The 57,671-nt window shown below is 37.6% G+C and carries 58 protein-coding genes and 1 riboswitch (2 of these 59 running past the window's edge); of the genes, 45 read left to right on the top strand and 13 right to left on the bottom strand.

The annotated features are described in order from the left end of the window. The 7 genes in view from C7S20_RS05565 to C7S20_RS05535 are tightly spaced (at most 35 nt apart) and all read left to right on the top strand, a layout consistent with a single transcriptional unit that may run on beyond the window. On the top strand, nucleotides 1–468 hold the 3' portion of the coding sequence (locus C7S20_RS05565) for an alpha-ketoglutarate-dependent dioxygenase AlkB family protein (RefSeq protein ID WP_107011554.1). The gene continues 150 nt to the left of window position 1, outside the view; the window shows 468 of its 618 coding nt (coding positions 151–618); the start codon falls outside the window, past its left edge; its stop codon occupies nucleotides 466–468. After that, on the top strand, nucleotides 465–1,484 hold the full coding sequence (locus C7S20_RS05560; RefSeq protein WP_107011553.1) for a DUF1848 domain-containing protein: 1,020 nt from the start codon (nucleotides 465–467) through the stop codon (nucleotides 1,482–1,484). The genes C7S20_RS05565 and C7S20_RS05560 overlap by 4 nt, the downstream gene beginning before the upstream one ends. Before the next feature lie 35 nt (nucleotides 1,485–1,519). Beyond that, nucleotides 1,520–6,022 carry a DEAD/DEAH box helicase gene (locus C7S20_RS05555; protein ID WP_159039877.1) on the top strand — a complete coding sequence of 1,501 codons (4,503 nt, stop codon included), beginning with the start codon at nucleotides 1,520–1,522 and terminating at the stop codon, nucleotides 6,020–6,022. Next, nucleotides 6,015–6,800 carry a hypothetical protein gene (locus C7S20_RS05550; protein ID WP_107011551.1) on the top strand — a complete coding sequence of 262 codons (786 nt, stop codon included), beginning with the start codon at nucleotides 6,015–6,017 and terminating at the stop codon, nucleotides 6,798–6,800. Before C7S20_RS05555 ends, C7S20_RS05550 begins: the two co-directional genes overlap by 8 nt. A 9-nt stretch (nucleotides 6,801–6,809) precedes the next feature. Then, entirely contained in the window at nucleotides 6,810–9,311 is a 2,502-nt protein-coding gene (pglZ, locus tag C7S20_RS05545) for a BREX-1 system phosphatase PglZ type A (protein ID WP_107011550.1), read from the top strand. 11 nt (nucleotides 9,312–9,322) lie between these two features. Further along, entirely contained in the window at nucleotides 9,323–11,347 is a 2,025-nt protein-coding gene (brxL, locus tag C7S20_RS05540) for a BREX system Lon protease-like protein BrxL (RefSeq protein ID WP_107011549.1), read from the top strand. Between the two features lie 15 nt (nucleotides 11,348–11,362). Continuing rightward, nucleotides 11,363–11,995 carry a GIY-YIG nuclease family protein gene (locus C7S20_RS05535; RefSeq protein WP_107011548.1) on the top strand — a complete coding sequence of 211 codons (633 nt, stop codon included), beginning with the start codon at nucleotides 11,363–11,365 and terminating at the stop codon, nucleotides 11,993–11,995. 70 nt (nucleotides 11,996–12,065) lie between these two features. On the opposite strand, the gene C7S20_RS05530 is transcribed toward C7S20_RS05535, so the two are convergent. The 4 genes from C7S20_RS05530 to C7S20_RS05515 form a co-directional block, all read right to left on the bottom strand. After that, entirely contained in the window at nucleotides 12,066–12,560 is a 495-nt protein-coding gene (locus C7S20_RS05530) for a hypothetical protein (protein ID WP_107011547.1), read from the bottom strand. A gap of 58 nt (nucleotides 12,561–12,618) precedes the next feature. Further along, nucleotides 12,619–12,969, bottom strand: a complete 351-nt coding sequence (locus C7S20_RS05525; protein ID WP_107011546.1) for a hypothetical protein — start codon at nucleotides 12,967–12,969, stop codon at nucleotides 12,619–12,621. A 132-nt stretch (nucleotides 12,970–13,101) separates the two neighbouring features. Then, nucleotides 13,102–13,557, bottom strand: a complete 456-nt coding sequence (locus tag C7S20_RS05520; RefSeq protein WP_107011545.1) for a hypothetical protein — start codon at nucleotides 13,555–13,557, stop codon at nucleotides 13,102–13,104. A gap of 32 nt (nucleotides 13,558–13,589) precedes the next feature. Then, nucleotides 13,590–13,982: a hypothetical protein gene (locus tag C7S20_RS05515; RefSeq protein ID WP_107011544.1), complete on the bottom strand. Its 393-nt coding sequence runs from the start codon at nucleotides 13,980–13,982 to the stop codon at nucleotides 13,590–13,592. A 109-nt stretch (nucleotides 13,983–14,091) separates the two neighbouring features. Next, nucleotides 14,092–14,189: riboswitch (SAM-I-IV-variant riboswitch) on the top strand. A 56-nt stretch (nucleotides 14,190–14,245) separates the two neighbouring features. Between C7S20_RS05515 and C7S20_RS05510 the strand changes: the two genes are divergently transcribed. From C7S20_RS05510 to C7S20_RS05410, 21 genes are all read left to right on the top strand, one after another. Further along, nucleotides 14,246–14,506 (top strand): hypothetical protein, encoded by a 261-nt coding sequence (locus tag C7S20_RS05510; RefSeq protein WP_107011543.1) that lies wholly within the window; start codon nucleotides 14,246–14,248, stop codon nucleotides 14,504–14,506. 78 nt (nucleotides 14,507–14,584) lie between these two features. Then, a complete protein-coding gene (locus C7S20_RS05505; RefSeq protein ID WP_159039876.1) occupies nucleotides 14,585–16,015 on the top strand; it encodes a hypothetical protein in 1,431 nt (476 codons plus the stop codon). 59 nt (nucleotides 16,016–16,074) lie between these two features. After that, the gene (locus C7S20_RS05500) at nucleotides 16,075–16,476 is read left to right on the top strand and encodes a DUF3293 domain-containing protein (protein ID WP_107011541.1); all 402 of its coding nucleotides are present in this window, start codon (nucleotides 16,075–16,077) and stop codon (nucleotides 16,474–16,476) included. A 114-nt stretch (nucleotides 16,477–16,590) separates the two neighbouring features. Further along, nucleotides 16,591–17,301, top strand: coding sequence for a hypothetical protein (locus C7S20_RS05495; protein WP_107011540.1), 711 nt, complete (start codon nucleotides 16,591–16,593; stop codon nucleotides 17,299–17,301). Between the two features lie 205 nt (nucleotides 17,302–17,506). Further along, nucleotides 17,507–17,938, top strand: coding sequence for a hypothetical protein (locus tag C7S20_RS05490; RefSeq protein ID WP_107011539.1), 432 nt, complete (start codon nucleotides 17,507–17,509; stop codon nucleotides 17,936–17,938). Nucleotides 17,939–17,981: 43 nt separating this feature from the next. Then, entirely contained in the window at nucleotides 17,982–18,344 is a 363-nt protein-coding gene (locus C7S20_RS05485; protein ID WP_159039875.1) for a hypothetical protein, read from the top strand. Continuing rightward, the gene (locus C7S20_RS05480) at nucleotides 18,341–19,111 is read left to right on the top strand and encodes an ADP-ribosylglycohydrolase family protein (protein WP_107011537.1); all 771 of its coding nucleotides are present in this window, start codon (nucleotides 18,341–18,343) and stop codon (nucleotides 19,109–19,111) included. The genes C7S20_RS05485 and C7S20_RS05480 overlap by 4 nt, the downstream gene beginning before the upstream one ends. 24 nt (nucleotides 19,112–19,135) lie before the next feature. After that, complete coding sequence (locus tag C7S20_RS05475; protein WP_107011536.1) at nucleotides 19,136–20,194, top strand: leucine-rich repeat domain-containing protein; 1,059 nt, start codon at nucleotides 19,136–19,138, stop codon at nucleotides 20,192–20,194. Between the two features lie 212 nt (nucleotides 20,195–20,406). Further along, nucleotides 20,407–21,639, top strand: coding sequence for a hypothetical protein (locus tag C7S20_RS05470; RefSeq protein ID WP_227009109.1), 1,233 nt, complete (start codon nucleotides 20,407–20,409; stop codon nucleotides 21,637–21,639). Nucleotides 21,640–21,676: 37 nt separating this feature from the next. Continuing rightward, entirely contained in the window at nucleotides 21,677–22,528 is an 852-nt protein-coding gene (locus C7S20_RS05465) for a hypothetical protein (RefSeq protein WP_107011535.1), read from the top strand. Nucleotides 22,529–22,608: 80 nt separating this feature from the next. Next, nucleotides 22,609–23,073 carry a hypothetical protein gene (locus C7S20_RS05460; RefSeq protein WP_107011534.1) on the top strand — a complete coding sequence of 155 codons (465 nt, stop codon included), beginning with the start codon at nucleotides 22,609–22,611 and terminating at the stop codon, nucleotides 23,071–23,073. Between the two features lie 64 nt (nucleotides 23,074–23,137). Continuing rightward, nucleotides 23,138–23,776: a VWA domain-containing protein gene (locus C7S20_RS05455; RefSeq protein ID WP_107011533.1), complete on the top strand. Its 639-nt coding sequence runs from the start codon at nucleotides 23,138–23,140 to the stop codon at nucleotides 23,774–23,776. A gap of 283 nt (nucleotides 23,777–24,059) precedes the next feature. Beyond that, entirely contained in the window at nucleotides 24,060–24,638 is a 579-nt protein-coding gene (locus C7S20_RS05450; RefSeq protein WP_107011532.1) for a hypothetical protein, read from the top strand. A 247-nt stretch (nucleotides 24,639–24,885) separates the two neighbouring features. Beyond that, nucleotides 24,886–25,266, top strand: a complete 381-nt coding sequence (locus tag C7S20_RS19665; protein ID WP_193510795.1) for a hypothetical protein — start codon at nucleotides 24,886–24,888, stop codon at nucleotides 25,264–25,266. Between the two features lie 128 nt (nucleotides 25,267–25,394). Next, nucleotides 25,395–26,012, top strand: a complete 618-nt coding sequence (locus C7S20_RS05440; RefSeq protein WP_107011531.1) for a sigma-70 family RNA polymerase sigma factor — start codon at nucleotides 25,395–25,397, stop codon at nucleotides 26,010–26,012. Between the two features lies 1 nt (nucleotide 26,013). After that, the gene (locus C7S20_RS05435) at nucleotides 26,014–27,204 is read left to right on the top strand and encodes a tetratricopeptide repeat protein (protein ID WP_107011530.1); all 1,191 of its coding nucleotides are present in this window, start codon (nucleotides 26,014–26,016) and stop codon (nucleotides 27,202–27,204) included. Between the two features lie 14 nt (nucleotides 27,205–27,218). Continuing rightward, on the top strand, nucleotides 27,219–28,214 hold the full coding sequence (locus C7S20_RS05430; protein WP_159039874.1) for an Asp23/Gls24 family envelope stress response protein: 996 nt from the start codon (nucleotides 27,219–27,221) through the stop codon (nucleotides 28,212–28,214). A 113-nt stretch (nucleotides 28,215–28,327) separates the two neighbouring features. Further along, on the top strand, nucleotides 28,328–30,256 hold the full coding sequence (locus tag C7S20_RS19850) for a CHAT domain-containing protein (protein WP_159039873.1): 1,929 nt from the start codon (nucleotides 28,328–28,330) through the stop codon (nucleotides 30,254–30,256). 240 nt (nucleotides 30,257–30,496) lie between these two features. Continuing rightward, nucleotides 30,497–31,300 carry a glycoside hydrolase family 25 protein gene (locus C7S20_RS05420; protein ID WP_159039872.1) on the top strand — a complete coding sequence of 268 codons (804 nt, stop codon included), beginning with the start codon at nucleotides 30,497–30,499 and terminating at the stop codon, nucleotides 31,298–31,300. A 77-nt stretch (nucleotides 31,301–31,377) separates the two neighbouring features. After that, nucleotides 31,378–31,815 carry a hypothetical protein gene (locus C7S20_RS05415; protein WP_107011526.1) on the top strand — a complete coding sequence of 146 codons (438 nt, stop codon included), beginning with the start codon at nucleotides 31,378–31,380 and terminating at the stop codon, nucleotides 31,813–31,815. Between the two features lie 84 nt (nucleotides 31,816–31,899). Then, nucleotides 31,900–32,721 (top strand): endonuclease/exonuclease/phosphatase family protein, encoded by an 822-nt coding sequence (locus C7S20_RS05410; protein ID WP_107011525.1) that lies wholly within the window; start codon nucleotides 31,900–31,902, stop codon nucleotides 32,719–32,721. Nucleotides 32,722–32,783: 62 nt separating this feature from the next. Here C7S20_RS05410 and C7S20_RS05405 read toward each other — a convergent pair whose 3' ends face one another. Then, nucleotides 32,784–34,088: a site-specific integrase gene (locus C7S20_RS05405; protein WP_107011524.1), complete on the bottom strand. Its 1,305-nt coding sequence runs from the start codon at nucleotides 34,086–34,088 to the stop codon at nucleotides 32,784–32,786. 710 nt (nucleotides 34,089–34,798) lie between these two features. Here C7S20_RS05405 and C7S20_RS05400 point away from each other — a divergent pair. After that, entirely contained in the window at nucleotides 34,799–35,077 is a 279-nt protein-coding gene (locus C7S20_RS05400; RefSeq protein WP_107011523.1) for a hypothetical protein, read from the top strand. Here C7S20_RS05400 and C7S20_RS05395 read toward each other — a convergent pair. Further along, nucleotides 35,066–35,656: a riboflavin synthase gene (locus tag C7S20_RS05395; RefSeq protein ID WP_107011522.1), complete on the bottom strand. Its 591-nt coding sequence runs from the start codon at nucleotides 35,654–35,656 to the stop codon at nucleotides 35,066–35,068. The genes C7S20_RS05400 and C7S20_RS05395 overlap by 12 nt on opposite strands. A gap of 56 nt (nucleotides 35,657–35,712) precedes the next feature. Here C7S20_RS05395 and pdxA point away from each other — a divergent pair, with 56 nt between their 5' ends. From pdxA to C7S20_RS05350, 9 genes are all read left to right on the top strand, one after another. Further along, nucleotides 35,713–36,759 carry a 4-hydroxythreonine-4-phosphate dehydrogenase PdxA gene (pdxA, locus tag C7S20_RS05390; RefSeq protein ID WP_107011521.1) on the top strand — a complete coding sequence of 349 codons (1,047 nt, stop codon included), beginning with the start codon at nucleotides 35,713–35,715 and terminating at the stop codon, nucleotides 36,757–36,759. 92 nt (nucleotides 36,760–36,851) lie between these two features. Then, entirely contained in the window at nucleotides 36,852–37,385 is a 534-nt protein-coding gene (locus C7S20_RS05385; RefSeq protein WP_107014105.1) for a YceD family protein, read from the top strand. Nucleotides 37,386–37,397: 12 nt separating this feature from the next. Further along, nucleotides 37,398–37,595, top strand: a complete 198-nt coding sequence (rpmF, locus tag C7S20_RS05380) for a 50S ribosomal protein L32 (protein WP_107011520.1) — start codon at nucleotides 37,398–37,400, stop codon at nucleotides 37,593–37,595. A gap of 177 nt (nucleotides 37,596–37,772) precedes the next feature. Continuing rightward, nucleotides 37,773–38,771, top strand: coding sequence for a beta-ketoacyl-ACP synthase III (locus C7S20_RS05375; RefSeq protein ID WP_107011519.1), 999 nt, complete (start codon nucleotides 37,773–37,775; stop codon nucleotides 38,769–38,771). A gap of 16 nt (nucleotides 38,772–38,787) precedes the next feature. Then, the gene (gene accB / locus C7S20_RS05370) at nucleotides 38,788–39,303 is read left to right on the top strand and encodes an acetyl-CoA carboxylase biotin carboxyl carrier protein (protein WP_107011518.1); all 516 of its coding nucleotides are present in this window, start codon (nucleotides 38,788–38,790) and stop codon (nucleotides 39,301–39,303) included. 64 nt (nucleotides 39,304–39,367) lie between these two features. After that, nucleotides 39,368–40,723 carry an acetyl-CoA carboxylase biotin carboxylase subunit gene (accC, locus tag C7S20_RS05365; RefSeq protein ID WP_107011517.1) on the top strand — a complete coding sequence of 452 codons (1,356 nt, stop codon included), beginning with the start codon at nucleotides 39,368–39,370 and terminating at the stop codon, nucleotides 40,721–40,723. Between the two features lie 81 nt (nucleotides 40,724–40,804). After that, nucleotides 40,805–41,926, top strand: a complete 1,122-nt coding sequence (locus C7S20_RS05360) for an NAD(P)/FAD-dependent oxidoreductase (RefSeq protein WP_107011516.1) — start codon at nucleotides 40,805–40,807, stop codon at nucleotides 41,924–41,926. After that, a complete protein-coding gene (gene mtgA, locus C7S20_RS05355; protein ID WP_107011515.1) occupies nucleotides 41,923–42,594 on the top strand; it encodes a monofunctional biosynthetic peptidoglycan transglycosylase in 672 nt (223 codons plus the stop codon). The genes C7S20_RS05360 and mtgA overlap by 4 nt, the downstream gene beginning before the upstream one ends. Continuing rightward, nucleotides 42,594–43,049: a transcription elongation factor gene (locus C7S20_RS05350; RefSeq protein ID WP_107011514.1), complete on the top strand. Its 456-nt coding sequence runs from the start codon at nucleotides 42,594–42,596 to the stop codon at nucleotides 43,047–43,049. Before mtgA ends, C7S20_RS05350 begins: the two co-directional genes overlap by 1 nt. Here C7S20_RS05350 and C7S20_RS05345 read toward each other — a convergent pair. Then, nucleotides 43,036–44,010 (bottom strand): ABC transporter ATP-binding protein, encoded by a 975-nt coding sequence (locus C7S20_RS05345; protein WP_107011513.1) that lies wholly within the window; start codon nucleotides 44,008–44,010, stop codon nucleotides 43,036–43,038. The two genes, C7S20_RS05350 and C7S20_RS05345, sit on opposite strands and share 14 nt — an antisense overlap. A 97-nt stretch (nucleotides 44,011–44,107) precedes the next feature. On the opposite strand from C7S20_RS05345, the gene C7S20_RS05340 reads away from it, so the two are divergent. After that, nucleotides 44,108–44,704 carry an HAD family hydrolase gene (locus C7S20_RS05340; protein WP_107011512.1) on the top strand — a complete coding sequence of 199 codons (597 nt, stop codon included), beginning with the start codon at nucleotides 44,108–44,110 and terminating at the stop codon, nucleotides 44,702–44,704. A gap of 53 nt (nucleotides 44,705–44,757) precedes the next feature. Here the strand turns inward: C7S20_RS05340 and C7S20_RS05335 are convergent, their stop codons facing one another. The 5 genes from C7S20_RS05335 to C7S20_RS05315 form a co-directional block, all read right to left on the bottom strand. Then, entirely contained in the window at nucleotides 44,758–46,890 is a 2,133-nt protein-coding gene (locus tag C7S20_RS05335; protein ID WP_107011511.1) for a prolyl oligopeptidase family serine peptidase, read from the bottom strand. Nucleotides 46,891–47,009: 119 nt separating this feature from the next. Beyond that, the gene (locus C7S20_RS05330) at nucleotides 47,010–47,999 is read right to left on the bottom strand and encodes an aspartate-semialdehyde dehydrogenase (protein ID WP_107011510.1); all 990 of its coding nucleotides are present in this window, start codon (nucleotides 47,997–47,999) and stop codon (nucleotides 47,010–47,012) included. Between the two features lie 188 nt (nucleotides 48,000–48,187). Further along, nucleotides 48,188–48,616, bottom strand: coding sequence for a large conductance mechanosensitive channel protein MscL (gene mscL / locus C7S20_RS05325; RefSeq protein ID WP_107011509.1), 429 nt, complete (start codon nucleotides 48,614–48,616; stop codon nucleotides 48,188–48,190). A 55-nt stretch (nucleotides 48,617–48,671) separates the two neighbouring features. Then, a complete protein-coding gene (gene alr, locus C7S20_RS05320) occupies nucleotides 48,672–49,790 on the bottom strand; it encodes an alanine racemase (protein ID WP_107011508.1) in 1,119 nt (372 codons plus the stop codon). Continuing rightward, a complete protein-coding gene (locus tag C7S20_RS05315; RefSeq protein WP_107011507.1) occupies nucleotides 49,783–50,430 on the bottom strand; it encodes a thymidine kinase in 648 nt (215 codons plus the stop codon). The genes alr and C7S20_RS05315 overlap by 8 nt, the downstream gene beginning before the upstream one ends. A 185-nt stretch (nucleotides 50,431–50,615) precedes the next feature. Here C7S20_RS05315 and C7S20_RS05310 point away from each other — a divergent pair, with 185 nt between their 5' ends. The 6 genes from C7S20_RS05310 to recJ all read left to right on the top strand — a co-directional run bounded on the left by C7S20_RS05310 (nucleotide 50,616) and on the right by recJ (nucleotide 56,276). Further along, the gene (locus C7S20_RS05310) at nucleotides 50,616–51,344 is read left to right on the top strand and encodes a hypothetical protein (RefSeq protein ID WP_227009108.1); all 729 of its coding nucleotides are present in this window, start codon (nucleotides 50,616–50,618) and stop codon (nucleotides 51,342–51,344) included. A gap of 11 nt (nucleotides 51,345–51,355) precedes the next feature. Continuing rightward, nucleotides 51,356–52,027: a 16S rRNA (cytidine(1402)-2'-O)-methyltransferase gene (gene rsmI, locus C7S20_RS05305; protein ID WP_107011506.1), complete on the top strand. Its 672-nt coding sequence runs from the start codon at nucleotides 51,356–51,358 to the stop codon at nucleotides 52,025–52,027. Beyond that, complete coding sequence (locus C7S20_RS05300) at nucleotides 52,027–52,593, top strand: uracil-DNA glycosylase family protein (RefSeq protein ID WP_107011505.1); 567 nt, start codon at nucleotides 52,027–52,029, stop codon at nucleotides 52,591–52,593. Before rsmI ends, C7S20_RS05300 begins: the two co-directional genes overlap by 1 nt. A 121-nt stretch (nucleotides 52,594–52,714) precedes the next feature. Continuing rightward, nucleotides 52,715–53,407: a hypothetical protein gene (locus C7S20_RS05295; RefSeq protein ID WP_107011504.1), complete on the top strand. Its 693-nt coding sequence runs from the start codon at nucleotides 52,715–52,717 to the stop codon at nucleotides 53,405–53,407. 43 nt (nucleotides 53,408–53,450) lie between these two features. Continuing rightward, complete coding sequence (locus tag C7S20_RS05290) at nucleotides 53,451–54,539, top strand: helix-turn-helix domain-containing protein (RefSeq protein ID WP_159039871.1); 1,089 nt, start codon at nucleotides 53,451–53,453, stop codon at nucleotides 54,537–54,539. A gap of 42 nt (nucleotides 54,540–54,581) precedes the next feature. Continuing rightward, complete coding sequence (gene recJ, locus C7S20_RS05285) at nucleotides 54,582–56,276, top strand: single-stranded-DNA-specific exonuclease RecJ (protein ID WP_107011502.1); 1,695 nt, start codon at nucleotides 54,582–54,584, stop codon at nucleotides 56,274–56,276. Between the two features lie 81 nt (nucleotides 56,277–56,357). Here the strand turns inward: recJ and C7S20_RS05280 are convergent, their stop codons facing one another. Then, nucleotides 56,358–57,671, bottom strand: partial view of a M1 family aminopeptidase gene (locus tag C7S20_RS05280; RefSeq protein ID WP_107011501.1) — the final stretch only. The gene runs 1,314 nt beyond the window's last position; the window shows 1,314 of its 2,628 coding nt (coding positions 1,315–2,628); the start codon falls outside the window, past its right edge — the gene reads right to left on this strand; the stop codon is at nucleotides 56,358–56,360.

Genomic DNA, 57,671 nt, shown 5'->3' with positions numbered 1-57,671 from the left:
AAGCAGGAATCCATGAACATGTATGGAAAGGAAATTAAATTTCCAAGACTTACTGCATGGTATGGCGAGAATGACAAACCCTATAGTTTTTCTGGAATTACTTTAAATCCTAATCCGTGGAATAAAGAACTTCTTGAAATTAAGGAAAAGATAGAAACAGAAGCCGAGGTAACTTTTAATTCTGTTTTACTTAACCGGTACCGTGATGGTAATGATTCCATCTCCTGGCACACCGATGCAGAAAAAGAATTAGGAAAGAATCCGGTCATTGCTTCTGTAAACTTCGGAGCTGAAAGGAAGTTTCAGCTAAAGCATATTGAAACCGGCGAAAAAGTTGAACTGCTGCTAAAACATGGGAGCTTACTGGTTATGAAGGGAGAATTACAGCATTACTGGAAGCACCAGGTACCAAAAACAAAAGCAAAAGTTGCGGAGCGTATTAATCTAACTTTTAGAGTGATCAAATGAAATGGTCAAAGACTGATATTACCACAGATTCAGGCGAAATTGTAAGCGCCCAGGCGCCCGTAATAATCTCGGCCAGCCGGTCTACTGATATCCCAACCTTTTATGCAGACTGGTTTATTGAGAGATGGAAAAAAGGATATGTAAAATGGAGAAACCCTTTTAATGGTAATTTTTCTTATGTGTCTTTCAAGAATGCCAGGATAGTGGTTTTCTGGACAAAAAATCCACGTCCTTTAATGAAGCACCTGGATTACTTAGATGAAAACGTTAAGAATTATTATTTCCAGTTCTCACTTAACGATTATGACAAGGAGGGGTATGAAGGTAAGGTTCCAAAACTGGATAGTAGAATTGAGAGCTTTAAAGAATTATCAGAACGGATTGGAAAAGAGAAAGTGATATGGAGATTTGACCCATTAATGCTAACTGAAGAACTGGGTGTTGAGGAACTTCTTGAAAGGATTAAAAATATTGGAGATCAGCTTATGGACCATACGAAGAAGATGGTTTTTAGTTTTGCTGATATCGGAATTTACCGAAAGGTTGAAAATAATCTGAAGAGAGAAGTTATCAGGTTTAAAGAGTTTGATTTCAATACGATGCGGCAGGTAGCCAAAGGATTGCAGGAGTTAAATAAGAAGTGGAATTTTGAAATAGCTACTTGTGCAGAAAAGATACCTTTAGAAGTTTATGGAATAAAGCATAATAAATGCTTGGATGACGATTTGATGATTGAACTTTTTGGAGAAGATAAGGAATTAATGGAGTTCCTGGGAGTTGAATTTGAAGAGCCTACCTTATTTAACAATAGTAATGGTTTTAAGAAAACCAGGAAACTTAAGGATGGAGGGCAAAGAGAGGCTTGCGGATGTATTATGAGCAAGGATATAGGACAATATAACACATGCCCTCACGCCTGTGTGTACTGTTATGCCAACACCTCAAATGAAATAGCTTTATGTAATTATAAAGAGCATAGAAAAGACCCTACGACAGATATTATTACAGGAATTTAATCTAAAAAGCGTTATTCACTAACCAACATACTAAAGTGGAGGAATATTTACGGAAGATTAGAGAAACAAAAGATTTGTCATTTGACAAAATCAGGGAAATAGCCTGGGAAAGCATTTCCCATTTATCGCAATCGGAAAGAGATCGTCTTTGGTCAGAGCTCAAAAGAGGGGTAGCCCTCTTGGAGACACATGAACATCTTTGTCAATATCTGTACTCTTTTGGTAAAATGCACAAGGCTAAACTGAGGGATGCATTTCAAGAATTACCCCTAGATTTATTCAAAGATGGCTACGAAGTTATTGATTGGGGCTGCGGTCAGGCTTTGGGAACGGTTAACTTATTCGATTATTTACATGAAAATGGTATAAAAAACAAGGTGAATAAGGTAACTCTTATTGAGCCTGCAAAAATTACTCTGGAAAGAGCTGTTGCTCATGCAGAAGCTTATTTGGATGATTCCGATAAAGTGCACGCCATCAATAGCTATTTTGAAGTTATATATGCTGATAGTATTAGAAGTAATTCAGGTTTACCAGTCATTCATATATTTTCCAATATTCTGGATGTTGCGGAAATTGACCTAAAGCATTTGGCAAATATTGTAGATGAGAATGTTAACTCAGAAAATTATATTGCTTGTGTAGGACCATTAAATCCTATGAACCAGAGGATCGATGCCTTCTACAATTACTTTGATGTTCCACTTCTTTATGAAAAAGATAATCCAAATTTCAAAGGTGGCAATTGGACCTATAAATGCAGATTATATAAATTATCGCCAGATCGAGAAGGTCACTTAATACCTATAGAATACTATCCATCCGTCCATTTTCATGCAGCTATCGAACTTGATTCTTATCGAGAGCGAAGGAAATTACTGGATAAAGAAAAGCAGAAATATACTGGCTTTTTAAGTAAGTTTGACGTTTCCGCTCCCTTTGATATAGGAGCAAGCGTATATGAGGATGTTCATCCACTGTTCGCAGTTCTAAACAATATTGTTACCCGTGGTTTACCAACCAAAGCAAGTGATTTTATAGAAGATATTTTCTCTAAAAGCTTTGGTACTAGCGTTAGGGAAATAAATCTGGGAGAAATATCATATAAGTCTAATAATCAGTTAGACCTAGAAAGGCTAATCCAACAAGTGGAAGGCTTAGTCTCAAAAGAGATAAATTTAACCGAGGTTAACTTGGAAAACCTTCAGGAATTACTTTCTCCTATTGCTATAGCTAGATTTCAAAAAATGCTAATTGAGGCTATCATCACTGGAAATCTTGATCTTAAAAAAGAAAGATGGTCGATCCTTGTTGAAGAAAAAGATGTTCCTTTTTCAGCTATTGCGATAAAGGATTTTAGAAATCTATTCCATAACCTTTCACAATTGACAAGGGATTATTCAGATATTATTTTACCTGAAATAGATCTTGAAGTTATTAGTAATAATACCTTTTACGAATCTCCATTGCATTTAGATGCAAAGGTAAGTAACGGTGCAGAAGATCATCACCTAAATAAGGTCTATGATTTTGTGCTTGACTTTTCTATTCTGGAATTATCACAGATTAATCAAAATGCATTAAGTAAATACAAGTGTTTTAATAACTGTTATTTTAAATTAAGATCTGTTCGTGAATCCAGTAGAGATAGAACGGTTTATACTTCAAGTATTATTAAATATAAGGACCTGGTTGAGAAAACAGATCAGGGATACATTGATATTGAGGAAAACAAAGCTTACCTAAATTACTTTTTAAACTACCTTTTTAGAAAGGAATCGTTTAGACCTGGCCAATTACCAATATTAGATCGAGCTTTAAAGAAATTGCCTGTTATAGGCTTATTACCCACCGGGGGAGGAAAATCTCTCACCTATCAAATCGCAGCGATGCTACAGCCAGGCATTACCATGGTGATTGACCCTTTAATTTCCTTGATGAAAGATCAGTATGATGGTTTGATTAATAATGGGATAGATTGTTGTACTTATATAAACAGTACTGTTTCCTCTTCGGAAAAAAAGAAAAGGGAGAGGAGAATGGAATCTTCCCAATTGCTTTTTGTTTTTGTATCTCCAGAGAGGTTATCAATACTGAAGTTTAGGGAACGGCTTAAACATATGCACGACTACAACGTATATTTCTCGTACGGGGTAATTGACGAAGTGCATTGTGTCTCGGAATGGGGACATGACTTTAGGTTTTCATATTTGCACTTGGGACGTAACCTGTATAATTACGTAAGAGCCAAAGATGACGAAATTTCCTTATTTGGTTTAACAGCTACTGCTTCATTTGATGTCCTGGCAGATGTAGAAAGGGAATTGTCTGGTAACGGTTCATTTTTACTGGATTCAGAAACTATTGTACGGTATGAGAATACCAATCGTTTAGAATTACAGTATAAGGTGGAGAAGGTAAGGGTGAAATTTGAAGAGGATATTTATTTTGATAGAAATAGAAGTTTGGACGCTTCATTACCAAGGGCAGTGAATGTCAGCAATAAATGGTCAGTTTATGATTCGAAAAGCGATTTTTTAAGAAATTATCTTCAAGAGATACCTGATCACCTTAATTTATTGCAGACCGAAAAAAACACCTCCTATATTAAAGAGAGATTCTTTGAAAGACAGAATAGCAAGGATAATCGTGAAAACGATTTATCTATAAAGTTAACGCCTAATATGTTTCAAAGAAATGGGGAATATAAAGATGCTGGAATCATTTTTTGTCCCCATGTGAAAAGTACTGGTGTTTCAGTGCAGAAGAACACCAGGAACTTAAAAAGCAGTATTGAAGATGTAGGTTCATTTTCAGGTAGTGATGAATCGGGTAATTCCATGAAGAATCTGGAGCTTTTCCGAGAAAATAAGCTTCCACTTATGGTCGCAACCAAGGCCTTTGGAATGGGAATCGACAAACCTAATGTCAGGTACACCGTGAATATGAACTATTCAAGCTCCCTGGAAAGTTTTGTACAGGAAGCTGGAAGAGCGGGGAGAGATAGAAAGATGGCTTTATCTGTAATATTATTAGCTGATTATAAATTAAAAACACTTAAAAGAGATTATAAAGACAATACCTATCCTGTTCAATTAATAAAAAATAAATGGTTCGAAAACGACCACCTTGACAGGATCTTGGAATTTTATAACTTGAATATACCTGAGGAATTTATAGAAGAAGCCACGCCTTCCAAAGATCTTGTAAAATTATATTGCAGTAAGGACAATAAAATGTTTGCTTTTAATCAATGTAATTCAAGTTGTTCAGCGTACCAACACTGCCAGCTTAGGAAATCTCCTCAAGAAAGTAAAGGCTGGCATACTGAAGAAAGCCTTGCTCAACTATTGGCGGAAAATGGATTATCCTTAAACAGAAAGCATCTGCAATATTTAAGTGCCGATTATGAAACAGTGATGTACTTCTTTAATACCAATTTTAAGGGAGATATCATTGAGAAAACATTTATGCATAATCTTTTAAGCCGCAGTGAGGTAGAGGTTGAGCGATCAAATGAGCATGGAGCCTATCGCGAAGAGAGAGAAGGATTCTTAAGTCGTTTAATTGAAGTTGAAGAATATGAGGAAGTAATTGTTTACGTCCCATATACTGAAGAAGATAGTGCTGATATTTCCAAGGCTATATATCGAATGTGTTGCATAGGTCTTGTTGAAGACTTTACACAAGATTATAGAGAATCTGAATTTAGAATTAAGGCAATCCGAAAACCTGATTATGGATACTTTGAAGGCTTAAATGATTTTCTGTTACGATATTATACTCGAGAAAGAGCGAGACAAGAGTTAGATAAAGCCTTGGATTATGAAATAAAGGAATCTGATAATCCTTTAGTAGATGAAATCAGAAGATGTTTAGCCTATTTGACTGAGTTCGTTTACGACAAGATATCTGAGAAAAGAAAAAGAGCCATTGATGATATGCGGAATTTCTGCATAGAAGGGGTTAATGAAAATAACAACTGGATTGAACGAAATGAAGATCTTAAGGATTTTATATTTTACTATTTCAACTCCAAATATGCTAAAACCGACTATGTTGCCGAAAATGGTGAGCCATACTCGTTAACTGAGGATACCGATTACGGTAAAGTTTCTAATGCTGATATCCTAAGGAAATATTTAAGAGTGGTGGATGATGAGATCGTAGGAGTTGGAACTCCTATTGATAATGTGAAACATTTGCAAGGTGCTGTAAGACTTATAAAACGATCTTTAACCGATAATAACCCAACTCTATCCTTATTAAATGCATTCACCTTATTTTATTTAGGATTTAGGAATAACCCTAACCTTGAAAATGAAGCAAAGCAAAATTATTACGAGGGTATTCTGGAAATGGGAGAAAGAATGGATTTCAGTAAGAGTTTCTGGAATACTTTTGCGCATTATAACAAAGTTCTGGAAGAATATTTAGAACTTAATTATTTGGAGGAGCTTAAAACGGAAGTAAATCTGATTATTCATTCTGAAAAATTAAAAACTATAACTAACCAATATTTGAATTCCAATGAGTAATACAACCATTAGCCAGGCTTTAGTTGACATTGAAAAAAACCTGGAAAAATTATCCACGGCAAGAAAACAGGTAGTTGATGTTACTCAAAGTGGAGAAAAGCTAACATCACTTATCGTTGATTTAACCGGGAAAGTAGATAAATTATTTCAAAGTATTTTGAAAGAGTCCGACTCTTATAATAATGCGTTTATTAAAAGCCACCGGAGTTTTGAAGAAAAATTAAATACTCTTTTAGAGAAAAGCGATAGATCAATATCTACTTTCCAGGAGGGTATTCAAAATATTGAGCCGGAGATATCTCAAAAGATTAGTGAAATAGCTGATTCTACCTTAGACAAATCGGAAAGTTTAGCAACTCAACAAGAAGAGTATTTCGAAAAAGTCAAAAAAAATATCAATGGTTATAAAGAGACTCTTCAGGAATTTTCAGAAAGTGTATCAGAAAAAGGCTTAGATTCTAAATTCAATGATATTCAGACGAAATTGACAGAGTCTGAGAAAGCCTTAACTGCAGTAATCAAGAAACAATTTCTCGAGATCGATGATTTGAATAAGGATGTGATTGGCAGAGCAGAAAGAAATCATGAAAAGCTTATTGAACTGGTTAAAGAGCAAAAGGAGGTCAATTCTTTATTAAATGCTAATCTGAAATTAAGTCAGGAAAATAATGAAAAGTTAAACCAGAAAATTGAGAAATTAAATTCCGATCAAATGAATAGGAATTACGTCACCTGGGCTCTAATTGTTATTACCATTTTGAGTGTAATTTTTATCTAAGAAGTAATTATGGAGAAAATAAAAGAAGCCTTACAAACAAGATTCCACGATCATCGGGTTATTTTCTGGTATGATGGGAAAAAAGAGTTTTCTGAAATTTTTGAACGTCTGGATATAGTGCAGGTGGAAAAACTTGAAGTAAGTGGAAATGAATTCGAAGTCAAGTATAAAGTCTTGAAGGAGGCGAATTCTAGTAAGTTTCTTTTATATCTACCGTTTGAAAAACCGAATAATGAAGATAACTGGTTATTAGATTTAGAATTGGCTAATCATATTTTCCATACAGATCAGGAAGCGATGTTTCTTCAGGAATTAGGCCTTGATTATTTCTTGAAAGAATTGATAGCAGAGCATATAGAATTTTTCAAATCTAGGGAACGAAAGCAGAAACTTAAGGTTTTGATCACTAAGGATGATGAACAGCATGAGATTCGATGTAAAATGTTATCCGTCCTTTTTAATACAGATACAACCAACCTTGATCAATTTGTTCAGGCATACGCCTCCCAAGTAATTAATAAGTCAAAAGATTTTGATAAGCTTTTAAATCGCTTCAATATGAATAACTTCTTCTGGAGCGAGATTGGAAAGATTTATAATTATCACTCTGATAATCCTTCGATCTATGATTTTCTTTTAGATCTTTTCCAACATAATTTCGTCCTGGGGGAGAAACAAAATTTGAATATAGAATCCAGGTTGATTTTAAGTACCTGGAAGAACACAATTCCATATCGGGATTATTTTGGAGAAATCTCAGAAAGAATAGCTGTCGATATCCAGGTTGAGGAAAAGTTGAACTCGGCACAATTAGATGAAATAATCTCAGATGATATTTTCAAATTAACCGACCAAAGAATAATACATGAACTGGTTTCTCAGTTGATTGCGGAAAATCTTAATTATGAAAAGGTCGCAGCCTATATAAAAAGGCGGGAGAATAAATTCTGGTATCCAAAATATTCTGAGTTCTATAATACAATTGAGTCGGGAGCACAATTAATAGACCTGGTTAAAAAATATAAGACTCACCAGTTTAGTAGTTTTGAAAATGGAATAAAGGAATACACAACTAAATTTTATCAGGTTGATTATGCCTACAGAAAATTTATCCGGAATTACCGCCTTTCCAAAAATAATAATGTCCTGCATGAATTAGCTGAGAAGGTAGAAAGGATCTACAACAATTCCTGGTTATTGCCTTTTAATGACAACTGGCAAAAAATAATTGATGGTATAGAAGTCTGGCCCACTAATAGACTTTATAGTCAACAAGGATTTTTTAAAACCCATGTAAAGCCTCTCCTGGATAAGAATCAAAAGCTATTTGTAATTATTTCAGATGCTTTGCGCTTTGAATGCGGGGTCGAACTACATGAAATGATAGTTTCAGAAAATCGTTTTGAGTCTAATTTAGAGTTCATGTTAAGCAGTTTACCTTCCTATACCCAATTAGGAATGGCCTCTTTACTTCCTCATTCTAGTCTGAAGGTTAAGGAAGGTGGGGATAGTTTATTAGTAGATGAAATGCCGGCATCAGGTTTAAAGGGTCGTTCTAAAATTCTGCAATCAAATTCTGGGGTTCGTGCCACCGCAATTTTGGCAGAAGATTTAATGAAAATGAAGACTAAATCTGGTGGTGAAGGAAGAGAGTTTGTGAAGAATCATGATCTAATATATATCTATCATAATCGAATAGATAAAACTGGTGATGATAAAACCAGTGAAGGGAAGGTTTTTGAAGCTGTAGCTGACGAGTTAATTTATATCAAGGATATTTTACGTAAAATATCCGGTTTAAATGGTACCAATGTATTTATAACAGCCGATCATGGATTTATCTATCAAAATCAGAATCTGGATGAAAGTGATTTCAGTTTATCTGAGTATGAGGGCGATTTGTGGAAGGAAAACAGAAGGTTTGTGATAGGCCAAAATCTTACAGGAGATAAGAATACAAAGAAATTCACGACCTCAGAACTAAATTTGAATAATGACGGTTTGGAGGTTTTAATCCCAAAATCTATCAACAGACTTAGAATCAAAGGGGCGGGAAGTCGATTTATACATGGAGGAGCGTCTCCCCAGGAAGTTATAGTTCCATTATTGAAAACAGCGGTAAGGAAGCGGACTGATACCGTGAGTCAGGTGAATATTGATATTATTAAATCTACCGATCGCATCACAACCAATATTTTACCTGTTTCATTTATTCAGCAGGAATTAGTAGGTGAGAAAATATTATCAAGGCAGATCAGAGCTGGATTGTATGCAGAAGATGGAGAAATTTTAAGTGATCAGTTTACTTTCAATTTTGATATCGAAGAAGGAAGCGAAAGACAAAGGGAAGTTAAGTATCAGTTTCATTTAAGTAAAAAAGCAAGTGGAAAATATAAAAATCAAAGGATAAGACTGATTTTAGAGGAACCGCTGGAAGGTACGAACAAATGGAAAAAATATAAAGATTTTTACTATACCCTGAATATTACCTTTTCAAGCGATTTCGATTAAAACAATAAGAAATGGAAGAACTGGATCAAAAGCTTAATCAAAGTTTTGGAGGAAAAGTGGTTCGTAAGGACCTCACTAAACTGGTGAAGGGAAATGCGATTGTTCCAACATATGTTCTTGAGTATTTATTAGGACAATATTGTGCGACAGATGATGAAGAAACTATCAATCAGGGAGTAGAAACAGTAAAGAATATTATTTCGAAACATTTCGTGCACCGGGACGAGGCTCAAATAATCAAATCTACGATCAGGGAAAAAGGATCTCATAGAATTATTGATAAAGTATCAGTAAAGCTTAATGATAGAAGAGATAGATATGAAGCCAGTTTTGCGAACCTTGGGTTAAAACAAATCCCAATATCTGACGGGATTATTAAGGAGCATCAGAAACTTCTTTCCAGTGGGGTGTGGTGCATATTAACCCTGGCTTATTTCCCGTCTGATGAGAGAGATCATATTCCATGGCTGATAGAAACTTTAAAGCCGATACAAATTTCAAATGTAGATGTAAGGGAATTCAAAGAAGAACGTGCTAAATTTTCAAAAGAAGAATGGATCGACTTATTAATGCAGTCTATTGGATTAAACCCAAGCGAATTTACTTTAAGAACCAAGTTGCTTCAGTTGATCCGACTAATTCCTTTTGTAGAAAACAATTATAATCTGATAGAATTGGGTCCTAAAGGAACAGGTAAATCTCATATCTATTCGGAGTTATCCCCGCATGGGATATTAATTTCCGGAGGAGAGGTGTCTAAGGCAAAACTTTTCGTAAATAATAGCACGGGAGATATTGGCCTTGTAGGCTATTGGGATGTTGTGGCCTATGATGAATTTGCAGGTAAAACCAAGCGATCAGATAGAGGCCTTGTGGATATCATGAAAAACTATATGGCCAATAAATCTTTTTCTCGGGGAACCGAAGTATATGGTGCTTCTGCTTCAATGGTTTTTGTAGGAAATACAGATCATTCGGTAGCTTATATGCTTAAGCACAGTGATCTTTTTGATGCTTTACCTAAAGACTATTATGATTCAGCTTTTTTGGATCGAATTCATGCCTATATACCTGGATGGGAGATCCAGAAACTAAGAAATGAAATGTTTACTTCCAATTATGGTTTTATAGTAGATTACCTGGCTGAAATTCTAAGAGATTTAAGACGTGAAGACAGAACTCATGAATATACTCAGTATTTTGAATTATCTGATTCCATAACAACAAGGGATAAAACATCTATTGCTAAAACTTTTTCAGGTATGGCTAAAATCATTTATCCCAGTGTAGAAATGAAGGAGGAGGAAGCAAAAGAACTGCTTGACCTGGCAATTGAAAGTAGAAAAAGGGTAAAGCAACAGCTTCAGAAAATGGATGAAACTTTCGAAGGAGTTGATTTTAGCTATACGATTAAAAGCTCAGGTAAAAAAGTTGAAATTGAAACTCTAGAAATATTAGATTTTGGAGAGACCCTTATTAAAGAAAAGAAAACCAATTCAGAGGAAAGTAAAGAAATTCCCGCTGATAAGGAAGGGGAATCCGGAAAATTAGAGCTGGAACCCAAGCAGAAAATTATCAGAGATAATCAATCTGGGATTTCCTATGAAAATCTCTTCGGAGCCTACCTTATAGGTGCTTCTGAAATTAAATTAATGGATCCTTATATCAGGATGCTTCATCAACTAAGAAATTTCATGGAGTTTATTAAGCTTCTTGTTGATAACAAAAATCCTGAGACAGAAATTAAAGTTCATCTCGTAACCACTTGTGATGAAGAGTATTTAGAAAACAATCAGGATGCCTTTAAGAATATGGCTCTTTCCGTAGAAAGTATGGGGATAATTCTCACTTATGAATTTGACGACTTCATACATGACCGTTACATAGAAATGGATAATGGTTGGAAAATAATTTTAGGCCGTGGCTTGGATATTTGGCAACGAACAGGAGGATGGTTTGATATAAACGAGTATGTGCAGGAGAAAAGGTTGTGCAAGAGTTGTGAGGTGACGTTTATAAAAAATCAAAAACAATAAATTAATATAGTTTAAATGACTGGAGCCGCAACATTCGATCTTGATATTATTAATAGCTCGGTAAATGATCTTAAATTAAAAAATTATGTTTTAGTTAAAGAATTAATAGAGGGAGTAGAGAGGAAAACCTTTTCCTCCTTGAATGGCGCAGCAGGAGTTTACGTTTTTTGGTGGGTTGGCGATACGACTAATCTTTCGGAGGCAATTGATAAACAGCCCTATAAATTAAAAGGTCCTGTCAACCGGGATGATTTAATTACTGTGAAGATCTGTCAGGACTGGCTGCGGGCAGCAACTTGTGATAATAAAATATGCCTGTATGTTGGTAAATCCACTAATCTAAAAAATCGTATATCTAATCATTTGCGGTACACGGTTAAAGATATCTGGGTAGATGCTGAAAATAACTGTAAAACCGCAGCACCTTTCTCGTTTGAGAAAAAACCGAATACGGTAAGCCAGTTAAGAATTGGACTTGAAAGAATTTTTCAAGATCATTCTGTTGGGTATATTAAAAATCATGTTGCCATCAGTTGGCTTTCCCTGCCCGATACAGATGATTCAAACAATGCTATTAATCGATTTTACATTGAGGATAAAATGGTAAGTGATTTATTTCCGATTTTTAATGTAGATGTGGAGAGGTAAACGGATGATTAAATGAAAGAAAATTTACAAGGTCTCAACCTAAATTTAGATTCCAATAGTGATCAGGAAATTAAAGTAAAAGAAAATGCTCTAGCCTCAATTCCTGATCAATGGGAATTGATTTTTGGCCATCATCCCACTGAAAAATTTCAAAGCGTTTAACCTCAATATTGCTTAATTTATAGCTATCTCCATTTTCTTCAATATCGATGTGGGTATATACATCGTTTATAGGAGTAGCTTCTTCTACTGATTCTCTGATAAAAGAGAGGATTTGTTCAATATAGGATTTATCTTCCATTTCCATACCACTCCACTCCCCGTAGGTACTGTAGTCCTCTACACTTTCAAAATCTACTTCCACTTTATTGACCATCCAGATACAGTCCAAAAAATGAATAAATAACTGGAGATTAAGATGCTTCTCCAAATCCGGATAATCAAAGTTAAATTCTGACTCCCATCCATTCCCCAACCAAAATTTGACTTTTAATTCACCTAAGACCTCCTTCTGACAAAGGTAATCTATGAGATCGTGAGTGTTTTCAAATTTTATAATTGCCATATTTTTTAAAATTAATGTTTTCGAATTTTTTGAGTTATCTTGATTTTAGTTCCTGCTATTAATTGTATTCTGGCTTTAATTTGTTCGTGTCCAATTCAAACCCTTCATCTTCTTTAAAATTATATAATTTATAAACATAAATCTCTTCATCTTCAAAAGTTTCGAATTCGAAATCATCTGCACTATATATGACCAACGTAAAAGCTGATGCAGGTGGCGAGATGCTAGAGGTCCATAGTCCAAAAACATATTGCAAATGCTCCTGCAATTCGGGATAATATTTTAAGTATATGTGAGGGACCAATGTACCAAAATCGGGTTCAAAATCGATTTCCAGTTTACCCAATACATCTTTCCTGCATAAAAAGTTAATAAGATCTTCCGCATTTTCAAACTTTATTGTAGCCATATATGTCGAAAATTTTACTTTAGTTTCCAAAAAAAGAAGTGTAGCAGAATATGATATTACTTAGCTTTTAAAAATCTTCCGAAGTTCCTTTATATCTTCAAGTAATTGCGGGTATTCTTCTTCCAACACATACTATCCTGTACTAAAGCCATACTTTTCCCTCAAAATTTCTACTTCTGAACCCTCTGTAAATATTCTCCTCTTATACTCCCCATTTTCGAAGTAAGTAGATTCTTCTATTTCTCTATCTCTTAAATCAAGCCCTGAGAAAACAGGTGTATCTAGTCCCCGGAACCATCCCGAAGCTATTATCTCTTCATGTTTTTCCTTATAGATTTTATGAAATTCGGCTCCGAAATAATCTTCAAATGATTCGGGATCCTGATAAAATATATATTCACAAAAAAAGAGATTTACCAGATTCTCTGCATATTCATCACTGTCCACCAACTCCTGCCAGTCTTTAAAACTTTCGAATTGCGGATGAGAATTGTTCATATCTTCAGGATAGGCGGATCCTATGTAGACATACCTTTGGAATTCCTCTGAGGGATCTTCCCTGTACAATATCTTCTCTGTTTCTTCCATTTACGTTCTAATTAAATGGCAAATTTCCTTTTTCAAAAATTAATTCCCGGATCCAGGTTTTCTGAATTCTCTTCTAACATATAGGTTTTATCGTCAAAAACAATAACCACCCGATTCTGATCCAGAGATTTCATCAAAATTTCTACAAGCTTTAAAATCCCTTCTCGTAGTACAGATTCTTTTTTGGGAAATTTTGGATACTGAATAAAGCTTATTTCAATAGAAGGCTCGTCCTGTCCTGAAAACACAATATCGCAATGAGAAATTTTTGTGCTCAACTGAATGTCTAATTCCTTATGAACCTGTGCCTGGGCAGCCACCAATTTCAACTTGAATTCCCTTAAAGGGATCAATTCCTCGCGGTATCCTCTTTTCAACCCAAAAGTGGCTACTGCTCTAAAGGTTTTAGATTTTATAATATTCATGGAAAATAAAGGCTAAGTGATTCTAATATTTAGCTGAATAAGTTATTAATAATTAAGAAGCAATAAAACCGCCTGATTTTTGCCAGAAAAAATAACTTTTTATATATTTGAGAATCATTACGAATCTCTTAATAGAGATAGCAACCAGCGATAACAAGCAACGGTGCTTTAACAATGAGCCTTATCAAAGGAAATAAAATGTTACTTCCAGTATTTTTGTAAGCTCCTGCGTAATGATGTTTTATTAACATCAATACTATCTTATGCTTAAACCTGATCATTTCTGCAAATTTCTTAACAGCCTTGTTAAAGAATACCATTTTGTAATTATATCCACACATCCAGCTTCTAAAGAAAGAAAAGAAGCAGGAAAAATTTATGAATTAATCCCGAAATATGTTCAAGACTATTCTAATGAAGCTTTAAACTTAAATAAACTGGCACCTCAAACACTACATTTTCTCAAGCTAAGAGGATTAAAGGTTCCAACCAAAAGAGTTTGGAAGAACTCATTGGAAAAATAAAAGGAGGTGAATAGGACGACCTAAAGTTTGGGATGATAGGCGGCTTTAAAAAAGGAAAGTTAAAACAAATTATTTCTCATGAGATATCTAAAATTTAAAATGTTGGCAGGGGGATATCCTAATTTTCGATTTCCATCTGGTCTAATAGAAGAAGTTGATTTGCAGGACTTTTGTAATAAAGAAGAAGAAAGATTGGCTTTGTCTGTGGAAACACAATTTGAAACATACCCATCTAATATTCCAATGGAAAGTCTGGAAGGGCATGAAATAGCAGTCTTAAGTAAATCTCAACTTTCAGGATGCCAATTTGTATTAAGGTTTATCAGAATAACTAATGGTAAAAGAGTTAAGACTTTCGAAATCAAAAGTGATGAGCATTTTTTGAAACAAGGGAACCCGAAAGTTTACAATATAACTGAAAATGAAGACATTAAACCTCAGGATAAAATCCCTAAATTCTATCTGTATGAAATTTGGAACTACCTGGAACAATTAGATATCCTATACAGAGGAGAATCCTTGGCAAAAGTGTACCATGAAGTAACCTCGCATGCTTATAGTTCCTTCTTAATAGAATGTTATAAAGAAAGGAGCCTTGACTGGATAAGCTTTTTAGGCATATCTCAATCAGAAAAAATTCTGGAGCTTTACCGTCTTTTAGATATAAGCAGAAGAAGCTTAGGTCTTGAGTTAGATAGACTGCCGATTTCCCTGGAAAGAGAGCTTAAAATGTTCCGGGATATCCGTAATCCTTTAAAAAAAAGAATAAAAAGAAATTATGAAAACCCTGAAGATGAAGATATACGCTTACTTTCAGATATAGGCTTATGTATCTATTATAATAATCACATCAATATTAACTCGCTTGAATCGGAAATAATACAGCGAGAAGTTCTGGAAGAATTTAAAAATCGAGGATATTATATTAGGAATGAGCACCTTTTAATGAATCATGCCAATCCAATTGAAATAAATTGGATTCCTGGAATTCCAAGTGTGAATACAATCAGGAAAGTTGTTTACAGAACAGCAAAAGATATTGCCCCTTTTGAAACTGGACTTGTCAATTCTCAATTGCAGTACGAGGGTTATTACGGAATATTTGAAAGCCTTACTGATATTGAACTTGTGAGCAAACTTAATAAGCAGGTTGGAATAAAATATTGGGGAATGGGTAGGGCATCAATCATCCGGGCTCTTAGGAAACAACTTGAAAAGCGTGGCATTGATACCTCATCAATCTCTGGAGAAAAAACTTTTTCCCTAAAATATTGTGTAGTACTTGACAATAAAAAACTGGTTCGTCTGGGAGAGATTCCGGAGAACCGATTGATGTTAATTCTAAAGGCATACCTGCGAAAGTGCTATCCCGATTGTAAGTTAGGAGAGCTGAGGATTATCAACTATGATCTGGATAAATTACAGTTTACTGTATCAGTGCATAACACGCTCTATGAGATTCCGATAAATGATCTTTTGAAAAAGAAGAGAGAAATGAAAGCTCTATAAAGACAAGATCAGCATTAGATTATAAGCAATTGAACGTTGTAAATAATAACAAAAAGACTATGAAACAAGAATTAATAAATGCCTATTACCATACATCTTATAATATCTTCGAACCTCCTATAAGTATAAAGATAGGTCAACAAAATCCTCAATTAGATATTTTATTAAAAAACCATCATCAATCTTGTTGGGCCTATGTTACAGCTTACAATCCTTTTTCAGAATTACTGCCCGATGAAGAAAATGAAGAACGCCATTGCCTTTTAAAAGATAAATTGAATGAATATCCTTTTTTGGAAGGTGAAGGTGTGGGATTAGACCCCTCCTGGAATCCCGAAAAAAGTCTCCTGATCCTGGGGATTTCTGAAACAGATGCGGTAAAGTTGGGGGAATATTTTCAGCAAAATGCAATTGTGGTGGGCAGAAGAAAGGGTCAGGCCCGATTGGTACTATTGAAATAGAAGAGGATGATTCGTAATTATATTTAATTCTAGTTTCCTCTGTAAAAATTACAGAAAAGACGGTTACCATTCAAGGTAAGATCTATTAATAATAAATAAAAGAAAATTAAGACTATGGCTATTATCAAATTTGAGAATTCAAAAGACCTTATCAATTACTTGTGCAAAGAGGATGTCCTGGGGATATTAAAAGTTTCATTTACTTCCGAATGGAGCTCTGAACTTACGCCATCATTTAATTTTTATTATTCAGATTTAGATGAACATTTATCTAATATCTTTTCTCAATGGCTACAAGAAACAAGAAGTGCTCCCTCGGAAATACATTTAGTATTTACTAATGCAGAGGATTTTTCAATTGAGGCGGTAGAAAATTTTGAGTATAATGAGACAGAAAAAAAATATGCGAAGGAAATAATAATATATGATGCTCTGGGTTCGATTCTGGATGAAGAATTGGAGTTGCAATTTGAAAATGCTCATATAGAAATAGAGGGACCAGATTTTAACCTAAAAAACCTAAAAATCAAAAGATTTGAAATTAAAGAAAATGAACATAAAAACAAGGAAGTTTCCTTGGAACAAGTTGATGAAAGAATTCGAAATCTTGTACTAACTGAAATTTTAGAAACCATTAATAAATATTTGGTTAAAGGAAATCATACCATTGAATGCATTGAGCATTTTCAAATGACATTAGATACAAATTATGATGAATTCGATATTACCATACTAGGAAGCCCGAATATTAGTGGCCTCTATGATTTCGAAGATGGGGAAAGTTTTGTTCTTGATACAGAACTTTTACAACCAGAAGACATATAAAATAACAGTATAAATCAGATCATAAAAGGTATTTCCCGCCAAATATAAAATCAATATCAAGAATTCGCTTTTTGAAAAGAATATTAACCGAGAGAAATTTCCACGGTTGTTTAGGTATTTGGATATGTAGTAAAAATAAAGCTTCCCGTAAGGCTTTGATGGATAATAGAACTGCAAACATTTACGTAATCATAAAAAGATCAAGATGAAAGAATTTAATGAAAACAATACAAAGAAAAAAAGTGATTTCCCACCCGGATATGGCAAGTTTCCTTATGTGGTTGGGAAGATGGGCTATGCCAGGTATTTACAAATCCCCATTCACAGGACCTCAAAGGCAGACGATTCCTCCTTGAAGGGAATATTTATTTCCGAAAAAGAGCAGCCAGATCTTAAGATGAAAAGTGAACATAACCTGGATGCCCTAATGCAGGTTCGTAAACTGCACTATGAAAAAAGTGAGATTTATATGCCAATGTGCCTTGTTGAAGGTCCGGAAGATGCTATCTACGTTGATGAGCAGGGGAATGCTTCAGGGAATTCTTCTATTCCTAAGGGAGGAGTTTTATTAACTGCTACCCATGAGATCATTTCCATGTATGGGCTGCACTATTACATGCCTAATGTCCGATCCTGATCCATTTTCTAACTCCTCTTATTTGGAAATTCAAAAACCAATTGTGAAAGGCTTTCAAGAATTAAAGAAAGTAACTGAAGAGTTAGGTTCCAGAACCAGGCAATTGGGATGGAAACAGCGAAATGTTTTAATTGATCACGTTTACTCCGACTATCAAAAACATCATCAATTAGAGTTTGCCCGAAAAGAGTGGGAGGAGGTGTCCTGGGAATATAAAGTTCACCTCATACTGTATGAACTAATGCGGGAATACAGAGACATCTATGGTTATTTTCCTGAGTATGTGGAAATGTTCAGTCAAATAGATGGAATTATTGATCTGGCAGGTAAGCAGGATGAATTTGAAATCGCACAAATTCTTTTGAAATGGAAAAAAAAGCTTTCACAAAAAAATGATTGTATATGATAGGTTCAATTATAGGTGACATAGTAGGCTCAGTTTTCGAACACAAAAATATCAAGACCACAGACTTTAGGTTGTTCAATTTTGGTGCCCGGTTTACAGATGATACGGTACTTACAATAGCAATAGCCGATGCTATTCTTAATGATCTCCCATATGGTATCTCATTACGAAAGTGGGGTCAAAAATATCCGGGAAGAGGCTATGGGAACCAGTTTGGTACCTGGTTGCATTCAGAAGATATAAGTCCATATAAAAGTTGGGGCAATGGTTCTGCCATGAGAGTAAGTCCCATAGGTTTTGCCTTTAACGATATGGAGAAGGTTTTAGAGGAAGCCAAAAGATCTGCGGAGGTCTCACATAACCACCCGGAGGGAATCAAAGGAGCTCAGGCTATAGCTGCAGCTGTTTTTCTTGCACGAAGCGGCAGTTCTAAATCTCAAATCCGGAATTTTATAACTAATAGATTTGACTATGACCTGAACAGAACTGTTGAGGAGATCCGTCCAGGTTACAAGTTTGATATCAGTTGTCAAGGCTCGGTTCCCGAATCCATTATCTGTTTTTTGGATAGCAGTGATTATGAGAATTGTATTCGTTTATCAATTTCCATTGGGGGAGATAGTGATACAATTGCTTGTATGGCTGGAGGGATCGCCCAAGCCTACTATAAATCTATAGGACCTGAAATAGTTGCTTCTGCTAGAGAAAGATTACCTGATGAGATGATCACTGTTATTGATAAATATCAAAGTTTATATATTAACTGATTTAAAATCTGAAAGCTTGCAGGAATGGGTAAAAGAAAAAATGGTTATGGGATTTACATATTAATATTGGCCTTGGTTATAGTATTCCTTATGGCTATTGATGGTTCCTTGGGATTTTTACTATCCATAATTTCTATTCCCATTGGATTGATTGCTATGATCAGTCATTTCTCTCCTGATAAAAATAAAAACATCATGGATGGAGAGACGGAAAAACTCAATAACGAAAGATCTGAAAAAATAAAAGGAACTTTTAAATCCCAGCCGTTCAAATATCATAAGAGGGAATTGGTGGGGCGAATCGAAGGGGCAACTTTGCCTGATGAAATAAAAAAAATCTCGGATTTAACATTCTTGCAGCTCAGTACCATCAAACCAATCGAAATTTCTGATTTTTTAAATCAGAATCCTAATATTAGGTACCTCAGTCTGCAGGGCCCCTTCTGGTTTAAAAATAATGTTAAACTAACTCTGTTTCACCTCACAATAAAATCTAACGATAATATTTATACCATCATCAGGCAGTTTTCCCATCTTCACCAGTTACAATTATTAGAACTTCATTGCAAAAATATACTATTGGAAGAAATACTGCAGTTTTGTAGGTCAATAAAAACCTTGGTCTTACGAGTAGATATGGCTCAAATTCCTCAGGAAATATTTAATCTGCCGCAATTGGAGTACCTGAACATCTCACATAATAAAATTAGAAAAATATCAGAAAAAGATGTTCTGTCCTATAGTTCCCTAAGAACAAAACCTCTCGATATAAACCTATCATACAATAAACTTAAAAAGGTTCCGATCTCTCTTTTAAGACTAAATTCACGCATTAAACTAAATTTAAAGGAGAATCCTATTACAACCAGCCATTTAAAAAGGCTATACAAAAATTATAAAGATCAAATATATTTAAGTTATGATCAGGAGAGAATTGCGACCCGTACTTTTCATCCCCAGACCTGGTTTGCTTTGAAAGTTCTTTTATCCCTCATACTGGTCTTATTCCCTGTTATTGTCTTTGGAAGTTTTGTAGGTTCAGTTCTTATTGGTATCGTTGTTTGGTCTGCATGGAGTGTCTAAAACTTAACACACCTGAATTTCGATAAGAGAAAATTAAGCAGCTATAGTAGTCTTATTATTATTTTTATTATAACCGAGTTGTTGTTCACCTATTTCCGTAGAAGGGTCTTCTGACTCCTATTTCTTCAAAAATTTTTCTTGGCAAGGGTTACCTTTTCTTTCTAGTGCTATAAATGGTTAAACAAACAATAACCAATTTAATTATTAGCATTATGGAAACACCAGCAAAAGATCTTTCGATCGTACCCCCTGCATTTCAGGAAGAAACCTCTTCTACAAAAAGAATAGAAAAAATTAGAAGCTTCGCGAATTATGCCCTTCAAAAAGCAGGGTTAAATAACGGAGACGCTACTTCAATGAAGACCTTCCTGAAATGGATCAAGGACGGATATATCGTTGATGAAGCATATAATGAAAAGGAGCATGAGACCCATAAGTGGAAGATCCAGGTTCTTATTTCGGAAAAGAAAGAGGAAAGGGAAAAACTGGAATGTGAAAAAAAGACGATTCAGGATGTCCGTCTCAAAGATGGACAACAGAAAGTAGAGGATTATGAGGAGGAAATTCAACAAACCAAATTAGATCTTGAACAAAACAAGATCAACACCGGTTACAGTAGCATTAAATTCTTTACTTATGTTTCTCTGGTAATCCTGCTTTCGGTTTACCTCATCCTCTTCTACGCATCCGCCATTTATGCTTCCTTTTTTCGGAATGCCGGCACCCTTATTCAGACTGCCGGAGATGACATAGTACTCTATTTAGATAATATCTTTGATGTACAGGGCATTTTTCAAGCTTCCCCAGCCTTGCTATTTGTATACCTCGGAGCATTCCTGTTTTTTGCCATTGGCCTGGTTCCCCACACTATGGGAGGAAAATACAAAAGTCTGAAGATCGGGGCTGCAGTACTGGGAGCGCTCATCGTGGATTCTCTGCTCGCCTATAAGATCGACTCCGGAATTCATGAATTGAAAGTTATGGCGGGTATTGCCGATGAAGAATGGAATTTCTTAACCAGCGTAAACTTCTATTTGGTCCTGGCTTTTGGCTTCGTGGCTTATCTGGTATGGGGTTATATGTTCGATCTGATGCTAAAGGAGAAAAATAAAAAGAATGCAGAGATCTGTGCCGCTTTGGTTATTAAGGACCTCAAGACCAAGATCAGAAAGCAGAAGGATCTTATTGCTGATCTAAAAGCCACAGTGCTTGACCTGGAATCCCGAGTTAAAATGCTTGAGGAGAAAATGGAGGAGCTTAAAAAAGAACTGGATAAAGCCATGCTCAATCCCGATCTGTTGTCTCAAAATCTTACCAGTTTCTATATGGGATGGAGACAATTCCTGAACGGTTCCCCCGACTTTGATTCTAAAAAGGATGAGTGTGAAAAGGTGTATAACGACTTCATGGAAACCCACTTTAAGAAGATACCATCCCTCAATTAATCCTACGCCACTTTATTAATTATTAAACTCATAACTCATGAAAAATATAATATTTCTAACATTTTTATCTGTGCTAATTTTTAGCCTTAGTATTTCCAAAACATATGCGGAAGATGACTCCAACAGTAAACCTGTAAACTATACGGTTGTCCTGGATTTGAGTGATAGGGTTTTAAATGACAATCAGTTGCAGAAGGATTTTACCCTCATCCGTAAAATATTCAAGGAATTTGAAACAAAAGCCCGACGAGGGTTAATATTGACATCCAAAGACCGGTTTGCTGTCAAGATCATACCCCAGAAGGGAAGTCCGCTGAACATAGCTTCTTTTGAAGATAAGCTTCAGCTCAATCTTGATGAGGTCCCGGTGCAGAATAAGAACAAAAGAATGGAAGAGTTTGTTACTTCCTTTGAAAAGGTGCTGGACCGTCTTGAGAAACAGTCTCTAATTGGAAAAGATCCGAATGACTTTTTTGGAGTGGACATCTGGGCCTATTTAAACGACAATGCTGATAGCTTCAGCAAATCCGGATACAGGAACTTAGTCATGATAGCCACAGATGGATATTTCGATTTTGAAAGTCGGTCCCACGTTATGAGAACAGGGAACAGGTATACCAGCACTCAGTTTATGGCAGAATTAACTAATTACGACTGGAAAGAAAAAGCTGAAGCCAAAGACTATGGCTTGATCCCCATCAAATTAAAGGCAGACATTGAGTGGGTGATCTCCGGAATCTCCAGCAAGGATGACCAGGATATCCTTCAAAATAAAAAGATCATTTACATCTGGGAAAAATGGTTGCGGGAATCGGGTGCGAATAAATACCACTTCATCCTTAATAATTCCAGTAGTCAGATGGCATCCAAACTATTAGCTGTTCTGTAATTGTTGTTGTTTGTTTTGAGGCTGCCTCTCTTTGTAGGGGAGGGGGGTGGTCTCTTTTTTAAAAACTTTAAAATTTTATCATGAAAACGATCTATCTAACCATTTCATTAATAAGTCAAACTGTGACTTCTGTTTTTGCACAGGATCAGGGCATCACCATACTGGATAAGTTCATTATCCTTGATGCCACTGAGAATGGGGTGGATATAACGCCCCAACTTTTAGAAAATGAAGCCTTTATTTCCTTCTTTGAACTAGCTGATGAGGATCATATCTACTTCGCGAATGTTTGGACAGTGGCCGAAAGTAAGAGCCATGGTGTGGTCTATAACGCTGAATTCAAAGATTTTGAAGAGACGGAGGAAACATATGCACAGCAAAAGATCACTTTCACCTGGAAATATCAGAACTCTTATGACGGAATTTCCGGGACTGCAAAGGTTAAGATCACTAAAATATACAAGCCTCAGGGAATTTATTTCGAGGCGGTAATTGTTCCAGAGGATCTTGATCTACTGGTATACTCTCGATCTGGCTGTTTATGATCAATAGCAGTCTGTGTTGAATTACACCCAATCTTTTCAAATAATTAACCTTAAACATAAAAAAATGAAAACAAGACACCAGGTTCACAATTTAATTATCCTTGATGAGAGCGGCTCCATGTTCAGCATCAAAGATCAGAACATCCGCGGATTCAATGAAATTGTTCAGACAATAAAAGGCGTTGAAAACAAATATCCTGAGCAGGAACATTTTATATCTTTTTTGACCTTTAATGGCTTAGGTATAACAGAACATCTGTTCAACCAGGCAGTAAAGAATTTAAAGCAGATCGATAACGAATGTTATAGACCAGGAGCTAGTACCCCTCTCTATGATGCCATTGGTTTTGGAGTATCTAAACTAGAGAAAATCATAGGCAATAAAACAGATTCGAATGTTCTGGTTACGGTCTTTACTGATGGAGAAGAAAATGCCTCCAGGGAATATAGACGGGAGGTTATTAAGAAAAAAATTAAGGAGCTTAAGTGTCGAAATTGGACTTTCACTTATACCGGAACAGATCATGACGTTTACGCGGCTGCCGGTGCCCTCTCGATCAACAATGTGGTGCAGTTCACAAAGAACGAAGCTGACATGGAAAAGATGTTCCTGAATGAAAGAGAGGCGAGAATGAATTACAGTGCATACATCAGATCTGGAAAAGATATCGGGGAAGGATTCTACAAAAAAGGTCTAAATTAGTAATATGGCTGGTCTAAAGATGTGCCAGTTTCTTTAGACCAGTATTTTCTAATAAAGATGCTATTATCATTTCACTAAAATTAATATATATACAATGGAAATTACTTCTAAGGATATTCAAGACTTGTTAAAGTTTGATGTGACAGCCGAATAGAGACATGACCAATTACTTAAATTTAAAAACCGGGAATATCTAAAAGGGCAACATTGGAGAACATGGGAAAAATGGGCAGATTATCTTTCAGACTATGAACTCATTTCTGTTTACAAAGCATTAGTAACATTGGAAAGAGAGTTAAGATGGATTGGTGGGTCTGCTGCAGGAGCAATCTGGTTATATAGAATCATTAGGCAAAGAAGGCTAGATGATGACTATTCACTTGCCGATTATGGACTTCGCCAAAGCAATAATCCTTACGTGTCATTTGGGAGTTCTTATCATGGAGAGCGAAATATTCAGGGCTATTTTCTCCATCAGAAAGAAAGAGCCAGGAGGAGAGTCCTAAAGTTAGAAGAAGATAAAGCATTCGGGGAGAGGGTTCAAGATCGAAAAAAAAAAAGACGATCTGCTGCAATTGCAGAATTGAGGAAACTTTCTTTTGAAGAGGGAGGGTCAGTAAGAGCCAAATATCTTGAAGAATATAAATCTGCAACAAATCAGCAACGTCTGGCGCTGATAGCAGTGGATGAAAAATATCCGCCAGAATATTATCCTCCCGAATGGATCCACCTTATTGGGGATCAAATTCAAGACTTACCAGTTGATCTTGTAAAAAAGCTTTACGACAAATTATCGACTAAGACAAAAGGAGAATGGAGGAGATTCTCTCAAAAACTTCAAAAGATTGAGGAGGTTCAATAGAAAGAAAAATTGAACAAAAGAATTTTCAGAAAAAATTTTCTCAACATGTTCGATGTTCATGCTGAGATTTCGACCTAACGTTGTAAGATTTTACCATTTTAAATGAATTGATAATCAAGTAATTGCATTTTATTTATCGAAATAATCCAGAAAAAAACAAAAATGTTATAGATCGGAGGGTTACCTTTTAAATGCTAATCTATTAATAGGTGTAAACAAATAACAATAATATTTAAAACACCAAATCATGAAAAATTTACTATTTATTGCAGCCTTTTTATTAACCGGATACTTCGGATTCTCTCAACAAGTATATGTCAATGGTTATACAAAAAGTAATGGGACATATGTTCAAGGGCATTATAGAACGGCACCAAATAATACGGTCAATGACAATTGGAGTACTAGAGGGAATGTCAATCCATATACTGGAAAGTCAGGATACAAGCCAAGAGAAAACTCTTACACACCACCTAAGACGGATACCTATAATACCTATTCAACTCCCAAGAAAAAGACCTTTACTCCGACATCAAATTATTACAGAACTCCAACATATAACACAAACTCATTTAATTCTACCGTCAGGTCAACATATAATCCGATTAAGACTTCCTTTAGCTGGTAGAACTTATTTTTAGCCTAAGCTCAAAGAATAAAACTTTGAGCTTTTTTGCTCTTTAATTATTGATGATTAAGGTTAAACAAGAAAACAATTTTGTTTAATTTGTGGCGCATAAGTAATTGTCCCACTATATGACAGCTAAACAAAACCTTCTACAAATTTCAGACCTAGAACTACTTCAATTAATTAAAAAGGATCCCGATTACATCAGTGTCGTATATAAGAAGACCAGAGATTACTCTCTGCGTCTCCTATACAAAATGAGTGCGGGTAGTGATGTTCGTCAGGAGGAGCTTCAAGAGATATATCAGGAAGCAGTAATTGTCCTTTACGAAAAGATAATTCATGAAGATTTTGAGCTGATCAATAATTCTTCTATTCAGACTTATCTCAATTCAGTCTGTAGATATAAGCTACTGGATCTTTTTAAAAAGTCCGGCAAGAGATCTACAATTGAGGAAGGCAGCTTAATAGAGGACCTCAAGGTTGATCCCTCCGTTGATGATGAGCTTCGGGAAATCGAGATCCAGGACGAGGTGCAACACAAGGTATTAAAAAAGTGTTTGCTCAAGATGGAAAAGGCAGGGGGGCATTGTTATGAGATCCTGGTTCTGTTTTGGTATCATTCTAAAAGTATTAGGGAACTGACTGAACATTTTGGGTATACAAATGAAGCCAATACTAAAGTTCAAAAATCCAAATGCCAGAAAAGACTGAAGAAAATGGCTTTTAAAGAGTTAAATGACTGAAATGAGAACAGCTACCGCTTTATTAAAGAACATTATTCTTCCAAGGTTTGAGAAAGATGCCAATTTCAAGGAGGTGAAGCCCAGTGATAGCTTCTGGGCCAAATTTACTTTAGATTTTCTGAATTACGAAAAAGATCCAAAACCTGTTTTTGCAGCAGTATACAGTCTTGAACTTGAGGATCCGGAAAAAATTATAGAAAAACTACCGACTGTTTACGAAAGCTGGTTAGAAGTACTGGCGGAGCTCCAAGTAAAGGGAAAAAGTTCAAAGGAATTTGATGAGCTTCACCTGAATGGTAACTCTACTTTTAATAAACATGTATCTTTCTTTAGAGAACTTAAGAATGCTGCTACTTATTTGGAGCGAAGAAGGATGATAAAGGAGATGCCGCTCGCTTATGCATCTCTTACTGACGAAATTTCTGATGATCACATACAGGCAGCTGTAAAGGAAAAAGGGCGGGAAGAGCTGCGAGCTAAATTCAAGATTTGGGATGAGGAAATGAATGAAAAGAAGGTTGAAATGATGTTCTCAGAATCTTCATTCAGTATGCCTTCCCCTAAAGAAAGGACAGAGAAAGGAACAATAGAACTTCCAAAAAGCTCTAGATCAAAGAACGGCAATTTCTCTTATAAATGGCTCTATGCTATTGCTGCTGTTCTGTTGATCGGGTTTTTTATATGGCAGCCAACACAGAAATCAAATGAGGAACTTTTCAATTCATATGCAGGGAGCCAACAAGTAATCTCTAAAATTGATTTTTCTGATCTCAGTGATGCTGAAAATGCAATTGTAACAAGAGGTGGGGAATACAGGCTCCCCGGCCTCACTCAACTTGAATCTGAAAATGCTCTGGAAGCAATAAATTATATTCGGCAGCAGGAATTTTATAAAGCTGAAAACATTCTTGAACAGCTTAACCCTGCAGAAAAGAATGCTGAAGTTCTGTTCTTTTTGGCTTTTGCACAGCTAAATACAGGGAAAATAGAACGGGCAATAGAGAACCTGGAACCCCTTTCACAAAAATCAAACTACATTTTTCAGGAAGAATCCCAATTCCAGCTCGCTTTGGGATACCTCGCACAGGATGATAAAGCAAGTGCAAAAAAGCTGCTTCGTAAACTGGAGGAGGAGCACGGTAAATATTCAGGGGAAGCTTCAGCGATTCTGAAGGATATGAAATGGTTTTAATTGATGAGCCGGGCATGAGAGAAAAAATCAGCAACTTCTTATTCTTTGCCGGTCTTGCCCTGGTTCTGTATTTGATCGTTAATGTAGTTCATCTTATTTGGTATATAGCCGATCCTGAAGGCTTCTGGGGGTTTGCTTATTTCACAGAACTGCTTAGGGTAGGTTTTCTTGTAGTTGTCATTTTCCTGTTTGCTCTTTTTCTCATCTTCGTCTTCTTTGGAATGCTCATTTCTTCCTTTAAAAATGGATTTAAAAGAGCAGATTTCTTCAAGCTGCTAGGGATGTTGGCTTGCGTCCTCATAATGCCATTTGTCAATTATCTTTATTCAAACGGAATCTCCCTTTACATAACAAAGAAGCTGGCTGACAAATATGAATATCTTGAGAGAACGGAGAATCTTGTGAATAGGGGAGAAATTCTCGAAGCCTGTAAATATGCTGAAAAAGCTTTCAACAAGGAGGTGAATAGAACCCCTATTTCCTCCTTTTTCTTTCTTTCAAAGTTATACTCAAATACAAGATTTGACAAAGCCCAGCGCCTTACCACCAGATATGGTGCTTTTATTAGTTATGCCCATTGTTTAAAGAATTCCGGCAGTTCAGGTCAGGCGGAAGAACTTTACAAGCAAGCAATTACTTTGTCCAATTCTGATCTTCTACAGGAACAGAAAGCTTCCTTCCTTTCTTTCCCGCTACTGGCCCTGGCTGAATTGAATCTGCAGAAAGGTGAATATTATAAAGCTGAGCAATATTTTGAAGAGCTTGAGGAATTACATGAGGGATTGGCAGTTGATGATATATATTATCAGATCAACGGACGAATGCTTTTTTCAGATCGTGCCTTAAGAGTGGGAGACTTTTCCAAGTCTGCCCGCATTAATATGGAAACCTTAAGAATGTACGAAAACAGTGGCTTAAACACAGATTCCCGTTATTATCTGGGATTATTACTCGTGGCTGCGCTTACTGAAATGCATATGAACAGATTTGAATCTGTACATGACCTTTAATAAGGGGCCAGGCAATTGCAGAAGATAAAAAAGACACTCCTCTTTATTCCGACTTCCTGATCGTAAAAGGGAATTTCTTAACGTGGGCGGCCGAAAATGATTATGATGCTTCTGTGTTAATACAAAGATCCTGGTGGGACAACATAAGGACTGTTTTTGAAGAGAAAAAGACATTAAAACTACAATTGCTTCAGGAGGCAGAAAAGTCATATTCAACAGCTTTGGGCGTAGTGATTGACAAAGCAGGAAAGGACAGCTATCAATATGTCTCGGTTCTCCGGCAGTTGGGAAATTACTATAACCAGATAGGAGACAATAAGAAAGCAGGAGAATTAATAGGGGAAGCACAAACGATTTTGAACCCTGTAAGGAGCGAGAACAAGGATCTTTATAATGATATTTTGTTGAGTTCCCTTGCATCCCGGAACGCAGTTGATGAGGAACTTCTAAATGAGATAGAAGACCAAATATTTGATCAAATTGCTTCTAATTTTATTTTTCTCACAGAAGAAGAAAAGGAAAGTTTCGTGTCTAAAACTGAAAAACGAATAATTTTCTTGAATAGTTATTATGTGAGGGAAAATGGTCCAGAGTTTGCAAAACGACTGTACAATAACATATTAGCGACAAAGCAGCTGGCTTTAAATAGCAATCAGCATTTACGGCGGTTCATCTCCGAAGCTCCAAAGAATATTCAAACAGAATATCATCAACTCTTGAAGAATAAAGAAGAGATCCTGTACACAACAAATGAAGAAAAATTAAGATCGTTAGGCTCAGAAATAACAAAACAGGAAAGGGATTTGAAATCGAAATTAGTGACAATGAATTCCTATTCCCCTTTTGAACCCAAGGGGGTAACGTGGGATCAGGTAAGAGATAGTTTAGAAACCACTGAAGTTGCCATAGAGATTATTAACCTTCCCTTAAAGCTATCTCATGATGATGGTGAAGAAGTGAACTACTTTGCACTTGTATTAAAGAAAGAGTCAGAATATCCCGAGTTGATTCATCTCTTCCGGGAAAAAGATCTTGAAGATTTTATGAATAAAGAAGGCAATGTCCAGGAGAGAATGGATGTGATGTACGGGTCTCAAAAAACAGAATTTTTAGACATAATATGGCAACCTCTTTCTCATGAATTAGTGGGCTCCTCGAATGTATACCTTTCAATCAGCGGTTTGCTTCATATGGTATCCTTTCCTGCTTTAATGCTTGATCAACCCTATGAAATTCACCTTCTCGGAAGCACTCGAGATTTAATCATTCCTACTCCTGCAGAGGGACCCGAAAAAGAGAACCGTATTGCCTTATTTGGAGATGCTGATTTTGAATCGATTGAACAGAGTGATGTCCGGAGTTTTTCTACAGTTGATAACAAGATCAAAAAAGGATTGGAATCAGGTCTCTTCAATGATCTGCAATACACCCGACAAGAAGTTGACACCATTGAAAGGATCTTTAATTCTGCAAATGGAATGGTTTCCAAGTGGGTCGGGAAAAAAGCCTCTGAAAAAACGTTTAGAGATTTAAACAAGGACAACTATGACATTATACATTTAGCTACTCACGGCTTCTACTTTAAGAAAAATAGCCCAGTGTTTTCAGCTACTTTTGATGTGATGAACCAAAATTTTTTAGAGGACAATTCAATGTTTAGAAGTGGCATATTATTGTCCCGTGATGATGTTCATGGAGCGGGTAAGAACAATGATGGGATCCTCACAGCTTATGAAATATCTAAAATGGATTTTAGCGGGCTCGATCTAATGGTGCTTTCTGCTTGTGAAACAGCTAGTGGGGACATATCCGGTGGGGAAGGAGTCTTTGGACTACAGCGTGCTTTAAAGCTGGCAGGGGTAAAGGATCAGATCGTCAGTCTGTGGCAGGTGCCGGATAAAGAGACTTCCATATTATTTAAGATCTTTTATGGAAACCTGATTAAAGGCCATTCCCCGTACCATTCATTAAGTATGGCCCAACATGAAATGGCCCGAAAATATTCTCCTTTTTACTGGGCAGGCTTTGTGCTCCTTGAGTAATTTTCCACCTTTGATGACCTAACAGTGAGAAATTTAAAGATCAACTATAATAAAATTCTCAAAATCTAGGTTACCTTTTCGATCTCGTTCTATAAATGGATGATCACCAATTATTCATGCCAAATGGAACAATACCTTTATTACCTTCTGTACCTTATTAGCCAAAACCCATTAGCAGCCTTTATCATTGGATGCTTGTTTCTCATGTGTTTGGTAGGATTTGTCCTGTTGGGACTAAGTTTGAAAAAATATATAATTCCGAAGAATAAAAACCTGGGAGGTGGTTCAAAAAAGGTATATAAGATCTTCCTGACAATAGGATTCTTATCTGTAATGATAGCCCTGTTTAGTGGATTCCTCGGAAAGCAATATTCAAGAAAAAGGATATTTTCAGTCAATTCAGCTTTTTTCACCGGAAAAGAGAATACATGGCTTTCTACTACTAAAAAAAGTTTCGGTATTGATATTTCCCATTACCAGGGTACAATAGATTGGGATGAGGTGAATTCTTCCTCACATCCTATAGAGTACGTTTTTGTCCGAGCAACAATGGGCTCCAATGGAAAGGATAGACAATTTAAGAGAAACTGGAAAGCAATTAAAGGAAGCGGTTATATCCGGGGAGCTTATCATTATTACCGGCTTAATGAAAATTCTGTTCTTCAATTCCAGAATTTTGCTCGCACTGTAAAATTTTCCACGGGTGATTTCGCTCCTGTCTTGGATATAGAAGAAGTGGGAAAGTACGGAAAGGAAAATCTTGTTGCAGGGGTTTTGAACTGGTTGAGACTTGCTGAAGAACTATACGGAGTCAGGCCGATAATTTATACCGGGAGCAATTTTTACCATCAGTTCCTTAAAGGGCACATTGAAGACTATCCTCTATGGATCGCTGCCTATTCTGGTTTTCATCCTTTGAAAGACGTCAATTGGTCTTTCCATCAGTTTAGTGACAAGATGAAGGTTAAAGGGATCAATTCTTTTGTTGATGGAAACTCTTTCAATGGAAGGGTTTCAGACCTCAAAAATCTTCGGATTAAATAATGTCTGCACCTTGGCTTCCTGTTCAAAATTATTGGAGCTTTTGTAGCCAATTTAGAAATATTAAAAATTGAAAATATATGTCCTTTAAAACATCTGTGCCTATCCTCTCTAAGGAAGAAACCAAGAAATTTATTAAACAGATAGATCTGGCCTGTAGGTTATTAGATGCACAGGTTTTGAAATGGGTAGTGGAAAAATTTGATCTCCATGAACTAGAGGATTCACCTGAGTTCCTGAAAGATGCAATAGATAAACTGGAGTTTTGGAAAAAGAAGGAATCATCAGTGCAAATAAAGACAGTTGGCAGCTTTGAAACAAAGTGCATAGCCTGCGTGTTCGGTAAAAAGGTTAATGGTTACCTGGTATCTTATTTTGAAGAAAAGCCGGACGGGTTTAAAGTACATTACGAACGACAATTCGCAGTAAACTTTCTTTTGAAAGAGGGGCAACTTACAGATATCGCCTGGTGCCATTCTTTTTTATACAAAGAAGAAATGGAACAGGTCCAAAAGTGAGGCAGAGGCTAAAAAATCGCAAGAGTAACTAATTTCAATTAACGGGCTTGTGAATGACTTAATTTTAACTGTAAATATAACTATATGAAAAAATTACGCTTTATCATATGGCTAATTTCTCTAGCCTGGTGCAATCTTCTGATTGCACAGGTTAGGATCTCCTCCTGGAATCTTCAGAATTTTGGGAAAACTAAGTCTGAAGCTGAAGTAAACTTTGTTGCTGATGTTTTAAGGGATTTTGATGTAGTAGCGCTACAGGAGATAGTTGCAGGTTATGGCGGTACACAGACCGTGGCAAAATTAGCCGATGCTCTAAACCGCAGAGGGGCTAAATGGGATTACCTGGTAAGCGAACCAACAGAGAGTACACCGTATGCATCGGAACGCTATGCTTTCCTATGGAAGACCTCAAAGGTAAAAAGGTTAAAAAAGGCCTGGTTGGAGCAAAATTTTGTTGATGAAATTGATCGTGAACCTTATTTAATCAGTCTTAGCTACAACGGAAAATCTTTTACTCTGGTTAATTTTCATGCCATTCCTAAGAAGAAACAGCCTGAAAAAGAAATAAAATACTTCAAATTCCTTCCTGAATTATATCCTGATAATAATCTGATATTCCTGGGCGACTTTAATGTTCCGCAGAGTCATACTGTTTTTAATCCGTTGAAGAAAATTGGATTCAGACCTGTGGTCCAAGGCGAAAAGACAACAATGAAAATGAATTGTGTAGAAGGTGAATGTTTGGCATCTGAGTATGATAATATCTTTTATAATTCGGATGAATTTGAAGTGCTAAGCTCCGGTGTAGTTCTATTTTATAAAAGTTTTCCTGATATGGTAACAGCCAGGAGAATTTCAGATCATATTCCTGTATGGGCAGAGTTAGATTTCCAGGAAGGAGGATAACTAAATAAGATATTGGTGAAAAGCTATAATAAAACTTCGTTATTCTTGTGATGTAACTTTCTTCAGTTAAAAAAAGGATGTTCTCCAATCTTCTGCGCTTTTTGCGACTCTCCTAATTTCAAATAGAGCATAAAAGATCTTTCGGTTTTGTGTCCGCTAATGGTCATTATATCCAGAGATGGAACTCCAGCCCGGTAAGCATTTGTGCAGAAGGATCTCCTTCCGGTGTGGGTGCAAATGAGTTCGTACTTCTTATATTTTTCTACTCTTGTCTGACCTCCCTTTGTTGTCGTTTTTTCAACCTCCTCGTCAATGCCAGCTATTCGCCCAATTTCTTTTAATGCATAGTTAATATGCTGATCAGGCATTCCCTTCGGGAGCTCACCGTCTCTTTTGTCTAATATTTCCTGCACAACGGGATGAATCGGAATGGATAAAGGTATCGAGGTCTTCTGAGAGTGTATTTGAAAATATCTTTTATTATCGAGGGTGAAGATGTTTTGTTTTTTCAACCTCTTAGCATCACTTATTCTGAGACCTGTGTAGGCACTGATCAAAAAAATATCCTTAGCCCTTTCTAATAAATCACCCGATAACTTCAAACCATTGTTCTTAATAATTGTTCTCTGTTGAGCTAAAGATTCCAGGTGGATTTTGTTTAGTTCTGTTTGATCAAGAAAAATGTTGTCAATTTCTGCAGTGGGTTTTTTAAAGAACTTTTTTGTGTATTCCCGATTATTATGGTAACCAAATTGCGATGCCGCCTCCATCATAGTCTTTAATATCTTAATATGAGTGCCGACATAAGATGTTGAATAATCCTGGGAATAAAGCCAGTCAAGGAAATCATAATAAAACTTTTTACTTATCTTTTGGTAACTTAGTTCATACTTCTCAGAAGCAAAACGCTTCATTAGTTTATAAGAATTCCTGTAGGCTTTAATTGTGCTGAGAGCTAAAGGTCTTCCTGTTGCGGGCAAAGGATTGACAGCATAGGTATTCATATACCAGTCGTAGAATGGTAGAAGTTCATAATGCTCCTGTTCATCCTCACTTCCTTTATTAAAAAACTTATCGCAGAATTTCTTTAAATGCCCATTCTTGACATCGATATTTTCTGTCACAGAAAGCCTCACAAATTCTTTCTCAAGCTCACTTTGTAATTCATTGAGTTTGTTGTTAATCACAGTCTTATTGGGTTCAGCAATTACATTCTTTACCCGGCTCTTCTGGTGATCCCAATTTTTTATATTTTCAATAGCCAGGCCAGTTGAGTATCGTAATCTTTTACCAGCTCCATAATTAAAGATGAGTTGAATCTTGGCTCCTTTTCCTTTTGAATCTCTTGGTTTAAAAACTGTGGTCATTTGTTCAAAATTCTATGTTCGAAAATTAGTTTAAAAAAGTGACACAGTTGGGAAAAGTGTGTCACTTTTTGTGTCACTTTTTCTTTCCGAAGTCCTCTTTTTAACAAATATCAGATCAGAGGTGTATCTTTTGAAATTCCTATGAATAGTGAGGTACAGCAAGGGATTAGACGGAAATTTAAAGAAATTAGGAGAAATAAGGAGAAATAAAATGTGGCCCAAGTGGGACCACTTTTAAATAGAAGCCTTGCAGCAATGCAGGGCTTTTTTTATTCCTTGGAGATGAATAGGGGGCGAAATAATTATGCTAAAAAATTTGGACACAGAAAACAGGGAGATCGCTATAGATAATTTTAATATTTCTTCAGAATAAACTTTTGGTATTCGATAAAATTCTTTTCTTTTACCCCCAACCAAAATTCTTTAACTTTCCAGTTAAAAATTTATATTATTCAACTTATTCCAAATAAATTTGGATTTTATAAAATATTGATTATCAGTTTTTAAAATATTTTTTGAAAATGAATGTTTTTAAACAATAAAAGTTGAAAACTAATTGCACAATAATTGCTTAAATACCTAAAAAGTAGGAATTTTAATACCTGAAAAACTCCGGAAAAGATTGAAAAAGTTGAATTTTCTTACCTTTAAAGGGAGTATATGGAAAAAAAAATTAAATTTACTGCTATTCACCTGATAATATTAACCTTATGCCGTTGAAAAAGTATAAGAACATTTTTCTTGTCTTTCTTTTTTCTTTGGGAATGGCATTGGCATGTTATGCTCAGGAACCACCGCCACCAGGTAAAGCTAGAGGTCACGGCCCTCCTTGCGATCCAGGAACTACACAAGGAAATCCACAGCGCCCCGGAATTCCCCCTCCGGTAGGGCTTTGTTTGCCTATAGACGACTATGTTTATTTATTAATGGCTGTAGGAGTTATGTATGGCTGTTATAAAATGAGAAAAATTGATATCTCAGGAGGATAACTCCGTGAGACGCTTCACGTATTTCCCTATAACGTCAAATTCAAGATTTACCTTATCTCCTTTTTTGAGGTTTTTAAAAGTGGTATGTTCAAAAGTAAAAGGAATGATCGCCACGCTAAATCCATTTCGTTTGGAATCTACTACAGTAAGGCTTACCCCATTTATGGTAATCGAACCTTTTTCAATGGTGATATTTTTTAATTCCGGGTCATATTCAAAACTAAAACGCCAGCTGCCATCTTCTTCAATCACCTCTGTGCACAAAGCTGTTTGATCAACATGGCCCTGCACAATATGCCCGTCAAGCCGATCTCCCAGTTTCATTCCTCGTTCCAGATTTACAGGGTCTGTTATTGTTAAATTGCCGAGGTTGGTTTTCTCCAGCGTCTCTTTTACAGCGGTGACAGTATATTCTGTAGCTGCTTTGGAAACTATTGTAAGGCAAACTCCGTTATGCGCGACGCTTTGATCTATTTTCAATTCTGGCGTCATTTCAGCCTTTATGCTAAAACTTAAATTTGAACCAGAGCCTTCAATTTTGGTAATAATTCCTATTTCTTCTATAATTCCCGTGAACATTGTTTTCTATAATGGTTACATTTGTGTGTAAAATTAAACAATATAGACGGGAATTTATGAAACATGCAGAAATGATCAAACTTGGTATTAGCATTGGAGACCTTAACGGAATAGGTAGCGAAATTGTGCTGAAAACTTTTGATGATTCACGAATGCTCGATTTCTGCACTCCTATCATCTTTGCCTCTTCCAAAATCATAAATTTCCTGAAAAAATATTATAAGCTTGATGTTCATTTTCAGGGAATTGATGATCCTTCCAAAGCAATTGATGGAAAAATAAATGTCATGAATCTTTGGAAGGAGAATGTAAATATCAATTTTGGGGAGGAAGACCCGAAAGTGGGCGAATATGCTTTTAAATCTTTAGAAGCAGCAACGAGCGCCTTAAAAGAAGATAAGATTGATGTGTTGGTTACCGCTCCTATCAATAAATCAACTATTCAATCTGAAAAATTTAATTTTCCTGGCCATACTGATTATCTGGCGAAAGAATTAAAAGGAGAGAGCCTGATGCTTATGATTACCGATAATCTCAAGGTTGGATTGTTAACCGATCATGTGGCACTTAAAGATATTGCCAAGGTGATCACTCCGGAACTGATCGAGAAAAAGATCAAAATCATTCAGCAAACGCTGAAGCAGGATTTCAGGGTGGAGAAACCCAGAATTGCCGTTTTGGGAATAAATCCTCATAGCGGAGATCACGGCGTTATTGGGAAAGAAGATGAAGAAGTTTTGAAACCCACACTTCAGAAGATTCGCGATAAAGGCGACCTGGTTTTCGGGCCGTATTCTGCCGATAGTTTCTTCGGAAGCAAAAATTATAAGAATTTTGATGCCGTGGTAGCTTCTTATCACGACCAGGGATTAATTCCTTTTAAGACTTTGTCTTTTGGCAGAGGAGTGAATTTTACCGCCGGCCTGAGCAAAGTGCGAACTTCTCCCGATCATGGAACGGCCTTTGAAATTGCAGGTAAGAATGAGGCAAATATCAGTTCATTCAAGGAAGCGGTTTTTAAAGCCATCGAGATTTATAAAGCACGTGAAGAATATACAGAACTGACCAAAAATCCGCTGAAAAAACAGGGAAAAAAGATATAAACAAAAATTGTTTATAATCAGAATATAATTCATTAATTTTTATATCTTTGCACCCGCCTTTCCGGGAACGGGGGCACTCAAAACTGATGAAGATGAGGAATTTAGGTGAGTTCACAATTCCTTTTAAGGGATTAAAACTTGGAAAACACCAGTTTGAGTATGAGTTAGATAACAAGTTCTTTGATCATTTTGAGTACGACGAATTCAATAGTTCTGATGTAAAGATCGACCTGTTGTTTGAAAAGAAATCCACCATGATGGAGCTTACTTTTCATGCTTCGGGAACAGTGAATATAAACTGCGATCTTACCAACGAGCCTTACGATCAGCCAATTGACAGCCAGCTGTTTTTGGTGATCAAATTCGGGGATGAATACAATAATGATGATGAAGATTTGCTCATTTTGCCACATGGTGAATTTGAAGTGAATATTCAGCAGTATATATATGAGTTGGTGGTACTTTCAGTGCCTGCCAAAAGAATTCATCCGGGAGTTGAAGACGGAACGCTGAAATCTGAAGTACTTGACAAACTGGAAGAACTTAGTTTGAAAAATCAGAAAAAGAAAAAAGAGGATGAAACAGATCCTCGCTGGGACAAATTAAAAAATTTACTAAACGAATAATAATAGGAAGCAATGGCACATCCAAAGAGAAAGACTTCTAAGACTAGAAGAGATAAAAGAAGAACCCATTATAAAGCTTCAGCTCCAAAAGTGGCTGTAGATTCTGTTACTGGTGAAGCTCATTTATACCACAGAGCTCACTGGCATGAGGGAAAACTTTATTATCGAGGTCAGGTATTGATCGATAATACGGAAGAAATCGAAGCCTAATCACCAAAGAGCTTCAATGAATTACAGGAACTCTCACATTGTGGGAGTTTTTTGTTTTTAGTTGAATAAGTCCTAAAAAGACCTTAATTTGCACGCCGGTTAGAATAAAATTTAGTAATTTTCTATGAATGTAGAATGCTTAAATGAACCGGAGGCTGGTGAATTAAATCCAATTTTATGAACAAAATCACAGCAGCGATAACGGCTGTGGGTGCTTATGTACCCGAAGATGTGTTAACCAACAAAATGTTGGAGAAAATGGTGGAGACAACAGATGAATGGATTACCACCAGAACTGGAATTAAAGAAAGAAGAATACTTAAAGACCCTACTAAAGGAACCTCTTACCTCGCTATCCAGGCCGCAAAAAAAATTCTTGAAAAAACAAACCTGGATCCCAAAGAAATTGACCTTGTGATAATGGCTACGGCAACGCCAGATATGCCTGTGGCGTCTACCGGGGTGTATGTGGCTACTGAAATTGGTGCGACCAATGCCTTTTCTTATGACCTTCAGGCCGCCTGCTCCAGCTTCCTTTACGGAATGTCTACGGCAGCTGCATATATTGAAGCTGGCAGATATAAGAAAGTACTGGTTATAGGTGCCGATAAAATGTCATCTATTATTGATTATACCGATCGGACCACCTGTATCATTTTTGGTGACGGGGCCGGAGCGGTCCTTATGGAACCCAATAATGAAGGTTATGGCTTGCAGGACGAGATCTTAAGAAGCGACTCTATTGGAAGGGAATCTTTAAAAATAGAAGCCGGAGGTTCTATCCTTCCGCCTACTGAAGAGACCGTAGCCAAAAAACTCCATTTCGTCAGGCAGGATGGAAAAACGGTTTTTAAATTTGCGGTATCCAACATGGCAGAAGTAAGTGAAGAGATCATGAAAAGGAATAATCTTACCAATGAAGATGTAGATTGGCTGGTGGCACATCAGGCTAACAAGCGCATCATCGATGCAACTGCGAACCGCATGAACCTTCACGACGAGAATAAGGTGCTCATGAACATTCAGCGATATGGGAATACCACTTCTGCAACCCTTCCGTTACTCTTAAGCGACTACGAAAAGAATTTTAAAAAAGGAGATAATTTAATATTTGCCTCTTTTGGAGGTGGCTTCACCTGGGGAGCTGCTTATCTCAAATGGGCCTATAACTCATAAACCAACACCAAACATTATGGATTTAAAGGAAATTCAGAATCTAATAAAATTTGTGGCCAAATCTGGCGCCAGCGAGGTGAAACTGGAAACAGGTGATGTAAAGATCACTATCAAAACAGGTTCAGACGACAAAGAGACTACCATTGTACAACAGGTACCGGTAGGAAATCAAATGCCTCAGCAGCAAATGCAACCTCAGCAGCAGCCCCAGCAGCAAGCTCCGGCTCCGCAACCGCAGGAAAATGCCCCGGCTAAAAATGAATCTTCAGGTTCAGGTGAAGACACCTCTAAATACATAACGGTAAAATCACCTATTATAGGTACTTTCTACAGAAAACCTTCACCAGATAAACCTACTTTCGTAGAAGTGGGAGATTCTGTAAAAGAAGGGGACGTGCTTTGCGTGATCGAAGCCATGAAACTTTTCAATGAAATTGAAAGCGAAGTTTCAGGTAAAATTGTGAAAGTACTTGTAGACGATTCTTCTCCTGTAGAGTTCGATCAGCCATTATTCCTGGTAGATCCGTCTTAAAAATTGCCCTTTTTTCTAACTGCAAGACCAATTTTTCGTCTTCAGAAATTAAAAGCAAATAGATATGTTTAAAAAAATATTGATTGCAAACAGAGGGGAAATTGCTTTAAGAGTAATTCGTACCTGCAAGGAAATGGGTATTAAGACTGTCGCAGTTTATTCTACCGCAGATGCGGAAAGCCTTCATGTGAGATTTGCCGATGAAGCTGTTTGTATAGGTCCTCCGCCCAGTAACCTTTCCTATCTTAAAATTTCGAATATTATTGCCGCGGCTGAAATTACCAATGCCGATGCAATCCATCCCGGTTATGGATTCCTTTCTGAAAATGCCAAATTTTCCAAGATCTGTGGAGAGCACGAAATAAAATTTATCGGTGCTTCTCCCGAAATGATCAGCAAAATGGGAGATAAGGCTACGGCTAAAGCAACCATGCGTGCCGCCGGAGTGCCTTGTGTTCCCGGTTCAGAAGGAATTATTAAAGATTTTAAAGAGTGCTTGAAACTGGCAAAAGAGATCGGATTTCCGGTCATGCTTAAAGCTACTGCCGGTGGTGGTGGTAAGGGAATGCGCGCTGTTTGGAAGGAAGAAGATCTTGAACCGGCCTGGGAATCGGCCAGAAAAGAAGCCGATGCCTCCTTTGGTAACGACGGGATGTATATGGAAAAGCTCATCGAAGAGCCACGCCATATCGAGATCCAGGTTGTTGGAGACAGCACCGGTAAAGCCTGTCACCTTTCTGAAAGAGATTGTTCTATCCAACGACGTCATCAAAAATTGACCGAGGAAACCCCATCGCCCTTCATGACCGATACGCTTCGTAAGAAAATGGGAGAGGCCGCTGTAAAAGCTGCCGAATTCATCAAATATGAAGGTGCGGGAACCGTGGAATTTCTGGTAGACAAACACCGCAATTTCTACTTTATGGAAATGAACACCCGTATCCAGGTGGAACATCCAATCACCGAGCAGGTGATCGATTATGACCTTATTCGCGAGCAGATACTTGTAGCCGCGGGTGTACCAATTTCAGGAAAGAACTATACCCCTCAGCTGCATTCCATCGAATGCCGAATCAATGCCGAGGATCCGTATCATAATTTCCGTCCGTCACCTGGGAAGATAACCAATTTGCATGCGCCGGGAGGTCACGGAGTAAGAATTGACACTCACGTTTATAGCGGGTATGTTATTCCGCCAAATTACGATTCGATGATCGCTAAACTAATCACCACGGCTCAAACCCGTGAAGAAGCGATCAATAAAATGAAACGTGCACTTGATGAATTTGTGATCGAAGGGATACAAACCACGATTCCTTTCCATAGACAACTCATGGATCATCCCGATTATATTGAAGGAAATTACACCACGAAGTTTATGGAAGATTTCAAAATGAAACCTAAGGAAGAAGAGGCTTAAAAATGCCAAATCTCTATTGATATAAACCTCACAGGCTTTAAATCTGTGGGGTTTTTTTGTACTTTCAACAAAATGTTTACAATGAATTTTTCTTTCTGGGAAACCGATTCCTGGTTTACAAATATTGATTTTTTAATTGTCGGGAGTGGTATTACCGGACTCAACTGTGCCTTAAGACTGAAAGAAAAAGAGCCCGACGCGAAAATTCTCATTCTCGAGAAAGGAATGTTGCCTGAAGGCGCCAGCACTAAAAATGCCGGATTTGCCTGTTTTGGCAGTCTTTCTGAGATCATCGACGATCTTAAAACACATTCTCCTGAAGAAGTTGTCAGTTTAATTAAGAAGCGAATTAACGGCCTTGAACTTCTGCTGAAGAATCTTGGCGATAAAACCATCGATTATCGTTCTTACGGCGGCTATGAGCTGTTTACAAGGGAAGATCAGGAATTATATGAAGAATGCCTTCAGAAAATGCCGGAAATCAACGAGATGCTTCGTCCAGTCTTCAGTGATGAGGTATTCAGTATTTCTGAAAACAAATTCAGATTTGAACAAATTCAGCAAAAACTGATCTTCAATAAATATGAAGGCCAGATAGACACTGGAAAAATGATGTGGGCCCTGGTAAAAAAAGCGATCGCTTCGGGAATTAAAATTCTTAATGGAGTAGAGGTGAAATCTTTTTCCGAAGAAGGCGAAAAAGTTCACATCAAAACTGAAAAATTTGAGCTTGTTTCAAAAAAACTCATTATCGCGACCAATGGTTTTGCTTCACGCCTTGGAATTGAAGAAGTAAAACCCGCCCGCGCCCAGGTATTGATCACTAAACCATTAGAAAAACTGCCATTTGAAGGTACCTTTCACCTCGATAAAGGCTATTATTATTTTAGAAATATTGGCAATAGAGTTCTGTTTGGTGGCGGAAGGAATCTGGATTTTAAAGCCGAAGAAACTGATGAAATGGGGCTGACCAATCTTATTCAAAACCGACTAAAAGAATTGCTGAAAAACACTATTCTGCCCAATACGAATTTTGAGATAGAACAATCCTGGAGCGGAATTATGGGAGTAGGTGAGCAGAAAAAACCTATTTTGAAAAAGCTTTCTCAAAATGTATACTGCGGAGTGCGCCTCGGCGGAATGGGAATAGCCATTGGAAGCCAGGTTGGGACAGATCTTGCAGATTTAGCAACGCAAGCATGATAAAAAGAATCCTTAGAATACTTCTTAAAATTATTGCCGGACTGTTTCTGTTCAGCATTTTTATGGTTCTTGTTTATAAATGGGTTCCCGTGCTTTTTACTCCTTTGATGGTTATCAGGTATTTTGAAAATCCGGACGAGGAAATTCAACATGACTGGGTTCCAATTGAAGATATTTCGAGGCATTTACAGTTGGCAGTGATCACCAGCGAAGATCAGAATTTTGTGAAACATCATGGCTTTGATTTTGAAGCCATCCAAAAGGCAATGGAAAACAATAAAAAAGGACGAAGGGTTCGCGGTGCTTCCACCATTTCTCAGCAAACCGCAAAAAATGTTTTTCTGTGGCCCGCGCGGAACTGGTTCAGGAAAGGCCTGGAAACCTATTTCACTTTTCTCATCGAAATGCTCTGGAGCAAAGAACGCATTCTCGAAGTTTACCTGAACAGCGTGGAAATGGGAAAAGGCGTTTTTGGAGCGGAGGCCGCGGCTCAATACTGGTTTCATAAAAGTGCTGAAAAACTTACGCCTTATGAAGCTGCTGCCATTGCCGCCGTCCTCCCAAATCCAAGGCGATATCGCGCCAATCCCGCTTCAAATTATATACAGCAACGCAAGAACTGGATCGTACGGCAGATGCAGTATTACGGTAAATTCAGTCTGGAATAATGGCAGAATCTGAAAAAGAAATATTGATAAATTCCTGTCGGGAGATCCTAAATGAAAGGCGTGAGGTCATTAAGAAAGCCATGGACGGCCTAAAAGAAGATTTGGAAAATGAAACTAAAAGCAGCGCAGGTGACAAATTTGAAACAGGGCGGGAAATGATCAATATCGAATGGAATAAACTTTCCATTCAGCTGAAGGAAAATGATCGTCTTCATCAAATTTTTAATCGCATAGATAACCAGAATTCTACCGAAGAGGTGAGGCTCGGAAGTATCGTGCGAACCAGCAACGCCAATTATTTTATTTCTGCGCCTATTGGAATCATTACCGCGGGCAGTGAGGCTTTTTTCGCCATTGGGATTAATTCTCCCGTAGCCCGACTCATGCTGGGTTTAAAGCAAGGAGAAGATTTCAGTTTTAATGGAAAAACATCAAAGATCCTTAAGATCGACTAACTCGCTGATGGACCAGTTTTTTATCAACAGCGATAGAAATTTCCATATTCTCATCTAAAGCATTTTCGTGCTGGATCAGGATCGAATCGGTATTCAGTTTAGCTTTGATAAGATAATCAGGCCCCTGAAAATAGCTTTTTTCAACAATTGCTTTTACAGCAGATTTTTTTACGATTTTCAACTCATGCGGGTAGAGCAAAACCCTTTTCCGGCTATCCTCGTCAGCTCTAAGATTGCGCAGCATGATATGATTCACATCTCCGAATAAAGATGCCACATATTTGTTCGGCGGATTCTGATACAGGTTCTCAGGAGAATCATCGGCATGGATTTTCCCATTTTTAAGCACCAGTGTCCTGTTGGCATAAGAAAGCGCGTCAGTGCTGTCATGAGTTGCCACGATACATGTGATATTTTTTTCCTTTAGGTATGCAAAAAGTTTTCGGCGAAGATTATTTTTTCTGAAATGATCGATGTGGCTGAAAGGCTCGTCGAGTAGCAAAACTTCCGGTTCCTTTGCAAGGGCACGAGCCAGGGCAATACGCTGCTGTTGTCCGCCGCTCAATAATTTCGCTTTTTTATCGGCAAGATCTTCCATTTCTACAACCTCCAAAAGTTCCTTTATTCTTCGCCTCTTTTTAATGGGATAAAAATTACTGAGATGTTTTCCAACATTCTCGGCGGCAGTTAGCGGAAGCATAAGGTCGAAATGCTGCGCCAGATATTTTATAAAAGGTTCCCCGGGGACAAGGTTGAAATGTGGGCCTAAGAGCTCCTTATCCTGCCAGAAAATTTTTCCTTCGGTGTGCAGCAATCCATAAATAAGCTGCAGAAGGGTGCTTTTTCCACATCCACTTTCGCCAATTAAAGAGATGTGCTGACCCTTTTTAATTTTGAAGCTGATATTTTTTAATACCGGTTCGGTATCGTAGGCAAATGTTACTTTTTGTAGCTGAAGCATAAATTTTTCCTAATTCTGTGTTACAAGTTCCAAATTTTATCACAGTATGTCCAGTTTTTTCTAATTTTAAAATCGTCCACTTTTTAAATGATTTTCCATGCTACAGATTGTTGTTTATGATCTGAATCGGACGCTTTATCGAAAATCGTCTAAAAATGAATTTTTTAAGTTCCTAATCAGTAAAAAACAGGCCAGGTCTTTGAACCTGATTCAGATGCTTCCTTTTGCATTATTATATAGCCTTAAACTTCTCAATAAAACTACCTTCAAACAGCATTTCTATAAATATCTTGATGGAATTCCGCCGGAAGTAATGACGAATCTTGCCAAAGAATTCTGGGATCGTGAATATCCTGAAAATTTCCGAAAAAGCATGCTGGGGGATATTCATCGCTATACTTCTGAAAATGTGGAGGTTTATATAATCACCGGCGCCTATGAGGTCTATACCAAATACCTTGAAAATCTCCTGGGAGTGAAGGTTCTTGGTACGAGAACCAGCTATAAAAATGGCCAATATCGTATCGAGGGAAAAGCCTGTAATAATGAGGAAAAAGTTAGAAGACTTAAGCAGGAAGTTAGGGAGGATTATGAGATTTTAAAAGCATATTCCGATGATGATGAAGAGATCCTGTATGAAGCTGAAAAAGGATATTTTTTAAAAGGAAATGTCTGGCTTCAGGTCCAAAAATAAAATAGGCTGTCTAAAATAATTAAACAGCCTATTTGAAAGTCTTAGATAAGAAACTAAGCTTTTACATTTTCATTTTTTGAATTAGGCAGACTTTCATAGCCCATATTATAGAAAGTAAAACCGAAAAGATCGGCATACTCTTCAATGACCATGCTGGTAGGTTTACCGGCACCATGACCCGCCTTGGTTTCGATCCTTATCAGAACAGGTTCGTCACCGGCCTGTTTTTCCTGTAATTCTGCGGCAAACTTAAAGGAATGAGCGGGTACCACCCGGTCGTCATGGTCACCTGTAGTGATAAGTGTCGCGGGATATTCCACGCCTTCCTTTACATTATGAACCGGCGAATATCCATACAGATATTCGAACATTTCCTTGCTGTCTTCCGCAGTTCCGTAATCATAAGCCCAGCCCGCGCCTGCGGTAAAGGTGTGGTAACGAAGCATATCCATTACGCCAACAGCCGGCAAGGCGACTTTCATCAAATCTGGACGCTGAGTCATGGTCGCTCCCACCAAAAGTCCGCCGTTAGATCCTCCGCGAATCGCCAGATAATCTTTAGAGGTGTAATTGTTTTCGATAAGATATTCTGCGGCTGCGATAAAGTCATCGAAAACGTTCTGTTTCTTCATTTTGATCCCGGCATCATGCCAATCTTTTCCGTATTCCCCGCCACCGCGTAGGTTCGGAACGGCATAGATTCCGCCCTGTTCCAGCCACACACTCATCGCCGTGCTGAAACTTGGAGTAAGGCTTATATCAAATCCGCCGTAGCCATATAACATGGTTGGATTCTTGCCATCCATCTTTGTTCCTTTTTTATAGGTAATGATCATCGGGATCTTTGTTCCTTCCTTGGAATTATAAAAAATCTGCTTGCTTTCGTAATTATCTGAATTGAAATCGATATTAGGTTTATTATAAAGCTCAGATTTGCCTTTTTCGATGTTGTATTTATAAATACTTCCCGGAGTCACGTAATTGGTAAAAGTGTAATAAAGGGTATCTTCCTCTTTTTTGGCTCCAAATCCGCTAACGGTTCCAATTCCTGGCAGCTCAACCTCACGAATCAGTTTTCCATCGTAATCGTATTGTTTTACCTGGGAAATAGCATCTTTCATATATTCGGCAAATAAATAGCCGCCGCCGGTACTCGGGCTCAGCACGTATTCGGTTTCAGGGATAAAGTCCTTCCAGTTCTCGGGAGTAGGATTAGACGCGTCAACAGTTACCACCCGACGATTTGGAGCATCAAGATTAGTCAGCAGATAAAGTTTGCTGCCCTGATTGTCCACCAGGTAGGTGTCGGTTTTGTCATTGCCGATCACGGTTACCAGTTCCGGATTCTTTTTAGTAAGATCCATTAAATACAGTTCCCCTCCGGAAGTAGAATTTCTGGCCGCAATCATCAAATAGTGATTGTCTTCGGTCACGCTTCCGCCAATATAACGGTGCTTTTCACCTTCTTTTTCACCATAGATCACCTTGTCTTCACTCTGCGGAGTTCCGAGCTTGTGATAATACAGTTTATGCTGATCGGTTTTTGCGGAAAGCTCACTGCCTTTCGGTTTATCATAACTGGAATAGTAAAATCCCTCATTGCCTTTCCATGAAATTCCGCTGAACTTCACATCGCGGATGGTATCACCAAGAATTTTGTGATTTGCGGTATTCAGAAGAATGATCTTTCTCCAGTCGCTCCCTCCTTCAGAAATGGCATAAGCCAGAGTTTTCCCATCTTCAGAAAAGCTTAGCCCACCTAATGAAGTGGTGCCGTCTTCACTGAATTTATTGGGATCAAGAAAGACTTCAGCTTCGGTATCGGGGCTTTTTTTACGATAGAGAACGCTTTGATTCTGGAGTCCGTTATTTTTGAAGAAATAAATATAATCCCCTTCATGAAAAGGAGCGCCCAGTTTCTCATAATTCCAGATTTCAGTAAGGCGTTTTTTAAGTTGGTCACGGTAAGGAATTTTCTCAAGGTAATTAAAGGTCACCTTGTTTTCGGCTTTCACCCATTCTTCAACTTCTTCTGCACGGTCATTTTCCAGCCATCGGTAAGGATCTTTCACTTCGGTACCGAAGTAATTAGTCACGGTATCGACCTTTTTTGTTTCGGGGTAATTCAAAGCAGTTTCTTTTTTTTGTTTGTCATCATTTTCGCAGGTAGCTAAAATTCCGGCCATGAAAATGAGGGTAATGATTTTTTCATAAAAGATGGGTTTAAAAATGGTTAAAATTAGTAATAAAAAAAGCCCGAATGTTACAATTCAGGCTTATGCACTTTAACTCTTTGATAAAAAAATTAGACCAGCTCGTTTTTCAGTAAATATTCAGCTATTTGCACGGCATTTGTTGCCGCTCCTTTTCGAAGATTATCGGCAACGATCCACATATTTAGCGTGTTGGGCTGAGAATAATCCCTTCTAATTCTACCAACGAAGACATCGTCTTTTCCTTCAGCATAGATCGGCATGGGATAGGTATTCACCGCCGGATTGTCCTGCACGGTCACTCCGGGAAAATCAGCTAACAACTGGCGCACTTCCACTTCGTCAAAATCTTTTTCAAATTCAATGTTCACCGATTCTGAATGGCCGCCAACCACTGGGATCCTGATTGCCGTGGCCGTTAGTTTTATAGAATCGTCACCAAGGATCTTTTTGGTTTCATTGCTCAGCTTCATTTCTTCTTTGGTGTAGCCATTTTCCTGGAAAACATCGCAATGAGGCAGCGCGTTTCTATGAATAGGATAAGGATAAGCCATCTCTCCTTTTTCACCGGCATATTCATTTTCGAGCTGTCGAACCGCTTTCACTCCGGTACCCGTGATTGACTGATAGGTCGAGACCACCACTCTCTTAATAGTGTATTTATCATGAAGAGGCTTTAAAGCCATCAAAAGTTGAATGGTCGAGCAGTTAGGATTGGCAATGATCTTATCTTCTTTGTTCAGCAGCTTTGCATTGATCTCTGGCACTACGAGTTTGTGATTTGGATTCATTCTCCATGCTGAAGAATTATCGATCACAATAGTTCCTGCTTCGGCGAACTTTGGAGCCCAGGCCAAAGAAGTATCTCCTCCCGCGGAAAATAAGGCGATTTCCGGTTTCATGGAAACGGCTGTTTCCAGGCCTACCACTTCATATTCCTGGTCTTTGAACTTTATTTTTTTACCTACCGATTTTTCCGAGGCTACCGGGATCAATTCGGTTAACGGAAAATTGCGTTCTTCAAGAACTTTCAGCATTACATTTCCCACCATTCCGGTGGCGCCAACAACAGCTACTTTCATTTTTTACTAGAATTTAAAAAATTGACTGCAAAGGTATTAGTTGAAATTTAATAAGCGGTATCTGCCCATTAAAAAAAAGCCATTTTTTAAAATTTCATACACATTTTCTGATTTTGTGAAAAAAGAACCCCGACTTTTGACCGGGGTTTAATTATTAAAATGAGTAGTGTAGCGGTAAGCGTACTTCTTTATGAATTTTGTCTTTTTAGTTCGTCGCGAATCTCAGTAAGCAATTCTTCCTGGGTAGGCCCTTTTGGAGCCGGTGCGGCCGGTACATCTTTTTTCTTCTTCATTCTCTCATAAGCGCGAAGCACCAAAAATATGAAGAAACCTATTATTATAAAATAGATGATAGCCTGAATTAGATTTCCGTAGGTGATCACTGCTGCCTGGGCTTCCTGTGCGGCTTCAAGAGATTCATAATGATTGCCGTCAAGCGGAATGAATTTTTGCGAGAAATCAATACCACCGGTAAAAACGCCAATGATCGGCATGATCACATCGGCCACTACCGAAGAGACGATTTTGTTGAAAGCCGCGCCGATGACGACAGCCGTAGCCAGCATGACGATGTCTTTCTGAAGCAGAAATTCTTTAAAATCTTTGAAAAAACCCATAGTGTAGATAGTTTAGTGTTACGTACCTAAGTTAGAGAAAAAAAACATACGAGCTTCATTTCTTATTTTCAGGGATAATTACGCGGCTTACTCTGCGCTGGATTCCTGTTATAAGTTCATAAGAAATTGTACCGCCGGCTTCGGCAAAATCAACGGGGTGCTGAGGTCCGCCGAAGACGATCACTTCATCACCTTCTTTACAATCGATATCAGTTACGTTCACCATAATGATATCCATACACACATTTCCAACAATTGGAGCATATTTACCATTGATAAAAACCCCTGCTTTTTCGCGTCCGTAAATACGGTTGATGCCATCGGCATGTCCTACTGGCAGAGTGGCGATTCGGGTTGGTTTTTCCACTTTGAAGGCCCTATTATAGCCCACAGTCGCGCCATTATCCAGTTTCCTGATCTGTGAAATGATGGTTTTTAGTTTCCCTACCGGTTTGAGTTGCGGATCGATGTTTTTATCATTTCCGTAACCATAAAGGCCAATGCCAGTTCTCACCATGCTAAACTGCGCTTTTGGATAATTAATGACCCCGGAAGTATTGCAGATATGAAGCAAAGGCTCATAGCCAAGATTTTCGATGAGCTGCCGGCTCATCTTCCTGAAAAGATCGATCTGTCCAACCGTAAATTCACGCTCCTGCCAGTCTTCGCTTGCCGCAAGATGGGAAAAAACAGAAGCCACTTTTACTCTTTTGGTGCCGGTGATTAGTTCAGAGATTCGGGAGATTTCAGGCTCATCAAAACCTAAACGGTTCAGGCCGGTATTAAGTTTAATATGAACGGGATAGTTTTCCAGGTTAAGCTTTTCAGCAGTTTGAATAAAAGTTTGCAGGGTCCTTTCGCTGTAAAGATTTGGCTCCAGGCAGTGTTCAATGATAGATTCAAAATGGGTAAATTGCGGATGCAGCACCAGGACGGGTTTGGTAATTCCATTTTCCCTAAGCCTAATTCCTTCTTCTACATAGGCAACAGCAAAATAATCGGTTCCCAATTCTTCCAGTTTTTTAGCGATAGCAACCGAATCACTTCCGTAAGCATGAGCTTTTACAACAGAAAGTAATTTAACATCTTCATCGAGTTTTGATCTTAAAAATCGGTAATTGTGTGCCAGCGCCCCAAGGTCAATCTCGAGTACGGTCTCTTCGGCTTTAGGCATTTTCTTCTTTGGGTTTAGAATTTAATTCTTCGGGTTCATTTACATCCAGCTTTTTCACGCGTTCTTTAAGCATGGCCTTAAAATAAGCGGCACGGCTTAAAGGTTCATATTCCTCATTTTCCCCAAGAAAAACCAGGTCGTCATTGATAGATTTCCTATAACTGAACTGGGCAAGGTTTCCGGTTCTTGTGCAAACTGCATGAACTTTGGTCACATATTCGGCAGTAGCCATTAAATTTGGCATTGGTCCAAAGGGATTTCCTTTAAAATCCATATCGAGGCCGGCCACGATTACGCGTATTCCCTGGTTTGCCAGATCGTTACATACACTGACGATTTCATCATCAAAAAACTGTGCCTCATCAATACCCACCACATCACAGCCATCGGCCAGGATCCTGATATTGGCGGCCGAAGGGACAGGAGTAGAGCGAATTTCATTGGAATCGTGAGAAACCACCATTTCTTCATGATATCGCGTATCAATGGCGGGTTTAAAGATCTCAACGCGTTGTTTTGCGAATTTTGCGCGTTTTAGCCTTCGGATGAGTTCTTCAGTTTTACCCGAGAACATCGAACCGCAAATAACTTCGATCCAGCCAAATTGCTCTTCGTGATTTACTGTATTTTCGAGAAACATTTTGTATTTTTCAAGTCCGGAAAGGGGGAAATACCTCTTCCGTATAAAGGTGGAACAAATTTATCAAAATTCCAACCACTGTATGGGCGCGAATTCTTAAAGTTATAAAAGAGCGCTGATCAGACCAAGATCGGCTAATCATAACATTTAACCAGCATACCTGACTTATAAACGACAAAATTAATATGATGAAAAAGAGAATTGAAGCTGAACTCATCCGGATTGCAGAAAAGATTTTAAATGAAAAAGGAAAGATGGATCTCGCTCAGTTGAAGAAGAATACTATTGATCTTTATGAGAAACTGGCGCTTTTAGATTTCACTGAAAAACATCTTTCAGAAATCCCCGAAGAAAAACCCGAACGGAAAAAAGAAGAACCACAAGCAGCAATTTCTTACGACGAATTTTATCCTGATGGCACCGAATATAACGAAGACTCTGATGCTATCACCGAACCGAATACCGAAAAAATTAAAGATATTGTTGCCCAGATGCCGCCGGAAAGTCAGAAATTTGATAATATGATGGAGACGATAAATACTCCTGAAACAAAGAGTAAACCAAAGAACGAAGGCAAAGATTTCCGTCAGATAGGCGTTGATTACGATAATCTCCCGGATTTTGAACCTGTAAATCATGTTGAAAAGAACAATAAGCCCCGTTCACTGAATGACCGGCTTAAAAAGGGAATTAATATCGGCCTGAATGAACGTCTGGCCTATATCAGGCATTTGTTCGACGGAAATACCTCCGATTATAATCGTGTCCTTTCCCAATTAAATACTTTCAATAGCCTCGAAGAAGCGAAAAAATTCATCGAGAAGATCGTGAAACCCGATTATAATAACTGGGAGGGCAAGGAAGATTATGAGGAACGTTTTATGACTCATATCGAGAATAAATTCGGAAAATAGCACATTCTTTTATGGCCAAACTTTTTCTGGTTCCAACTCCTATCGGCAATCTGGAAGATATGACCTTTCGTGCGATAAGGGTGTTGAAGGAGGCTGACCTCATCCTCGCCGAAGATACCCGCAACAGCGGAAAACTTCTGAAACATTTCGAAATTGAAACTCCCATGCAGAGCCATCATATGCACAATGAGCATAAAACGGTTGAGGGCATTGTTTCACGTATAAAAGCAGGAGAAACAATAGCATTGATCAGTGATGCCGGCACCCCGGCAATTTCCGACCCCGGATTTTTACTCACCCGTGCCTGTGTGGAAGCAGGTATTGAAGTTGATTGTTTGCCGGGAGCGACTGCGTTTGTTCCGGCTTTGGTGAATAGTGGGCTGCCGAATGACAAATTCGTTTTCGAAGGATTTCTTCCCGTAAAGAAAGGCAGACAAACACGTTTGAAGTTTTTGGCAGAAGAAACAAGAACTCTCATTTTTTATGAATCTCCTCATAAACTGCTGAAAACGCTCGGGAATTTTGTGGAATATTTTGGGGAAGAAAGGCAGGTTTCTGTTTCAAGGGAAATATCAAAACTTCATGAGGAAACCATTCGCGGCACAGCAGCTGAGGTTCTTCAGCATTACTCCGAAAATCCTCCCAAAGGAGAAATAGTTATCATAGTAGAAGGCAAATCCTGATGCAGGAACTTTTATGCAGAATACGAGATTGCCGGGTTTGTGAAGATCATCTTCCGCTAGGCCCTAATCCTATTATTGAAGCGAATAAAAAGTCAAAAATCGTTTTGATAAGCCAGGCGCCGGGAAGGATCGTGCACAATACCAATAAGGCATGGAATGATCAAAGCGGGAAAAAACTAAGGGAATGGCTGGACGTTGACGAAAAGACTTTTTATAATCCTGATAATTTTGCCATCCTTCCCATGGGATTTTGCTATCCGGGAAAAGCGAAGAGCGGCGACCTGCCTCCCAGAAAAGAATGTGCGCCCATGTGGCATTCAGCGGTTTGGCGGGAACTGGAAAATGTAGAACTGAAAATTCTTATTGGCTCTTATGCCTGTAATTACTATTTAGGAGATAATAGAAATCTTACTGAAAAAGTAAAAAATTATCGCGATTATTTCCCTGAATTCTGGCCCCTGCCGCATCCCTCGCCAGTGAACCGCTTCTGGCGAACGAAAAATCCCTGGTTTGAAGAGGAAATTATCCCGGAATTTCAACAGAAAATAAGAGAAATTTTATTGTGAGATTTTAAATCTGTTAACAACTTCTGAAAACTTAAAATAGAATCATTCATAACTTACATTAAATTTGCGCAGTAACATAAAAACAAAAAGCCCTCGGGCAAGGGCTTTAAATTTTTTTATAATGGAAATTAGTAAAAATCCTGTTTCCGCAGGACATGACAAAAGTAGTAATTATTTTGTTTTAAACCAAAATAGTGAAGTCCTTTTTAGGAGCTTAGCTAACGTTGAGACTGTTAGAAAGGAGTTGAAATTTGAGCTAAGTGTAATTAATAATATTATACTTAAAGCGAAAAAAGAGGTAGATTCCAAAATGGAAGAAGATCCTTATTTATTTATGGAAAGTAGATTTTATTCTTCCTACTTTAATAGTAGAATAAAAGGAAATCTAAGACAATTTATCGTCAATAATCCTGAATTTCGAAGAAGAATTAAAATTAGAGTAAAATATGGTTCGGCATATTTTATTGTTAAAGATCGTTATTTAATTTATATAAAGAAATTAAATGGCAATGGTAAGCCTAATTATGTTTCTACTCCTAGGAGTAATAAACTTATGAATGGACTGCCATTTAGGGGAGGGGATAGTTCTATTCCGATTCTTTTTGTTGGTCCACAATTTAGAGGAATTCATTTTGAGGGAACATCGATAACTTCTTTAATTAGCAAAAAAGAAGTTAATTGGAATATGAGCATATCTGATCTATTTAGTGGAGTGAATTATAATTTATCAAGTGATAATAAAATAATTACCACTGAACTAGATAATGTTAGAATTAAGAATAAATCTCTTAAGAACAAGAGAAAAAGTAGTTAATTAACTTCCTTGCCCGAGAAGCTTTTTGTTTTAATTTATGCTTATGAAATCAATAAATGTTGAGAGAATAAAATTGGCTAGAGAGAGTAGGGGGTATTCTCAGTCAGCCTTAGCAAAGAATTTAAATTCGATTTCTCAAAGTATGCTTTCAAAGATTGAGAAAGGTTTTGCAGATTGTTCAGCTGAGACTTTGTCAGAATTTTCTAATGTTTTGAATTATCCCGAAAGTTTCTTTTTAAAAAAGCACCAAGCATATCAAATAAAAGAATTTTACTATCGAAAAAACCTGAGCACTACTGTTACAAAAAATAAAATTTTAGAAGCAAAAATAAATATTATTTCTAGTCATATATCTGAACTACTCGATAGTGTAGAAATAGATGTCGATCTTCCATACACTAATATTAATAAGCTAGAATTAACTCCTGAAAGATTTGCTGAGCAGGTAAGAGGGTACTTTAAAATACCTAAAGGGCCTATCAAAAATTTAATTAATTGTCTGGAAAAAAGAGGAGTTATAATTCATTTTGTGGATTTTGATGAAACTTATAAGTTTTCTGGGATCAATTTTCATACTAAAGAAGGAGTACCTGTTATTCTAATAAATTCCAATCATTCCAATTCCAGAAAAATTTTCACAATCGCTCATGAATTAGGTCACCTTCTTATGCATGAAAATTTTATTGTATCGGATAATATGAAATCTATAGAAGAAGAAGCAAATTCATTTGCTTCCAATTTTTTAATGCCTAGAGGTGATATTAAACCGGATCTATATAATCTAACAGAATCCAAATTAGGTAGTTTGAAAAGATACTGGAAGGTTTCTATGCAGGCTTTACTTTATCGGGCAAAGTATTTAGGATGTTTATCTGCACCACAATATAGAAGGTGGATTACGAAGATTAATTATCACGGATGGAGAAAAAAGGAGCCTTTTGAATTTTTAATTGAAGAACCAGAATTATTAAGTAAAGTTTTACTACTTCATTTTGAAGATCTTCAATATGAAAAGAATGAAATTTTTGAAATGTTAGCAATTAGTGAATCAGAATTTAAAGAAATTTACTCTTTAGATAAGATTGCTAAATATACTGGAGAGAGAGTGAGAAAAATTAAAGTTAGTATTTAAGATTAATTTTTACTTTCACCTTTTTTCTTTTAATAAAAATTCATGCGCTGGACTATAAAACCTAAACCTGATTCTGAAACCCTTAGAAAGCTAGCTGAAAAGCTTGAAGTAGGCGAACCTGTTGCGGGACTTTTGGTGCAGCGGAATATTACCACTTTTGAGGAAGCGCGTAAATTCTTCAGGCCGGATCTCGAAGATCTCCATGATCCCTTTTTGATGAAAGATATGGACCGCGCGGTAAACCGTATTGAAGAGGCTATTGAAAATCAAGAGAACATTCTGGTTTATGGCGATTATGATGTAGATGGTACCAGCAGTGTGGCGCTGATGTCTTCTTTTCTCAAATTCCGTTATCCAAACGTGGCGACTTATATTCCAGATCGTTATGATGAAGGTTATGGAATTTCGTATAAAGGGATCGATTTTGCAGCTGATAATGATATTTCACTGATCATCGCGCTCGACTGCGGGATTAAAGAGATTGAAAAGGTGGCATATGCAAAAGAAAAAGGGATCGATTTTATAATTTGTGACCACCACCGGCCGGGCAAAGATATTCCTGATGCCGTGGCGGTGCTTGATCCAAAAAGGAGTGATTGCGATTATCCCTATGATGAACTTTGTGGTTGTGGCGTTGGTTTTAAGTTAATCCAGGCTATCACGCGCAAGAATGGCGAAAATGAGGAAATCCTGTTGCCGTATCTTGATCTTGTGGCAACTGCCATAGCCGCTGATATCGTTCCGATTACTGGAGAGAATCGAATTCTTGCTTACCACGGAATGAATGTCATCAATGTCGCTCCACGTAAAGGCCTTGAATGCCTGCTTGGCGAAAGGAAAAACATCAATATTACCGATGTGGTTTTTATCGCTGCTCCAAGGATAAACGCTGCAGGAAGGATGAAGCACGGGCAACATGCCGTAAATCTTCTTACTGAAGAAGATGAAATCACCGCGAAGAAACTCGCGCAGGAAATTGAAGAATTTAATTCGGAGCGGCGCAATACCGATAAGCTGATCACCGAAGAGGCGAAAAAGCAGATCATTTCCCTTCAGGAAGAAAGCCGGCTCACTACAGTTGTTTTTAGCGAAAACTGGCATAAAGGCGTTATTGGTATTGTGGCTTCACGTCTTACCGAAACCTGGTATCGCCCGACCCTTGTTTTTACCAAAAGCGGCGACAAACTTGCGGCTTCGGCAAGATCGGTGAAAGGCTTTGATGTTTATGAAGCTCTGGAAGGCTGTAAAGATCATATCGAACAGTTTGGAGGCCATAAATATGCTGCGGGTCTCACTTTACTCGAATCGGAATATGAAAATTTCAAGCGCAAATTCGAGGAAGTGGTTTCAGAAACAATAGATCGGAAACTGCTCACTCCGGAAATAAGTATTGATGCGGAACTTTCTTTAAAAGATATTACTCCGAAATTTTATCGAATTCTGAAACAATTCGGCCCCTTTGGACCGGGTAATATGTCTCCGGTTTTTCTTAGCCGCGGACTTATAGATACCGGTTTTGGAAAATGCGTGGGCGAGGACGGAAAACATCTTAAATGTCAGGTAAAACAGGAAGATGCCGGTCCGGCCTTTGAAGTAATCGGATTTAATCTGGGAGAGAAACTCGAACTCATAAAAAACCACAAACGTTTCGATGCGGTTTACAGCCTCGATGAAAACACGTGGAATGGAAGAACAACTATCCAGTTAAAACTGAAAGATATAATGGCTGCAATTTAAGGCAAACAATCTTTTTCGGTTAAAAAATAAAAGGGCGAACTTTTTTGTGAACGCCCTTTCTTGATTTTTCTGCCCGGGTTTTTATTCTACCTTGAAATTAGTGTCTTTGAGCCCACTGTTAATTTTCACATCCTGAACTTTCATGCTTAGTTCCTGCCCGAAAGCATTGGTAGTTTGCTCAAATGGTATTTTTACCCCATTGACCTCCCGATAGTTACTGTATTTTTTAATAGTACTGTTTTCATCTGCAATCACTTCTTCTTTGACTTTTAATCCGGAGTCGGCATCATAATACTCCTTAACCACTTCACCTTCGGGAGTGGTTACCTGCAAAACATACAGATCTTTGCCATTATTGACTTGCATGCCCAAAAGTTTGGTTTGATATCCTTCTTCCAGGTAATTCAATTCAGGAAAAATTTGAGTTCTACTCTTAAGCACCTCTTTTTGTTCGTCATTGAGGTTCTGAGTCTGTCCGTAGCTTTCAACACTTACCTCATCACCATTGACGATATACTGTACGAGCGTTTCATTGGCTTCAGGAACAGTAATAGACATCCTGTATTTGTCGGGGCGCTTTTTCATGGAGGTAATCTTCAGAGTATTTCCCTGTAAGTCCACTTCCATTTCTGTTACCATATCTTTCACATCTTCCAAAGTACTTCTTCCGCCTATAGCTTCAAGATATTTTTCAATCACTTTTGTGGCTGTTTGCCCGGCAGGTGCATTAACTAAAGTACTAATTTTATTGTTTTTTGGATTTACGTCTGGCACTTCATGATCAGGGTCAATTTCCACAGAAACAATTTCTGAAGTAGATGGATAGGTATAAACATACTCCGGACCTGTCATCCATATCTCCACAGGAAGCTTAACTATTTCTTCCCTGCCATTTTTCTGAATGATCTTCAAAGTAGTGGGCATGACCATTTTATCTTTATTGAGCAGTGTGATCTGCGCTCCCTGTGAAGGATCTCCATTCACATAATCTATAGATTCTACAGCCTGATCAAGTTTCCAATTGTTCATGATCCAGCCTTTCCAGAACCAGCTGAGATCTTCCCCTGCTGCATTATTCATGGTATTGAAAAAATCCCAGGGCGTTGGATGTTTAAATGCCCAACGTTTTATATATGTCCTGAAAGCATAATCAAAGCGGTCTTTACCAAGTACTGCATTTCTCAGTACCCGAAGCGCGGTTCCCGGTTTATAATAGGCCTCTATTCCCAGGTTATGCTGGTTATGGATGACATCTGGAACGGTAAACACAGGATCGAGGCGGTCATCGAATAGATTATACCCGGCATCCTGTATATCTTTTTCGTCGAAAAACTCACCGTTATTAAATTCTTTGGTGCTAATCTCATTTATAAAGGTGTTAAAGCCTTCATCCAT

Source organism: Christiangramia fulva (assembly GCF_003024155.1).
GTDB classification, from domain to species: domain Bacteria; phylum Bacteroidota; class Bacteroidia; order Flavobacteriales; family Flavobacteriaceae; genus Christiangramia; species Christiangramia fulva.
The sequence above is the reverse complement of the archived record's forward strand: the minus strand, read 5'-3'. Positions and strand labels throughout refer to the sequence as shown.

Excerpts from the sequence above, each read along its gene's own strand:
- C7S20_RS05560 (WP_107011553.1), top strand. The coding sequence starts at position 465 with ATGAAATGGTCAAAGACTGATATTACCACAGATTCAGGCGAAATTGTA.
- C7S20_RS05550 (WP_107011551.1), top strand. The coding sequence starts at position 6,015 with ATGAGTAATACAACCATTAGCCAGGCTTTAGTTGACATTGAAAAAAAC.
- pglZ (WP_107011550.1), top strand. The coding sequence starts at position 6,810 with ATGGAGAAAATAAAAGAAGCCTTACAAACAAGATTCCACGATCATCGG.
- brxL (WP_107011549.1), top strand. The coding sequence starts at position 9,323 with ATGGAAGAACTGGATCAAAAGCTTAATCAAAGTTTTGGAGGAAAAGTG.
- C7S20_RS05535 (WP_107011548.1), top strand. The coding sequence starts at position 11,363 with ATGACTGGAGCCGCAACATTCGATCTTGATATTATTAATAGCTCGGTA.
- C7S20_RS05530 (WP_107011547.1), bottom strand. The coding sequence starts at position 12,560 with ATGGCAATTATAAAATTTGAAAACACTCACGATCTCATAGATTACCTT.
- C7S20_RS05525 (WP_107011546.1), bottom strand. The coding sequence starts at position 12,969 with ATGGCTACAATAAAGTTTGAAAATGCGGAAGATCTTATTAACTTTTTA.
- C7S20_RS05520 (WP_107011545.1), bottom strand. The coding sequence starts at position 13,557 with ATGGAAGAAACAGAGAAGATATTGTACAGGGAAGATCCCTCAGAGGAA.
- C7S20_RS05515 (WP_107011544.1), bottom strand. The coding sequence starts at position 13,982 with ATGAATATTATAAAATCTAAAACCTTTAGAGCAGTAGCCACTTTTGGG.
- C7S20_RS05510 (WP_107011543.1), top strand. The coding sequence starts at position 14,246 with ATGCTTAAACCTGATCATTTCTGCAAATTTCTTAACAGCCTTGTTAAA.
- C7S20_RS05505 (WP_159039876.1), top strand. The coding sequence starts at position 14,585 with ATGAGATATCTAAAATTTAAAATGTTGGCAGGGGGATATCCTAATTTT.
- C7S20_RS05500 (WP_107011541.1), top strand. The coding sequence starts at position 16,075 with ATGAAACAAGAATTAATAAATGCCTATTACCATACATCTTATAATATC.
- C7S20_RS05495 (WP_107011540.1), top strand. The coding sequence starts at position 16,591 with ATGGCTATTATCAAATTTGAGAATTCAAAAGACCTTATCAATTACTTG.
- C7S20_RS05490 (WP_107011539.1), top strand. The coding sequence starts at position 17,507 with ATGAAAGAATTTAATGAAAACAATACAAAGAAAAAAAGTGATTTCCCA.
- C7S20_RS05480 (WP_107011537.1), top strand. The coding sequence starts at position 18,341 with ATGATAGGTTCAATTATAGGTGACATAGTAGGCTCAGTTTTCGAACAC.
- C7S20_RS05475 (WP_107011536.1), top strand. The coding sequence starts at position 19,136 with ATGGGTAAAAGAAAAAATGGTTATGGGATTTACATATTAATATTGGCC.
- C7S20_RS05470 (WP_227009109.1), top strand. The coding sequence starts at position 20,407 with ATGGAAACACCAGCAAAAGATCTTTCGATCGTACCCCCTGCATTTCAG.
- C7S20_RS05465 (WP_107011535.1), top strand. The coding sequence starts at position 21,677 with ATGAAAAATATAATATTTCTAACATTTTTATCTGTGCTAATTTTTAGC.
- C7S20_RS05460 (WP_107011534.1), top strand. The coding sequence starts at position 22,609 with ATGAAAACGATCTATCTAACCATTTCATTAATAAGTCAAACTGTGACT.
- C7S20_RS05455 (WP_107011533.1), top strand. The coding sequence starts at position 23,138 with ATGAAAACAAGACACCAGGTTCACAATTTAATTATCCTTGATGAGAGC.
- C7S20_RS19665 (WP_193510795.1), top strand. The coding sequence starts at position 24,886 with ATGAAAAATTTACTATTTATTGCAGCCTTTTTATTAACCGGATACTTC.
- C7S20_RS05440 (WP_107011531.1), top strand. The coding sequence starts at position 25,395 with ATGACAGCTAAACAAAACCTTCTACAAATTTCAGACCTAGAACTACTT.
- C7S20_RS05435 (WP_107011530.1), top strand. The coding sequence starts at position 26,014 with ATGAGAACAGCTACCGCTTTATTAAAGAACATTATTCTTCCAAGGTTT.
- C7S20_RS05430 (WP_159039874.1), top strand. The coding sequence starts at position 27,219 with ATGAGAGAAAAAATCAGCAACTTCTTATTCTTTGCCGGTCTTGCCCTG.
- C7S20_RS05415 (WP_107011526.1), top strand. The coding sequence starts at position 31,378 with ATGTCCTTTAAAACATCTGTGCCTATCCTCTCTAAGGAAGAAACCAAG.
- C7S20_RS05410 (WP_107011525.1), top strand. The coding sequence starts at position 31,900 with ATGAAAAAATTACGCTTTATCATATGGCTAATTTCTCTAGCCTGGTGC.
- C7S20_RS05405 (WP_107011524.1), bottom strand. The coding sequence starts at position 34,088 with ATGACCACAGTTTTTAAACCAAGAGATTCAAAAGGAAAAGGAGCCAAG.
- C7S20_RS05400 (WP_107011523.1), top strand. The coding sequence starts at position 34,799 with ATGCCGTTGAAAAAGTATAAGAACATTTTTCTTGTCTTTCTTTTTTCT.
- C7S20_RS05395 (WP_107011522.1), bottom strand. The coding sequence starts at position 35,656 with ATGTTCACGGGAATTATAGAAGAAATAGGAATTATTACCAAAATTGAA.
- pdxA (WP_107011521.1), top strand. The coding sequence starts at position 35,713 with ATGAAACATGCAGAAATGATCAAACTTGGTATTAGCATTGGAGACCTT.
- C7S20_RS05385 (WP_107014105.1), top strand. The coding sequence starts at position 36,852 with ATGAGGAATTTAGGTGAGTTCACAATTCCTTTTAAGGGATTAAAACTT.
- rpmF (WP_107011520.1), top strand. The coding sequence starts at position 37,398 with ATGGCACATCCAAAGAGAAAGACTTCTAAGACTAGAAGAGATAAAAGA.
- C7S20_RS05375 (WP_107011519.1), top strand. The coding sequence starts at position 37,773 with ATGAACAAAATCACAGCAGCGATAACGGCTGTGGGTGCTTATGTACCC.
- accB (WP_107011518.1), top strand. The coding sequence starts at position 38,788 with ATGGATTTAAAGGAAATTCAGAATCTAATAAAATTTGTGGCCAAATCT.
- accC (WP_107011517.1), top strand. The coding sequence starts at position 39,368 with ATGTTTAAAAAAATATTGATTGCAAACAGAGGGGAAATTGCTTTAAGA.
- C7S20_RS05360 (WP_107011516.1), top strand. The coding sequence starts at position 40,805 with ATGAATTTTTCTTTCTGGGAAACCGATTCCTGGTTTACAAATATTGAT.
- mtgA (WP_107011515.1), top strand. The coding sequence starts at position 41,923 with ATGATAAAAAGAATCCTTAGAATACTTCTTAAAATTATTGCCGGACTG.
- C7S20_RS05350 (WP_107011514.1), top strand. The coding sequence starts at position 42,594 with ATGGCAGAATCTGAAAAAGAAATATTGATAAATTCCTGTCGGGAGATC.
- C7S20_RS05345 (WP_107011513.1), bottom strand. The coding sequence starts at position 44,010 with ATGCTTCAGCTACAAAAAGTAACATTTGCCTACGATACCGAACCGGTA.
- C7S20_RS05340 (WP_107011512.1), top strand. The coding sequence starts at position 44,108 with ATGCTACAGATTGTTGTTTATGATCTGAATCGGACGCTTTATCGAAAA.
- C7S20_RS05335 (WP_107011511.1), bottom strand. The coding sequence starts at position 46,890 with ATGGCCGGAATTTTAGCTACCTGCGAAAATGATGACAAACAAAAAAAA.
- C7S20_RS05330 (WP_107011510.1), bottom strand. The coding sequence starts at position 47,999 with ATGAAAGTAGCTGTTGTTGGCGCCACCGGAATGGTGGGAAATGTAATG.
- mscL (WP_107011509.1), bottom strand. The coding sequence starts at position 48,616 with ATGGGTTTTTTCAAAGATTTTAAAGAATTTCTGCTTCAGAAAGACATC.
- alr (WP_107011508.1), bottom strand. The coding sequence starts at position 49,790 with ATGCCTAAAGCCGAAGAGACCGTACTCGAGATTGACCTTGGGGCGCTG.
- C7S20_RS05315 (WP_107011507.1), bottom strand. The coding sequence starts at position 50,430 with ATGTTTCTCGAAAATACAGTAAATCACGAAGAGCAATTTGGCTGGATC.
- C7S20_RS05310 (WP_227009108.1), top strand. The coding sequence starts at position 50,616 with ATGATGAAAAAGAGAATTGAAGCTGAACTCATCCGGATTGCAGAAAAG.
- rsmI (WP_107011506.1), top strand. The coding sequence starts at position 51,356 with ATGGCCAAACTTTTTCTGGTTCCAACTCCTATCGGCAATCTGGAAGAT.
- C7S20_RS05300 (WP_107011505.1), top strand. The coding sequence starts at position 52,027 with ATGCAGGAACTTTTATGCAGAATACGAGATTGCCGGGTTTGTGAAGAT.
- C7S20_RS05295 (WP_107011504.1), top strand. The coding sequence starts at position 52,715 with ATGGAAATTAGTAAAAATCCTGTTTCCGCAGGACATGACAAAAGTAGT.
- C7S20_RS05290 (WP_159039871.1), top strand. The coding sequence starts at position 53,451 with ATGAAATCAATAAATGTTGAGAGAATAAAATTGGCTAGAGAGAGTAGG.
- recJ (WP_107011502.1), top strand. The coding sequence starts at position 54,582 with ATGCGCTGGACTATAAAACCTAAACCTGATTCTGAAACCCTTAGAAAG.